At 72.1% G+C, this 56,270-nt stretch carries 50 protein-coding genes and 3 pseudogenes (2 of these 53 cut by a window edge); 21 read left to right on the top strand and 32 right to left on the bottom strand.

Annotation, left to right across the window (positions count from 1 at the left end; genetic code table 11):
• Both ACH5AF_RS13870 and ACH5AF_RS13875 read left to right on the top strand, forming a co-directional pair.
• Positions 1-1,112, top strand: the 3' portion of a protein-coding gene (locus tag ACH5AF_RS13870; protein WP_398901829.1) for an SPFH domain-containing protein. 934 nt of this gene lie to the left of the window's left edge; the window shows 1,112 of its 2,046 coding nt (coding positions 935-2,046); its start codon lies beyond the left edge, outside the window; its stop codon occupies positions 1,110-1,112.
• Between the two features lie 84 nt (positions 1,113-1,196).
• Positions 1,197-6,047 (top strand): DNA repair ATPase, encoded by a 4,851-nt coding sequence (locus ACH5AF_RS13875; RefSeq protein WP_398901830.1) that lies wholly within the window; start codon positions 1,197-1,199, stop codon positions 6,045-6,047.
• Between the two features lie 274 nt (positions 6,048-6,321).
• Here the strand turns inward: ACH5AF_RS13875 and ACH5AF_RS13880 are convergent, their stop codons facing one another.
• The gene (locus ACH5AF_RS13880; RefSeq protein ID WP_398901831.1) at positions 6,322-7,431 is read right to left on the bottom strand and encodes a bile acid:sodium symporter family protein; all 1,110 of its coding nucleotides are present in this window, start codon (positions 7,429-7,431) and stop codon (positions 6,322-6,324) included.
• A 121-nt stretch (positions 7,432-7,552) separates the two neighbouring features.
• Here ACH5AF_RS13880 and ACH5AF_RS13885 point away from each other — a divergent pair, with 121 nt between their 5' ends.
• On the top strand, positions 7,553-8,425 hold the full coding sequence (locus tag ACH5AF_RS13885; protein WP_398901832.1) for a LysR family transcriptional regulator: 873 nt from the start codon (positions 7,553-7,555) through the stop codon (positions 8,423-8,425).
• Positions 8,426-9,221: 796 nt separating this feature from the next.
• Positions 9,222-11,021, top strand: coding sequence for an AMP-dependent synthetase/ligase (locus ACH5AF_RS13890; RefSeq protein ID WP_398901918.1), 1,800 nt, complete (start codon positions 9,222-9,224; stop codon positions 11,019-11,021).
• Between the two features lie 13 nt (positions 11,022-11,034).
• On the opposite strand, the pseudogene ACH5AF_RS13895 reads toward ACH5AF_RS13890, so the two are convergent.
• Both ACH5AF_RS13895 and pqqA read right to left on the bottom strand, forming a co-directional pair.
• A pseudogene (locus tag ACH5AF_RS13895) lies at positions 11,035-12,361 on the bottom strand (MBL fold metallo-hydrolase).
• 11 nt (positions 12,362-12,372) lie between these two features.
• On the bottom strand, positions 12,373-12,534 hold the full coding sequence (pqqA, locus tag ACH5AF_RS13900) for a pyrroloquinoline quinone precursor peptide PqqA (protein ID WP_398901833.1): 162 nt from the start codon (positions 12,532-12,534) through the stop codon (positions 12,373-12,375).
• A 285-nt stretch (positions 12,535-12,819) separates the two neighbouring features.
• Here pqqA and ACH5AF_RS13905 point away from each other — a divergent pair, with 285 nt between their 5' ends.
• Positions 12,820-13,653: an aldo/keto reductase gene (locus ACH5AF_RS13905; RefSeq protein ID WP_398901834.1), complete on the top strand. Its 834-nt coding sequence runs from the start codon at positions 12,820-12,822 to the stop codon at positions 13,651-13,653.
• 188 nt (positions 13,654-13,841) lie between these two features.
• On the opposite strand, the gene ACH5AF_RS13910 is transcribed toward ACH5AF_RS13905, so the two are convergent.
• On the bottom strand, positions 13,842-14,789 hold the full coding sequence (locus ACH5AF_RS13910) for an AraC family transcriptional regulator (RefSeq protein WP_398901835.1): 948 nt from the start codon (positions 14,787-14,789) through the stop codon (positions 13,842-13,844).
• A gap of 114 nt (positions 14,790-14,903) precedes the next feature.
• Here ACH5AF_RS13910 and ACH5AF_RS13915 point away from each other — a divergent pair, with 114 nt between their 5' ends.
• Complete coding sequence (locus tag ACH5AF_RS13915; protein WP_398901836.1) at positions 14,904-15,731, top strand: NmrA family NAD(P)-binding protein; 828 nt, start codon at positions 14,904-14,906, stop codon at positions 15,729-15,731.
• Positions 15,732-16,134: 403 nt separating this feature from the next.
• On the opposite strand, the pseudogene ACH5AF_RS13920 reads toward ACH5AF_RS13915, so the two are convergent.
• Together ACH5AF_RS13920 and ACH5AF_RS13925 are read right to left on the bottom strand one after the other, a co-directional pair.
• A pseudogene (locus tag ACH5AF_RS13920) lies at positions 16,135-16,851 on the bottom strand (class I SAM-dependent methyltransferase); the annotation flags it as partial.
• Positions 16,852-16,872: 21 nt separating this feature from the next.
• Entirely contained in the window at positions 16,873-17,175 is a 303-nt protein-coding gene (locus tag ACH5AF_RS13925) for a 4a-hydroxytetrahydrobiopterin dehydratase (protein WP_215176997.1), read from the bottom strand.
• A 120-nt stretch (positions 17,176-17,295) separates the two neighbouring features.
• Between ACH5AF_RS13925 and ACH5AF_RS13930 the strand changes: the two genes are divergently transcribed.
• Positions 17,296-17,802, top strand: a complete 507-nt coding sequence (locus ACH5AF_RS13930; protein ID WP_398901837.1) for an FBP domain-containing protein — start codon at positions 17,296-17,298, stop codon at positions 17,800-17,802.
• A 54-nt stretch (positions 17,803-17,856) separates the two neighbouring features.
• Here the strand turns inward: ACH5AF_RS13930 and ACH5AF_RS13935 are convergent, their stop codons facing one another.
• A complete protein-coding gene (locus tag ACH5AF_RS13935) occupies positions 17,857-19,398 on the bottom strand; it encodes an ATP-dependent DNA ligase (RefSeq protein ID WP_398901838.1) in 1,542 nt (513 codons plus the stop codon).
• Positions 19,399-20,028: 630 nt separating this feature from the next.
• On the opposite strand from ACH5AF_RS13935, the gene ACH5AF_RS13940 reads away from it, so the two are divergent.
• The 3 genes from ACH5AF_RS13940 to ACH5AF_RS13950 all read left to right on the top strand — a co-directional run bounded on the left by ACH5AF_RS13940 (position 20,029) and on the right by ACH5AF_RS13950 (position 22,812).
• The gene (locus ACH5AF_RS13940; RefSeq protein ID WP_398901839.1) at positions 20,029-21,108 is read left to right on the top strand and encodes a phosphatidylinositol-specific phospholipase C domain-containing protein; all 1,080 of its coding nucleotides are present in this window, start codon (positions 20,029-20,031) and stop codon (positions 21,106-21,108) included.
• Positions 21,109-21,545: 437 nt separating this feature from the next.
• Positions 21,546-21,965, top strand: a complete 420-nt coding sequence (locus ACH5AF_RS13945; protein WP_398901840.1) for an SsgA family sporulation/cell division regulator — start codon at positions 21,546-21,548, stop codon at positions 21,963-21,965.
• A gap of 34 nt (positions 21,966-21,999) precedes the next feature.
• Positions 22,000-22,812, top strand: a complete 813-nt coding sequence (locus ACH5AF_RS13950) for a helix-turn-helix domain-containing protein (RefSeq protein WP_398901841.1) — start codon at positions 22,000-22,002, stop codon at positions 22,810-22,812.
• Here the strand turns inward: ACH5AF_RS13950 and ACH5AF_RS13955 are convergent.
• The 3 genes from ACH5AF_RS13955 to ACH5AF_RS13965 form a co-directional block, all read right to left on the bottom strand.
• Entirely contained in the window at positions 22,802-23,221 is a 420-nt protein-coding gene (locus ACH5AF_RS13955; RefSeq protein ID WP_398901842.1) for a hypothetical protein, read from the bottom strand. The genes ACH5AF_RS13950 and ACH5AF_RS13955 overlap by 11 nt on opposite strands.
• A gap of 127 nt (positions 23,222-23,348) precedes the next feature.
• Entirely contained in the window at positions 23,349-24,395 is a 1,047-nt protein-coding gene (locus ACH5AF_RS13960; protein WP_398901845.1) for a zinc-dependent alcohol dehydrogenase family protein, read from the bottom strand.
• Between the two features lie 69 nt (positions 24,396-24,464).
• Positions 24,465-26,627, bottom strand: coding sequence for an alkaline phosphatase family protein (locus tag ACH5AF_RS13965; RefSeq protein WP_398901846.1), 2,163 nt, complete (start codon positions 26,625-26,627; stop codon positions 24,465-24,467).
• 252 nt (positions 26,628-26,879) lie between these two features.
• Between ACH5AF_RS13965 and ACH5AF_RS13970 the strand changes: the two genes are divergently transcribed.
• Positions 26,880-27,662, top strand: a complete 783-nt coding sequence (locus ACH5AF_RS13970; RefSeq protein ID WP_398901847.1) for an MBL fold metallo-hydrolase — start codon at positions 26,880-26,882, stop codon at positions 27,660-27,662.
• Positions 27,663-27,700: 38 nt separating this feature from the next.
• The gene (locus tag ACH5AF_RS13975; RefSeq protein ID WP_398901849.1) at positions 27,701-28,318 is read left to right on the top strand and encodes a DedA family protein; all 618 of its coding nucleotides are present in this window, start codon (positions 27,701-27,703) and stop codon (positions 28,316-28,318) included.
• A gap of 103 nt (positions 28,319-28,421) precedes the next feature.
• Here the strand turns inward: ACH5AF_RS13975 and ACH5AF_RS13980 are convergent, their stop codons facing one another.
• Both ACH5AF_RS13980 and ACH5AF_RS13985 read right to left on the bottom strand, forming a co-directional pair.
• Positions 28,422-29,480, bottom strand: coding sequence for an MBL fold metallo-hydrolase (locus tag ACH5AF_RS13980; protein ID WP_398901850.1), 1,059 nt, complete (start codon positions 29,478-29,480; stop codon positions 28,422-28,424).
• A 21-nt stretch (positions 29,481-29,501) separates the two neighbouring features.
• Entirely contained in the window at positions 29,502-30,719 is a 1,218-nt protein-coding gene (locus ACH5AF_RS13985; protein ID WP_398901851.1) for an aminotransferase class I/II-fold pyridoxal phosphate-dependent enzyme, read from the bottom strand.
• Positions 30,720-31,000: 281 nt separating this feature from the next.
• Between ACH5AF_RS13985 and ACH5AF_RS13990 the strand changes: the two genes are divergently transcribed.
• A complete protein-coding gene (locus tag ACH5AF_RS13990; protein WP_398901853.1) occupies positions 31,001-32,524 on the top strand; it encodes a bifunctional phosphatase PAP2/diacylglycerol kinase family protein in 1,524 nt (507 codons plus the stop codon).
• Positions 32,525-32,661: 137 nt separating this feature from the next.
• On the opposite strand, the gene ACH5AF_RS13995 is transcribed toward ACH5AF_RS13990, so the two are convergent.
• On the bottom strand, positions 32,662-33,105 hold the full coding sequence (locus ACH5AF_RS13995; RefSeq protein WP_398901854.1) for a protein phosphatase: 444 nt from the start codon (positions 33,103-33,105) through the stop codon (positions 32,662-32,664).
• A gap of 257 nt (positions 33,106-33,362) precedes the next feature.
• Here ACH5AF_RS13995 and ACH5AF_RS14000 point away from each other — a divergent pair, with 257 nt between their 5' ends.
• Together ACH5AF_RS14000 and ACH5AF_RS14005 are read left to right on the top strand one after the other, a co-directional pair.
• Positions 33,363-34,172 (top strand): methyltransferase domain-containing protein, encoded by an 810-nt coding sequence (locus tag ACH5AF_RS14000; protein ID WP_398901856.1) that lies wholly within the window; start codon positions 33,363-33,365, stop codon positions 34,170-34,172.
• 58 nt (positions 34,173-34,230) lie between these two features.
• Entirely contained in the window at positions 34,231-34,581 is a 351-nt protein-coding gene (locus ACH5AF_RS14005; protein WP_398901858.1) for a VOC family protein, read from the top strand.
• Positions 34,582-34,733: 152 nt separating this feature from the next.
• Here ACH5AF_RS14005 and ACH5AF_RS14010 read toward each other — a convergent pair whose 3' ends face one another.
• Positions 34,734-35,114 (bottom strand): hypothetical protein, encoded by a 381-nt coding sequence (locus tag ACH5AF_RS14010; RefSeq protein ID WP_398901859.1) that lies wholly within the window; start codon positions 35,112-35,114, stop codon positions 34,734-34,736.
• A 956-nt stretch (positions 35,115-36,070) separates the two neighbouring features.
• Complete coding sequence (locus ACH5AF_RS14015; protein WP_398901861.1) at positions 36,071-36,646, bottom strand: TetR/AcrR family transcriptional regulator; 576 nt, start codon at positions 36,644-36,646, stop codon at positions 36,071-36,073.
• Between the two features lie 58 nt (positions 36,647-36,704).
• Between ACH5AF_RS14015 and ACH5AF_RS14020 the strand changes: the two genes are divergently transcribed.
• The 3 genes from ACH5AF_RS14020 (at position 36,705) to ACH5AF_RS14030 (ending at position 39,174) form a co-directional block, all read left to right on the top strand.
• Positions 36,705-37,091, top strand: a complete 387-nt coding sequence (locus tag ACH5AF_RS14020; protein ID WP_398901862.1) for a DUF6463 family protein — start codon at positions 36,705-36,707, stop codon at positions 37,089-37,091.
• 290 nt (positions 37,092-37,381) lie between these two features.
• A complete protein-coding gene (locus tag ACH5AF_RS14025; protein ID WP_398901863.1) occupies positions 37,382-38,188 on the top strand; it encodes a MerR family transcriptional regulator in 807 nt (268 codons plus the stop codon).
• Positions 38,185-39,174: a BtrH N-terminal domain-containing protein gene (locus ACH5AF_RS14030; RefSeq protein ID WP_398901865.1), complete on the top strand. Its 990-nt coding sequence runs from the start codon at positions 38,185-38,187 to the stop codon at positions 39,172-39,174. The genes ACH5AF_RS14025 and ACH5AF_RS14030 overlap by 4 nt, the downstream gene beginning before the upstream one ends.
• 151 nt (positions 39,175-39,325) lie before the next feature.
• On the opposite strand, the gene ACH5AF_RS14035 is transcribed toward ACH5AF_RS14030, so the two are convergent.
• Positions 39,326-39,925: a TetR family transcriptional regulator gene (locus ACH5AF_RS14035; protein WP_398901866.1), complete on the bottom strand. Its 600-nt coding sequence runs from the start codon at positions 39,923-39,925 to the stop codon at positions 39,326-39,328.
• A 169-nt stretch (positions 39,926-40,094) separates the two neighbouring features.
• Between ACH5AF_RS14035 and ACH5AF_RS14040 the strand changes: the two genes are divergently transcribed.
• The gene (locus tag ACH5AF_RS14040; RefSeq protein WP_398901868.1) at positions 40,095-41,540 is read left to right on the top strand and encodes an FAD-dependent monooxygenase; all 1,446 of its coding nucleotides are present in this window, start codon (positions 40,095-40,097) and stop codon (positions 41,538-41,540) included.
• An 89-nt stretch (positions 41,541-41,629) separates the two neighbouring features.
• Here ACH5AF_RS14040 and ACH5AF_RS14045 read toward each other — a convergent pair whose 3' ends face one another.
• From ACH5AF_RS14045 to ACH5AF_RS14055, 3 genes are all read right to left on the bottom strand, one after another.
• On the bottom strand, positions 41,630-42,274 hold the full coding sequence (locus ACH5AF_RS14045; RefSeq protein WP_398901869.1) for a CBS domain-containing protein: 645 nt from the start codon (positions 42,272-42,274) through the stop codon (positions 41,630-41,632).
• Positions 42,275-42,727: 453 nt separating this feature from the next.
• Positions 42,728-42,898 carry a hypothetical protein gene (locus ACH5AF_RS14050; protein ID WP_398901870.1) on the bottom strand — a complete coding sequence of 57 codons (171 nt, stop codon included), beginning with the start codon at positions 42,896-42,898 and terminating at the stop codon, positions 42,728-42,730.
• A gap of 59 nt (positions 42,899-42,957) precedes the next feature.
• Positions 42,958-43,101 (bottom strand): hypothetical protein, encoded by a 144-nt coding sequence (locus tag ACH5AF_RS14055; RefSeq protein WP_398901872.1) that lies wholly within the window; start codon positions 43,099-43,101, stop codon positions 42,958-42,960.
• 149 nt (positions 43,102-43,250) lie between these two features.
• Here ACH5AF_RS14055 and ACH5AF_RS14060 point away from each other — a divergent pair, with 149 nt between their 5' ends.
• Together ACH5AF_RS14060 and ACH5AF_RS14065 are read left to right on the top strand one after the other, a co-directional pair.
• On the top strand, positions 43,251-43,994 hold the full coding sequence (locus tag ACH5AF_RS14060; protein ID WP_398901873.1) for a GntR family transcriptional regulator: 744 nt from the start codon (positions 43,251-43,253) through the stop codon (positions 43,992-43,994).
• 43 nt (positions 43,995-44,037) lie between these two features.
• Positions 44,038-45,105, top strand: coding sequence for an adenosine deaminase (locus ACH5AF_RS14065; RefSeq protein ID WP_398901874.1), 1,068 nt, complete (start codon positions 44,038-44,040; stop codon positions 45,103-45,105).
• On the opposite strand, the gene ACH5AF_RS14070 is transcribed toward ACH5AF_RS14065, so the two are convergent.
• From ACH5AF_RS14070 to ACH5AF_RS14130, 13 genes and pseudogenes are all read right to left on the bottom strand, one after another.
• Positions 45,095-45,298: a DUF397 domain-containing protein gene (locus ACH5AF_RS14070; RefSeq protein ID WP_398901875.1), complete on the bottom strand. Its 204-nt coding sequence runs from the start codon at positions 45,296-45,298 to the stop codon at positions 45,095-45,097. The two genes, ACH5AF_RS14065 and ACH5AF_RS14070, sit on opposite strands and share 11 nt — an antisense overlap.
• Positions 45,299-45,416: 118 nt before the next feature.
• Positions 45,417-45,530: pseudogene (locus ACH5AF_RS14075) on the bottom strand (IS5/IS1182 family transposase); the annotation flags it as partial.
• Between the two features lie 22 nt (positions 45,531-45,552).
• Positions 45,553-46,266 (bottom strand): maleylpyruvate isomerase family mycothiol-dependent enzyme, encoded by a 714-nt coding sequence (locus ACH5AF_RS14080; protein ID WP_398901876.1) that lies wholly within the window; start codon positions 46,264-46,266, stop codon positions 45,553-45,555.
• A 304-nt stretch (positions 46,267-46,570) separates the two neighbouring features.
• On the bottom strand, positions 46,571-47,023 hold the full coding sequence (locus ACH5AF_RS14085) for a DUF6069 family protein (protein WP_398901877.1): 453 nt from the start codon (positions 47,021-47,023) through the stop codon (positions 46,571-46,573).
• 294 nt (positions 47,024-47,317) lie between these two features.
• Positions 47,318-48,253 (bottom strand): LD-carboxypeptidase, encoded by a 936-nt coding sequence (locus ACH5AF_RS14090; protein WP_398901878.1) that lies wholly within the window; start codon positions 48,251-48,253, stop codon positions 47,318-47,320.
• A complete protein-coding gene (locus ACH5AF_RS14095) occupies positions 48,250-50,247 on the bottom strand; it encodes a S9 family peptidase (RefSeq protein ID WP_398901879.1) in 1,998 nt (665 codons plus the stop codon). Before ACH5AF_RS14095 ends, ACH5AF_RS14090 begins: the two co-directional genes overlap by 4 nt.
• Positions 50,248-50,257: 10 nt before the next feature.
• A complete protein-coding gene (locus tag ACH5AF_RS14100; protein ID WP_398901880.1) occupies positions 50,258-51,595 on the bottom strand; it encodes a M20/M25/M40 family metallo-hydrolase in 1,338 nt (445 codons plus the stop codon).
• A complete protein-coding gene (locus ACH5AF_RS14105; RefSeq protein ID WP_398901920.1) occupies positions 51,588-52,424 on the bottom strand; it encodes a M55 family metallopeptidase in 837 nt (278 codons plus the stop codon). Before ACH5AF_RS14105 ends, ACH5AF_RS14100 begins: the two co-directional genes overlap by 8 nt.
• An 82-nt stretch (positions 52,425-52,506) precedes the next feature.
• Positions 52,507-53,733: an ornithine--oxo-acid transaminase gene (rocD, locus tag ACH5AF_RS14110; RefSeq protein WP_398901882.1), complete on the bottom strand. Its 1,227-nt coding sequence runs from the start codon at positions 53,731-53,733 to the stop codon at positions 52,507-52,509.
• Positions 53,730-54,560 carry a dimethylargininase gene (gene ddaH, locus ACH5AF_RS14115; RefSeq protein WP_398901883.1) on the bottom strand — a complete coding sequence of 277 codons (831 nt, stop codon included), beginning with the start codon at positions 54,558-54,560 and terminating at the stop codon, positions 53,730-53,732. Before ddaH ends, rocD begins: the two co-directional genes overlap by 4 nt.
• A gap of 155 nt (positions 54,561-54,715) precedes the next feature.
• A complete protein-coding gene (locus ACH5AF_RS14120; protein ID WP_215176945.1) occupies positions 54,716-55,225 on the bottom strand; it encodes an Lrp/AsnC family transcriptional regulator in 510 nt (169 codons plus the stop codon).
• A gap of 39 nt (positions 55,226-55,264) precedes the next feature.
• Positions 55,265-56,038: a hypothetical protein gene (locus tag ACH5AF_RS14125; protein ID WP_398901884.1), complete on the bottom strand. Its 774-nt coding sequence runs from the start codon at positions 56,036-56,038 to the stop codon at positions 55,265-55,267.
• Positions 56,022-56,270: the 3' end of a substrate-binding domain-containing protein gene (locus ACH5AF_RS14130; protein WP_398901885.1), read on the bottom strand. Its footprint extends 1,347 nt past the window's final position; 249 of the gene's 1,596 nt are visible here — the last part of the coding sequence; its start codon lies beyond the right edge, outside the window — the gene reads right to left on this strand; its stop codon occupies positions 56,022-56,024. Before ACH5AF_RS14130 ends, ACH5AF_RS14125 begins: the two co-directional genes overlap by 17 nt.

Raw genomic sequence — 56,270 nt, forward strand, 5'->3', positions numbered from 1 at the left:
TCGAGAACGAGCGCATCGAGAAGGACCGCCTGCTCGAGGTCATCGCCCGGGACCGGGAGACCGAGCTGACCCGCATCTCGGCGGAGAAGGAGGTCGAGGCCGAGCGCCGGGAGATCGCCGAGGTCATTCGCGAGCGGGTCGCGGTGGACCGTACGGTGGCCGAACAGGAGGAGTCGATCAAGAAGCTCCGGGCCGTCGAGGAGGCCGAGCGCAACCGCCAGACTGTGGTCATCGCCGCCGAGGCCGAGGCGCAGGAGCAGCTGGTCAAGGACATCAAGGCCGCCGAAGCCGCCGAGCAGGCCGCGATCCACCGGGCGGCGGAGGAACTCACTCTTGCCGAGGCGCGCCACAAGGCCGCTGACATGGACGCCCGCGCGAAGGTCCGGCTTGCCGAGGGCATCCAGGCCGAAACCGCGGCCGAGGGCCTGGCCGCCGTGCAGGTCCGGGAGAAGGAAGCGGACGCCATCGAGAAGGCCGGCCGCGCCGAGGCCGGGGCGACCGAGGCCCGGCTGCGTGCCGAGGCGGTCGGCACCCGCGAGAAGGCGCTCGCCGAGGCGGCGGCCATCGGCGAGAAGCTCAAGGCCGAGGCGGCGGGCCTCACTGAGAAGGCGGCCGCGATGGCCGCGCTCGACGAGGCATCCCGTGGACACGAGGAGTTCCGGCTGCGACTGGAGGCGGAGAAGGACATCCGGCTCGCCGGGATCGATGTGCAGCGCCACGTCGCCGAGGCACAGGCCACGGTGCTGGCCACCGGCCTGGAGAACGCCGACATCAACATCGTCGGAGGCGAGTCCGCCTTCTTCGACCGGATCGTCGGAGCGATCTCACTCGGCAAGAGCGTCGACGGCTTCGTCCACCACTCGCAGACCGCGCAAGCGCTGGCCGGCCCGTGGCTCGACGGCTCCGCGTCCTTCACCGAGGACCTGACGAAGGTGCTGGGGACGGTCTCCACCGCCGACGTGCAGAACCTGACCGTCTCCGCCCTGCTGATGAAGCTCATGCCGGCCGGGTCCGGCCAGCTGGAGGAGCTGATCGGCAAGGCGCGGCAGCTGGGCCTGGCCGACATGCCGGTCGCCGAGCTCGCGGGGCTGAACGGAACCGCCACGAGCTGACCGAGCCGGTCTCGAAATACTCGGAGCTGCCGCGCGGGGGGCGGCAGCTCCGGAGACTCATCACGCACATGAGGGAGCTGAACAGTGACAGGGACCGAGGCGGCAAGCGGCCTGGACGCCGGTACGTACGAGGTGCTGCGCGACCGTCTCGATGACCGGGCCGGCGAGCTGGCCCGCCGAGCGGACGCTCTCAACACCGAGCGCATCGCAGCCTTCGGCGCCATGGAACTCGCTCTCGCCGCCACCGACCACTTCCGTACGGAGCGCAACGTCGTATCCCGCGACATCGTCGCCATCGGCGACGTGCTCCTCGTCGGCTACGAGGCCGCCTCGGCGGACGACGTCTTCGCCCTCTACGACCGCGACCTGAACCGTCTCCCGGCCGACGCGGTGCCCGGTCTGCTCGACGACCCCGGCTTCGTCACCGAATTCGCCGCACTGCACCGCTACTTCAAGGACGCGCGGCTCCTGCGCCTGCGCCACGTGGACGGCAAGCTGCTGGCTGTTTTCCGGACCGGGGCCCAGGCCGAGGACATCCGTGTCCTGCGCTGGTCGCTCTCCCCGTCCGGCGCGGTGCGGTTCCTCGACGCACGCGGTGAGCGCGACCACGTCCTCCCCGCCGCGCACGACGTCTCCTGGAGCGCGACGACCCGGGACGATCACGTCCTCGGTCGGCACCCGCACATCACCGTCGCCGACGGCGCGGTCTTCGTCTCGACCGTCGGCGGCACGCTCACCGTGAAGACCGAGAACGACACGGAGACCGGCGAGGGCATCCACAGCGAGCCGGTCGACGAACCACTGCAGTCACTCGCCGACGCCGAGGTGGCGTACGCGGTCGTCGGCCCGCTGATCCTGCTGCGGGTGAGGCCCTACAAGGAGGACGCCTGGCGCCATCTGGTGTTCAACACGCTCACCAGGACCGTGGTCCGGCTGGACGGCATCGGCCGGTCCTGCCGCCGCCTGCCCGACGACCAGGGCATCGTCTTCCCCGGCGGCTACTGCCTGACCACCGGTACGGTCCGGACCTTCGACACGGACGTCTCCGGCATGGAGTTCGAGGCGGCCGTCCGCTCGCCCAACGGCGAGGACGTGCTGTACGTGTTCCACGCCTCCGCCGGCGGCCGTACCCTGCTGCTCCCGTACAACCTCATCCGCAAGGAGATCACCGCGCCGATCACGTGCCGCGGCTTCGGGCTCCTCGACGACGGCACGCTGACCGCGCTGCGCGTGGAGGCCGACGAAGCCACGCGCGTCCACACGGTCCAGGTGTGGTGCACGCCGTACGTCTCCGAGGCCCACGTGGCGGCCGCCCCGGCCGTCATCGGGCCACTGGGCCGGATCGGCAACGCCGACCTGGTCCGCGGCATCTCCGACTGCCTCGCCATCGCCCGGCAGGTCGCCGAGACCACCGCCACCAGCGAGATGTACGCATCGCTGGTCGCCGCCTGCACCCGGACGGCCGACCGCTTCCCCTGGCTGGGCGACGCGGACGCCTCAGACCTGCGCACCCCGCTGGAGGAACTGCGGGACACCGCCGAGCAGGTCCTGAGGGAGTTCGAGACCGTACAGACGCTCACCTCCCACGCCGCCCAGGCGCTCGACGAGTCCGCCGAGCGGATGCGGCGCCTGGCGCGGCGCGTCCACGGAGAGGCTCCGGCCACCGCCGGGGAGTGGATCGAGCGCATCACCCAACTGCGCAGCGCCCAGGGTCGCCTGGTGACCCTGAAGGAGATGCGGTACGCGGACACCGAGTCCGTCGACCTGCTCGCCCGGGAGGCCGAGGAGCACATCACCTCCACCGCGCAGCGGGCGGTGGCCTTCCTCCAGCGCGACGGCGCCTTCGCCGCCCAGCACGAGGAGGTGGAGCGGCTCACCGCCGAAGCCGAAGGGATCGCCACCGCCGCCGCGGCCGGTCACGTCACCGAGCGGCTCGACGCACAGGTCTTCGCCCTCCAGACCCTCACCGAGGTCGTCGCCGGCCTGGACATCGGCGACGCCACCGTGCGCACCACCATCCTGGAGCGGATCGCCGGCGTGCTCGGCGGCCTCAACCGCGCCCGCGCGACCCTGGCGGCCCGGCGCCGGGAACTCCTCGACCGCGAGGGCCGGGCCGAGTTCACGGCCGAGTTCGCGCTCCTCAACCAAGCAGTCACCGGAGCGCTGGCCGCGGCCGACACCCCCGAGGGCTGCGACGCGCAGCTCGCCCGGCTGCTGCTCCAGCTGGACAACCTGGAGTCGCGGTTCGCCGACCAGGAAGGCTTCCTCACCGAGATCGCCGACAAGCGTGCCGAGGTCCACGACGCCTTCGCAGGCCGCAAGCAGACGCTCCAGGACGCCCGCGCCCGGAGGGCGGAGCGCCTCGCCGAGTCGGCCGGCCGCGTCCTGGAGACGATCGCCCGCCGGGCAGCCGGCTTGGACAGCATCGACGCGGTCAACACCTACTTCGTCTCCGACCCCATGGCGGCCAAGGTCCGCCGCACCGCCGACGGCCTGCGCGAACTCGGCGACCAGGTGCGTGCCGAGGAGCTGGAGGGCAGGCTGAAGGCCGCCCGCCAGCAGGCACTGCGGGCACTGCGGGACCGTACTGAGCTGTACGCGGACGGCGGCGACACGATCCGGCTGGGCAGCCACCTCTTCGCCGTCAACTCCCAGGCTCCCGAAGTCACGCTGATACCACACTCGGACGGCAGTCTGGCGTTCGCGCTGACCGGCACCGACTACCGGCGCCCGGTAACCGACCCGGCTTTCGCGGATACCCGCCCCTACTGGGACCAGCCCCTGCCGTCCGAGAACGCCGGCGTCTACCGGGCGGAGTACCTGGCGGCGCGCCTGCTGAGCGAGCACGGCACCCAGGCACTGGCGTCCGCCGACCTGCCCGGGCTGGTCCGCGAGGCAGCCGCGGCCGCCTACGACGAGGGCTACGAGCGCGGCGTCCATGACCACGACGCGGCCGCCCTCCTCTCCGTACTGCTGAACCTGTACGAGCAGGCCGGGCTTCTGCGGTACCCGGCCGCCGACCGGGCCGCCGCCCAGCTGTTCTGGGCCCACGGGACGACACCCGGTCGGCGCGGGGCGTGGGCGCGGGCGGCCGTGTCGCTGGTGCGGGCGAGGGAGACGTTCGGGACGGCACCGGCATTGGAGGCGCTGCGCGACGAGTTGTCCGGCGCGGGCGAGTTGTCCGCGCTCGGGGCCGAGTACCTGGTCGAGGAGCTGGCGACAGGTGGGTCCTTCACGACCGGCCCGGCAGCGCGCATGCTGCTGGAGAAGTTCCACCGGACGGTCGGCTCATCGCCGTACGCCGAGGACGTCCCCCTCCTCCTCGCGGAGGGGGACACGGCCGCGGCGCAGCGGCTGGTGGAGGGCTGGCTCTCCTCGTACGCCGCGTCCTGCGGCGAGGACGTGGACGCCGGGGACCTCGCCGAGGCGGTGGCCATCGAGGTCTGCCAGGACCTGGCCCGCCATGAGGTGGACGCCTCCCTCACCGCCCGGGTGGAGGGCCTGCTCGGCGCCCACCCGAGGATCGAAGGGCGCGCCATGACCGTCCGCCTCGACGAGTTCCTGGCCAGGACCGGCGACTTCGCCCACCGGGTGGCGCCGGGCTTCCGCGCGTACCAGCAGCGCCGGACCGCCCTCGTCACCGCCGAGCGGGCCCGGCTCCGGCTGGACGAGTACCGGCCACGCGTCATGTCCTCGTTCGTACGGAGCCGGCTCGTCGACGAGGTGTACCTGCCGCTTGTCGGCGACAACCTCGCCAAGCAGATCGGCGCCGCCGGGGACGGCAAGCGGACCGACAACAGCGGACTGCTGCTGCTCCTCTCGCCACCCGGCTACGGCAAGACGACCCTCATGGAATACGTCGCCGACCGCCTCGGCCTGCTGCTGGTGAAGGTCGACGGACCGGCCCTCGGGCACGGCACCACCTCCCTCGACCCGGAGCAGGCGCCGAACGCCACAGCCCGCCAGGAAGTCGAGAAGATCAATTTCGCGCTGGCAGCCGGCAACAACGTGCTGCTGTACCTGGACGACATCCAGCACACCTCTCCCGAACTGCTGCAGAAGTTCATCCCCCTGTGCGACGCCACCCGCACCCTGAACGGCCACGACCTGCGCGGCAAGCGCTTCGCCGTCTGCATGGCCGGCAACCCCTACACCGAATCGGGGCAGCGCTTCCGCATCCCCGACATGCTCGCCAACCGCGCCGACGTGTGGAACCTCGGCGACGTACTGACCGGCAAGGAGGACGCCTTCGCCCTCAGCTTCATCGAGAACGCCCTCACCTCCCACCCGCTTCTCGCCCCACTCGCGGGACGGGAGCGCGCCGACCTGGAGCTGCTGCTCGGCCTGGCCACAGGAGATCCCGTGGCCCGCCGGGACAAGCTCACCCATCCCTACGCACCCGCCGAGCTCGACCGGATCCTCACCGTACTGCGCCACCTGCTGACCGCCCGTGAGACGGTCCTCACGGTCAACGAGGCGTACATCGCCTCCGCCGCCCGGGCCGACGCCAGCCGCACCGAACCGCCCTTCCAGCTCCAGGGCTCCTACCGCAACATGAACAAGATCGCCGCCCGGCTGTCACCGGCCATGAACGACGCCGAACTGGCCGCCGTGATCGACGACCACTACGCGGCCGAGGCCCAGACCCTCACCTCCGCCGCCGAGGCCAACCTGCTCAAGCTGGCCGCGCTGCGCGGCACACTCACCGGTGAACAGGCGGCACGCTGGGCCGACATCACGGCCGCCTACGTGCGCGCCCAGGCGCTGGGCGGCTCCGACGACAGCCTCGGCCGAGCGGTTGCGGCACTCGGCCTGCTCGCCGACCGGATAGCAGCCGTCGAGACGGCCATCACCCGGGCGACGGACCCGCGCCACCTGCTCAGCCGCCCACCCACCCCCCACGCCGCCCGCCCGGAAGGCGGCCCCATCCGGTGAAGCCGGGCTAGTGCTCGCGCGCCATCACGGCGTGCTTCACGCGGTCGCGCGTTGAGCCTTGCGGGTCCGGGGTGCGTCCATCTCGTGCCAGGACAAGGCGATGGACTTGGGTGCCGTCTGTGCTCATGTACAGCGACTCCATGCCGGCCAGGGTGCTGCTCAGAGCGAGGTACATCTGCCGTCGCCACCCGCACCATCGCCGACTGCGGCCGATCCGAGGCGGGCCGCCTCGGCGGCGCCTTCGCGGCCACCGGTGGCCAAGGGCGCGCGCCGCTCAGCCGCGCGCCGCCGCCGGGTCCCGCCGATGCACTGACGCCGAAGTCCCGGCGCCGCCCGCTCCCGTCATCGAAGTCCCGGCCCCGCCCGCTCCCGTCATCGAAGTCCTGGCCCCGCCCGCCTCCGGCGGGAAAGCCGCCCCCGCGCGGCGCTTCGCGATCACCGCGCACACCATCAGTTGCAGCTGGTGGAACAGCATCAGCGGCAGCACCGCCAGGCTCGCCTGCGCGCCGAACAGCACCGTCGCCATCGGCAGCCCGGCGGCCAGGCTCTTCTTCGAGCCCGCGAACTGGATCGCGATCCGGTCCGCCCTGCCGAAGCCCAGCCGCTTCGCGCCGAACCAGGTGAGCGTCAGCATCAGCGCGAGCAGCAGCGCCTCGACCGCGAGGAGGCCGCCGAGGCGCAGTGGGGTCACCTGGTGCCAGACCCCCGCGACCATGCCCTCGCTGAAGGCCGTGTAGACGACGAGCAGGATCGAACTGCGGTCCACGTAGCCGAGCAGCCGCTTGTGACGGGCGAGGAAGCCGCCCACCCAGCGGCGCAGCAACTGGCCCGCGACGAAGGGGACGAGCAGCTGCAGCACGATCCGCAGCAGCGAGTCGGCGGAGAGCCCGCCCGCGCCGCCGCCCAGCAGCAGGGCCGCCAGCAGCGGCGTGAGGACGATACCGGCGAGGCTGGAGAACGAGCCGGCGCAGATCGCCGCCGGGACGTTTCCGCGGGCGATCGAGGTGAAGGCGATCGACGACTGGATGGTGGAGGGCACCAGGCACAGGAACAGCAGTCCGTTCGCCAGCTCGGGCGTCAGCACCAGCGGCTGGAGCCCGCCCGCCGCGAGACCCAGCAGCGGAAAGACCACGAACGTCGCGGCGAGGACCGTCACATGGAGCCGCCAGTGCCGCAGCCCGTCGAGCGTCTCGCGGGTCGACAGCCGGGCCCCGTAGAGGAAGAAGAGCAGCGCCACCGCACCGGTGGACGCCCCGCCGGCCACGTCGGCCGCGGCGCCGGACGCAGGCAGCAAGGCCGCCAGCGCCACGGTGCCCAGCAGGGCGAGGATGTACGGGTCGATTCTCAGCCAGGACGGCAGGCGCAGGGTACGGCGGCGGTTCATGAGCTCCACTTGCTCTCGGATCAGGACGTGCCCTCATGGTCCTCCCGGGCGAGCCGATCGGGAATCCCGTACACCGCTCTGACTGTCATCGTGTTTCGTGATGAGTGGCTACGGTGGAGGCGTGTACGACCCGACCCAGCTGCGCACCTTCCTGGCCGTGGCGCAGACCCTGAGCTTCACGCACGCCGCACGCCGGCTGGGGCTGCGGCAGTCGACGGTGAGCCAGCACGTGCGGCGGCTGGAGGACGCGACCGGGCGGCCGCTGTTCAGCCGGGACACGCACAGTGTGGAGCTCACCGAGGACGGCGAGGCGATGCTCGGCTTCGCGCGGACGATCCTGCAGGCGCACGAGCGTGCCGCGGCGTACTTCACCGGCACGCGGCTGCGCGGCCGGCTGCGGTTCGGGGCCTCCGAGGACTTCGTGCTGACCCGGCTGCCGGAAATCCTGGAGTCGTTCCGCCGCGACCATCCCGAGGTCGACCTGGAGCTGACGGTGGAGCTCTCGGGGACGCTCCACAAGCGCCTGGAGGCCGGCCGACTCGACCTGGTGCTCGCCAAGCGGGGCCCGGGCGCCTCGCACGGGGAGCTGGTCTGGCGCGACCGCATGGTCTGGATCGCGGCCCGGGGTGTACGACCGGATCCGGAGCGGCCCCTCCCGCTGATTCTCTTCCCGCCGCCTGCGGTCACCCGCGCCCGCGCGCTCGACGTGCTGGAGCGCGAGGGCCGCGCCTGGCGGATCGTGTGCACGAGCGGCAGCCTCAGCGGCCTGGTGGCCGCGGCCCGCGCCGGGCTCGGCGTGATGGCGCACACCCGCGGGCTGATTCCGCCGGGCCTGGTGGCCGTGCCGGACCGGGCGGGGCTGCCGGACCTCGGCACGGTCGACTTCGTACTGCTCCAGGGCCGCCTGCGGCCCGCGGCACAGGAGGCGGCGTCGGCACTCGCCGACGCGTTGCTGGCGGCGGGCGACCGGCTGCACGGCCCGTCACCGCGGTGAGCCGGGCACGGCCGGGCCCACACGGCCCGTCACCGCGGTGAGCCGGGCACGGCCGGGCCCACGCGGGGACGCCTACAGGCCCTTGGACGGCCAGGCCCACGGGACCACGAGGCGGACACGACCAAGACCGGCGCGCGGACCAGCAGGCAGGCACGGGCCGAGCCGACCACATGACCCTCAGGCGGACACGACCAGGACCGGCGCACGGACCAGCAAGCAGGCACGGGCCGAGCCGACCACATGACCCTCAGGCGGACACGACCAGGACCGGCGCGCGGACCAGCAAGCAGGCACGGGCCGAGCCGACCACATGACCCTCAGGCGGACACGACCAGGACCGGCGCGCGGACCAGCAAGCGGGCACGGGTCGAGCCGGCCACATGGCCTTCAGGCGGGACGGCTAGGCCCACACGGGGACCTCCAGGCGGGCACGGCCGGGCCCACACGGGGGCCTACGGGCAGGCCGGACCTGCCGGCGGGGCGCGCCGGCCCACGCGCCGGATCCGGCATTCCCGAGACGCGCACGCGCAGGTACGGACCAACGCCCCGCCCGGTAGAGCGCCGGTGATCGCCGCGTACAGATTCGGTGGAGATTCCGCCCGCGGTACTTACTCCGAGGTCAGAATTCGCCTCGATCCACCTTTCCCCCCACTCGGCCGCCACCGCTGACCTGTACCGATGACCGCCCTGATCCGTTCCCGCGGCCCCTCCCGCCCGGCGTAACGGTGGGGTACGGTCACGGCGCTGTGCGGAGCGCCACAAGGAGCAGCCATTGCGCGAGTTCACTGTCCCACCCATGGCCGCGGCGCCTCAGGTCGGCGGACTGGCGGACGCCGTCTTCGACCACGCCCTCGACGATCCGGGTCGTGTCGCGCTCGCCCGCAAGGACGGACAGGACGACTGGCAGAACGTCACGTCGGCGCAGTTCCGCGACGAGGTGCTGGCGCTGGCCAAGGGACTGCTCGCGCACGGCGTCCGCTTCGGCGATCGGGTCGCGATCATGTGCCGCACCCGCTATGAGTGGACCCTGTTCGACTTCGCGCTGTGGACGGTCGGCGCGCACTCGGTGCCCGTGTATCCCACGTCCTCCGCCGAGCAGGTCTACTGGATGCTGCACGACTCCGGGGTCTCGGCCTGCATGGTGGAGCACGGGGACCACGCGATGACCGTCGGATCGGTGGTCGACCGGCTGCCGCAGCTGAAGCGGCTCTGGCAGCTGGATGCCGGCGCCATGTTCCAGTTGTTCGAGGCAGGGGCCCACATCGACGACGAGGTGGTGCACCGCCACCGGCGGGCCGTCACCCCCGACTCGATCGCGACGATCATCTACACCTCGGGCACGACCGGCCGCCCCAAGGGCTGTGTCATCACACACTCCAATCTCATGTTCGAGGCCGACACCATGATCGGCCGCTGGGAGCCGGTGTTCCACTCCCGGCCGGGCGACGAGCCGGCGACGCTGCTGTTCCTGCCGCTGTCCCACGTCTTCGGCCGCATGGTCGAGGTCGCCGCCATCCGCGGCCGCGTCAAACTCGGTCATCAGCCGGTGCTCCAGGCGACCGCCCTGCTGCCCGATCTGGCCACACTCCGGCCGACGTTCATCCTCGCCGTCCCCTACATCTTCGAGAAGGTCTTCAACGCGGCCCGCCGCAAGGCCGAGGCCGAGGGCCGCGTGGGGGCGTTCGACAAGGCCGTCGAGGTGGCCGTGAGGTACGCGGAGGCCCTGGAGCACCGGGCGTTCGGTCTGGGGCCAGGCCCTTCGGCCGGCCTGCGCGTCCAGCACCAACTGTTCGAGAAGCTCGTGTACGCCAAGGTGCGCGGCGCGATGGGCGGCCGGGTGCGCCATGCCATGTCCGGCGGTTCGGGCATGGACCGCCGCCTCGGGCTCTTCTTCGCCGGTGCGGGCGTCACGATCTACGAGGGATACGGGCTGACCGAGTCGACGGCCGCGGCCACCGCCAACCCTCCCGAGCGCACCCGTTACGGCACGGTCGGCCAGCCGATCCCCGGCACCACCGTGCACATCGCGGAGGACGGCGAGGTGTGGCTGCACGGCGGTCACGTCTTCTCCGGCTACCTGAACGACCCCGAGGCCACCGACGCCGTGCTCCAGGACGGGTGGCTGGCGACGGGTGACCTCGGTGCGCTCGACGAGGACGGCTATCTCACGATCACCGGCCGCAAGAAGGAGATCCTGGTGACGTCGAACGGCAAGAGCGTCTCGCCCGCCGCCCTGGAGGAACGGGTGCGGGCCCATCCCCTGGTGGCCCAGTGCATCGTCGTCGGAAACGACCGCCCGTACATCGCCGCCCTCGTCACCGTCGACCCGGAAGCCGTCGACCACTGGCTGACGATCCAGGGCAGGGCACCGCTGACGCCGGCGGAACTGGTGCGCGACCCGGATCTGGAGATGGAGATCCGGCGGGCGGTCGTGGCCGCCAACACCCTGGTGTCGAAGGCTGAATCGATCCGCACGTTCCGGATACTCGCCCATCCCTTCAGCGAGGAGCACGGTCTGCTGACCCCGTCCCTGAAGCTGAAGCGGAAGGCGATCGAGAAGGCCTACGCGGTCGAGGTCGACGCCCTGTACCGGTGAGGTCCGCGCCTGGTCAGGGTCGGGCGCGGGCGCGGTGGACGTACGGGGCCCGGACCGGTTCGCGTGAGCGGTCGACCAGGTCGCGGACGAGCGCTTGGTCCGGGGAGCGGGAGCACGCCGGGTCCGTACGGGTGGCGTCCCCGGTGAGGGCGTACGCCTGGCAGCGGCAGCCGCCGAAGTGCCGGGTACGCAGCTCGCAACTGCGGCACGGCTCCCGCATCCAGGCGTGGCCGCGGTAGCGCCCGAACGCCGGCGACTCGTACCAGATCCACTCCAGGGAGTGCTGCCGCACGGAGGGCGGGTCGAGACCGGGCAGGGTGGCCGCGGCCGGGCACGGCAGGACCGTGCCGTCGGGAGCGACGGTGAGGGAGACGGCACCCCAGCCGCCCATGCACGGCTTGGCGATCGAGTCGACATGGTTCGGGTACGACCCAGACCAGCTCCATACGGCCGACCAGGCGCTCGCGCCACCGCTCCACCCGCACGCGGGCGTCGGCGATCTGTTCCCGGCCCGGCAGGAGGGCGTCCCGATTGCGCAACGCCCAGCCGTAGAACTGGGTGTTGGCGAGCTCAATGCGCTCGGCACCCCACGCGAGGGCGAGTTCCACGAGATCGTCGAGGGCGTCCAGATTGCCCCGGTGCAGGACGACGTTGACGCCCAGCGGCAGCTCCGCCTCCCGTACGAGCCGGGCGGCGCGCTCCTTCGCGGTGAGCGCCCGGGCACCGGCGATGCGCATGGCGCACGCGCGACGTCGCCGCGGCGCGTACAGCAGGGTGCGGCCCGTGGCCCGCTCGTGCAGACGCAGGGCGACGGCCCAGGTGGGTGCGTCGGGTCCGGTCCCGGCCGCGTACCGCGGGCGCTTGGCCGCGACGGGCACGGCCGACACGTCGACGGTGGCTCCGGCGGCGAGCGGGACGGCTTCGGGGCCGAGTTCGCGCCAGGTGACACGGGTGTAGGGAGCGAGGGTCTCGCCGATGCGCAGGCGGCCGAGGAGCGCGCCGCGGACGGGCTCGGTGGCGAGGACGTCGAACCCGTCGGCCTCGCGGAGCCGGGCGAGGCCGAGGGTGTGGTCGAGTTCGGCGTCGGTGAGGACGACGCCGGCGACGGGCGAGTCGCGCGCGCCCGGACCAGGGTGCAGATGGGGGCATCGCTCGATCTGTTCGCCGATGTCGGGGGTGGCGCCCACGAGGTACCAGCGGCGCTCGTCGGCGCGCACGGCGAGCGAGGCGTGCAGCCGGCGGCGGCGCGGGTGTGCGCGGGCCCCGGCGCAGCCGGGACACGCGCAGTTCCACTGGGGCAGTCCGCCGCCGGCCGCGGTGCCGAGCACCTGCAGCAGCATGGCGGCGGCCGCTAGCGGTCGGCGAGGGCGTAGGCGGTGACCTCCAGCGCGGTCTCGACGACCGTGAAGTCCGGTGACTGCCAGACGGCCGTCGGCGGCGCGCTTTCGGGCACGGGCAAGTCGTGGGCGGACGGCGGGAGATGGTCCCGGGACGTGTGGGGTGTGCGGGGCATGACCGGAGTGAGGGGCATGACCGTACCTGACTTCCTGAGATGGGGGGTCAGGAGTGCCGTGCGACGCGCACGGGCGTGGGCCGCCCTAGCCGGACGCCGTTCATGTCGATGTCCGGCGTTCAGGCATCTGCCACAGGGTCCCGCCTTGACGAGCCGCGTTCAATGGCGCCGACCGACTGCGCCTGGAGCCGCGGGGCGGGACGCCGGGTGCCGCGACGGGAATCGTCCGCGCATGTGATCGTTGACCATGGGAGTACCAACCGACGACGTAAGGATCGACCGCTCGTGAGCAAGGTCCCCTCCATCACGCTCAACAACGGTGTCGCCATGCCGCAGCTCGGCTTCGGTGTCTGGCAGGTGCCCGACGACGAGGCGGCGCGGGCCGTCACCACGGCCCTGGAGGCCGGCTACCGCAGCATCGACACCGCCGCGGCCTACGAGAACGAGGCGGGCACGGGCAGGGCCGTCACCTCCTCCGGCATCGCCCGCGAGGAGCTGTTCGTCACCACCAAGCTGTGGAACAGCCGGCAGGGATACGACACGACGCTGCGCGCGTTCGACGCGTCCCTGGACAGGCTCGGCCTCGACTACGTCGACCTGTACCTGATCCACTGGCCGCTGCCCGCGAAGGACGCCTACGTGGACACCTACCGTGCCTTCGAGAAGATCTACGAGGAGGGCCGTGCCAAGGCCATCGGCGTCTCCAACTTCCTTCCCGAGCACCTGGAGCGGCTGATCGGCGAGACCTCGGTCGTCCCGGCCGTCAACCAGATCGAACTGCACCCACAGCTGCAGCAGTCGGCCACCCGCGAGACGCACGCCCGGCACGGCATCGCGACCGAGGCATGGTCCCCGCTCGGGCAGGGCAGGGGCCTGCTGGAGGTGCCGACGGTCGTCGCGATCGCCCGGAAGCACGGCCGCACCCCCGCCCAGGTCGTGCTGCGCTGGCACCTCCAGCTCGGCAACGTCGTGATCCCCAAGTCCGTGACGCCGTCCCGGATCCAGGAGAACATCGACGTGTTCGACTTCGAGCTGGACGCCGACGACCTGGCCGCCTTCGCCGCACTCGACGAGGGCAGGCGGCTCGGCCCGGACCCGGCGCAGTTCAACATGGCCTGAGACACTCACCGTTCGGCTCGGACGGTACGGCGCAGGCGCGCGTACGCGGCTGCGCCGTCGTCGTGTCGGGACGCGGGAACGGATCGTCGAGCAGCAGCACGGCGGAAGGGGCGGCATCCGGAAGTGGGACACCAACCCGGTCATGAGTGGGGGCGGTTGGAGCCCGCCGGGCGATGAACAGGTCCCGGTCAGGGGCCGGTGGTCCGGACCTCGGTGCGGTGCTCCTGCGGACTGATGCCGCGTACGCGTTTGAACGCCGCACTCAGGGCGAACGACCCGCTGTAGCCCACTTTCCGGGCGATGGACTCCACGGTCGCGTCGCCGTCGCGCAGCAGATCCGCCGCCAGTGCGAGCCGCCAGCCGGTGAGGTAGGCCATGGGAGGCTCGCCCACGAGGTCCGTGAACCGCCGGGCGAGGCCCGCCCGGGACAGCCCGCACCCGGCCGCGAGCGAGGCCACGGTCCACGGGCGGGCGGGGTCGTCCTGCATCAGCCGCAGCGCCCGGCCGACGACCGGGTCTGCCATCGCCCGGTACCAGGCCGGCGTCTCGGCGTCAGGCCGTGAGAACCACGCGCGCAGCACCGCGATCAGCAGCAGGTCCAGCACTCGGTCCAGGACGACACTGTGGCCGGGGTCGTCCCGTGCGATCTCGTCGGCGAGAACGTCTGTCAGCGGGCAGTTCCACGCCTCGGCCGGCAGCCTCAGCAACGGTGGCAGGGCGTCCAGCAGTCGGCCGCTGACCTCGCCCCGCATCTGGTACGTGCCGATGAGCACGGTCGTGTCGCCGTCCGGCGCGTTCCCCCAGGTGCGGACGCCCAGATCCATGGACCGGGCCAGCGGCTCCCCCCGCAGGGTGTGGCAGGTCCCGCCCGGCCCGATCCTGGCCTGCGGCTCGGCACCGGGCTCGTGCGAGACCGTGTAGGGCTCAGGGCCGCGTGCAACCGCCACGTCACCGGGCCGCAGCCGTACGGGAGCGCCGGAGGCGGGAGCGATCCACGCCTCGCCCTCGGTGACGCACATCAGGCACAGCGGTGCCCGGTCCTCGACATGTACGGACCAGGGCGGTGCCATCACCATGCGGAGCAAGAAGGCCCCCTTGGCCCGCGGCCCGTCCAGCAGTCCGGCGAGAGCGTCCATGTCGCACAGCGTAGACGGACGCGTATGCGGTTGAGCCTTTGACGCATGGAGAGTCCAGCCGCGGGCCGCGAGTGTGGAGGCATCGCAGCGAAACGACGACGAAGGGAAATGGACATGACGACCATCGGCACGGTGCTGGTGACGGCGGCGACGGGCAAGACGGGCCGGCGGGTGGCGCAACGCCTCGCAACCGGCAGTGCGGACGTACGCGCCGGGTCGCGCGGCGGCGCTGTCCGCTTCGACTGGGAGGACGAGTCGACGTGGGAGCCGGCGCTGCGGGGCGCGGACGCGGCGTACGTGAACTACTTCCCCGACCTCGCCGCGCCCGCGGCCCCGCAGGCCCTGCGGACCTTCGGCCGGCTCGCTGCCGGGGCCGGGGTACGGCGGCTGGTGCTGCTGTCCGGTCGCGGCGAGCCGGAGGCGGTGGTCGCGGAGGGCGCGTTGCGTGAGTCGGGGGTGGACCTGACGGTGGTGCGGGCCGCCTTCTTCGCGCAGAACTTCAGCGAGGGCAGCTTCCACGAGGACGTGCGGGCAGGGGAGTTCGCCTTCCCGGCGGGCACGACGGCGGAGCCGTTCGTCGACGCAGACGACCTGGCGGACGTGGTGGTGGCTGCGCTGACCGAACCGGGTCACAGCGGCATGGTCCACGAACTGACCGGTCCCCGGCCGGTCACCTTCGCCGAGGCCGCACGCGAGATCGGCCGGGCGACGGGACGTGAGGTGCGGTACGTGCCGGTGGAGGCGGGACAGTACGCGCGCATACTCGAGGGACACGGCCTTCCCGCGCCGGCGGCCGGGTGGCTCGCGGACCTGTTCGCGAGCCTACTGGACGGCCACAACGCGACGGTGACGGACGACGTGGAAAGGATCCTGGGCCGCGCCCCGAAGGACTTCACCGAGTGGGTGAAGGAGACGGCGGCATCGGGCACGTGGGACGCGTGACGCGCGCCGGGGGTGGCACTGGCACCCGCCGCCGTCGGCGGTGGGCCCGCCGCGCGACGACCGGCGCTGCGGTACCGCAGCGTCCGGGCTGCCAGGAGCGGGGCCCGTGAGCCGCAGTTCGCAGGCCGTGGTGCGCCCCGTACGGACGTGCCGGGGCCGCGCCGGTCCCGACGACGTGGCGGTACGTGCCTGCCCTAGCGCTGGCCCTGGCGCCGGTCGGGCGGAAGGCCCAGTGTGTGGGAACTGCCGCCCGTCGCGCACGAACGCGACGCGTGGGTGCGCCACATGCTCGCACCGGACCGTGCGGACGTGGACGCCTACCTGGCCGACTCGCTCCCCGACGATGACGGGAGACCTCATGTGAGGGCACGGCCGGAGTGTCAGATCTCCTTGCGGAAGGCGAAAGGGCGTAGCAGGGGTCCGGCCACCGCCGGTCCTGATCCGGCAACCGGCCGAGCGCGGCGGCCAGTTGCCGAGCGGTGGCACCGTCGTCCGAGTCGGTGAACCAGGAGGCGAACCGCCCCGCCGTCAAGGCGTCCGCCGCCGAACGCGGCGTGCGACCCTGGCCGTGGCCCGTGAAGCGGGCTCGGCCGGCGAGGCGCAGACCGCCGGCGGCGGCCTACCGCTCGATCAGGCCGGCACGGTCGGACGCGCGGGCGAAGGACCGGTGCGGGCGCAGGACGGCGTCGATGTCGCTGCCCACGTCGTGCCCGGCATCCTTGTCGACGGTGGCGCCGAACACCCCGCCGGGCCGCAGCGCCCGCGCCGCCTCGGCGACGACCTCGGCCGGGTCCGGCACCAGGTGCAGCAGCCACACGGCGCTCACCGCGTCGACCGCCGCGTCCCGCACCGGCAGCCGCCGTACGTCGCCGAGCGCGATGACGCCACCGATGCGCTCGACGGCCTTGCGCGCCATGCCGGGTGAGGCGTCGCAGCCGAGTACGCGCAGGCCAGGGCGGGGCAGGCGTTCGGTCACCAGGCCGGTGCCGCAGCCGATGTCCAGCAGGATGCGCGCGGTCGGCGGTATCAGCCTGCGGACGGCGGCAGCGGCGGCCTCCGCGCGCGGGACACCGCCGCGGGTGGCGTCGTAGTGGGCCGCTTCACGGTCGTAGTCGAGCATGGCCTGAGCATGCCAGGGGCGTCAGTTCGCGCCGTGCCCCGGGGCGATCTCCTCGACCCGCTCGGCGAGGGCGAAGTCCCGTTCGGTGAGGGCGTTCACGTCGTGGGAGTGCACGGTCAGCGCGAGGGTGTTGTAGCCGAGGGCGAGGACGGAGTGGTGGTTCAGCTCCTCCTGGATCTGCGCGATGTGCACGACCATGGCGGTCGCGGCGAAGTGCGAGGCGAGGCGGTAGGAGCGGGCGATGCGCCCGTCGTCGAGCGACCATCCGGGAAGTTCCCGCAGCCGGTCCTCGATCTCCTTCTGCGACAGTGGCTCGGTGGGCATGACCGGGGATCCTTCCGGGAGGGGACGGCGGACGGGGCACCGTGAAGACGGGGACACCATAGATCCGATGCCCGATAATTCGGATGCCTGCACCGGGACGCGCTGTGTACGTTCCACCGAGTGGAACCTTTGACCGACAAACAGATCCGCGCCTCCTTCGTCAACTGCACGAAGGGCGAGGCATCGCGTATGCGCCTGTCCGCGGACTTCCATGAACTTCCCTGGGACGACCTGGATTTCCTCGGCTGGGTCGACCCGGGCGCGCCGCTGAAGGCGCACCTGGTCCTGCCGCGCGAGGACCGGCCGGTCGGCATCACGCTGCGGATCCCCGCCACCGAGCGGACGAGCGCGCTGAAGTCGAGCATGTGCCAGGCGTGTCTCACCGGGCACGCGTCCTCGGGGGTGACCCTGTTCGCCGCGCCGCTGGCCGGTACCGCGGGCCGCGAGGGCAACACCGTGGGCACGTATCTCTGCGCGGACCTCGCCTGTTCGCTGTACGTGCGCGGCAAGAAGCAGCCGAAGCTGCGGCACGGCCGGTACGAGGAGAGCCTCACGCTCGACGAGCGGATCGCGCGCACGACGGCGAATCTGTCGGCGTTCGCGGACAAGGTACTGGGCCTGCGCTGACACCCCGCCGCGCCGCAGTCCGGGTTCGGGGCCTGCGCTGACACCCCGCCGCAGTCACGGCCGGGCGGTGGCGAGGACCTGTTCGATCGTGTCGGCCTGCTCCGCGGGCTTGTCGGGCCGGTGGCGCAGCACACGCGCGAACCGCAGTGCGACCCCGGCCGGGTAGCGGGGGGAGCGCTGCACCCCGTCGTAGGCCACCTCGACGACGAGTTCGGGACGGACGCGGACGGTGAACCCGTCGTCGTCGACGGCGAGTTCGCGCAGCCGTGCGGTCTGCCAGCGGAGCATCTCGTCGGTGAGGCCCTTGAACGTCTTGCCGAGCATGACGAGGCCGCCGTCCTCGGCGCGGGCACCGAGGTGGAGGTTGGACAGCAGCCCGGTGCGCCGCCCGTGTCCCCATTCGGCCGCCAGGACGACGAGGTCGAGCGTGTGCACCGGCTTGACCTTCAGCCATGACCGGCCCCGGCGGCCCGCGACGTACGGCGCATCGAGTGCCTTGACGAGGACGCCCTCGTGGCCGATGCGCAGCGTCTCGGTGAAGAACGCCTCCGCCGCCGCGACCTGCTCCCCGGAGGCGGGGTCGTCGACGACATGGCGGCGGACCCGCATCGGCCCGGGCACGAGCCTGGTCAGAAGTTCGTGGCGCTCGTGGCCGGGCAGGTCGAGGACGGGTTCGCCGTCGGCGGCCAGGACGTCGAAGTAGACGGGCGACAGCGGCAGGGCGGCGCGTGCCGCGTCGATGTCGAGGCGGGAGCCGACGCGCGAGGCGGTGTCCTGGAACGGCAGGGGGCGGCCGTCCGGGCGGAGGGCGATGACCTCGCCGTCGAGGATGAACCGGTCCCCGGCCATCTCCCGGGCGCTGTGGACCACTTCGGGCAGCCGGGTAGTGATGTCGTCGAGGGAACGGGTGTAGACCCGGACGTCGTCCCCCGTGCGGTGCACCTGGACCCGGATGCCGTCGAGTTTCTCCTCGACGGCGCAGCCGGTGCCGAGCGCCGCGACGGCCTCGGTCACGGACTTCGCGGTGTGGGCGAGCATCGGCTGCACGGGGCTGCCCACGCTCAGCCGGAAGCGGGCGAGGGCCTCGGGGCCGTCGGCGAGGAGGGCGCGGGCGACCCGCGGCAGTGAGCCGTCGAGCATCACGGCCCGGCGCACGTCGGCGGCGGGGGCTCCGGCAGCCTTGGCGACCGCCTCCAGCGCCACGGCGTCGAGCGCTCCCTGACGTACCTCTCCGGTGAGCAGCCGGATCAGGAAGTGCTGCTCCTCGGCGGTGGCGGCGGCCATGAGCATGCGCACCCGTTCGCGACGCTCTGCCTGGGCGCCGGGCCCCGAGACCTCGGCGAGTCCGGTGAGGGCGGCGTCCGTCTCGGTGACGGTCAGGCCGGGCGCGGCGGCCGGCGGTACGGGTTCCTTGAGCACGCTCCAGCCGATGCCGATACGGCCCTGGGGGACGCGTCCGGCGAGGTACGAGATGACGAGCGCGACGTCCTCGGGGCGGGCCTCGGTGAAGAGCTCCCCGAGCGCGGCGATCTTCCCCGAGCGGGCGGACGTGGCGGCGACCTCTCGGGACACCTCGGCGAGTCGGGCGAGGAGCATGCGGCCATGGTGCCTCGCTGCCCGGCCCCCCGCACCCGTTCCCGCCTCCCGGGACCCGGCACGCGCCGCGCCCATGCCGCCCCCTGGACCGGGCGGCGACGGGGCCGGAGCCCCACGCCCCCGTCGGGGCGCCGCCCCGAACCCGCGCCCCACGCCCCCGTCGGGGCGCCGCCCCGAACCCGCGCCCCACGCCCCCGTCGGGGCGCCGCCCCGAACCCGCGCCACGAACTCCCGCTGCGGCCGGCGCCTGGGTGGTGACCAGCGGAGCTCAGGTTGCTCCGGGAGCCCGGACCCCCGTCGGGGCGCCGCCCCCGAGCGCCGCGGCTCGAACATTCCCGACGGCCCCGGCGCCCGTGGGTGGGTGTCCCCCCGTGAAAGCCAGGGGGTGGCCCCAGGGGGTGAGGGTGCCCGGCGGGGCCGGATCCCTCCCGCACCTGGAGCGCCGCCCGTCAGGTCGGCTCGGCCGCAGGCGCGTAGCCCACGCCCCCGCCACGGCGAACGTGTCCGGGGCTGTGCAGGACATGTGCTCGCGGCGTGGCCCCGCAACGGCCGGGTACCGTCTCCCGACCGTTCCCCCAACTCCCCTATTGTTCCGTCGACTTGACCACTCGACACAAGGACAGATGCCCCATGGGGACGTTCCTGCGCATGGCCGTGACGACGTTCGTCGCGACCGGCCTGCTCGCCGCCGCGCTCGCTCCGGCCGAGGCGGCCACACCGGCGGCGGACCCGGGGCAGCTGCCCTACTCCGCGACCACATGGGTCGGCGTGCACAACGCCTACGAGCAGGCGAAGTACCCGTACTTCGCGGACGCGCTCGACTCCGGCGCCGGAATGCTGGAGATCGACGTCTGGACGAACGCCTTCGGCAGGTCCTGGCGGGTCTCGCACAGCAATCCGCTGGGGAACGACAACAACTGCGTGGGCGCCGCGCACGCCGGCGAGCTGCGCTCGAAGCCGAGGAACCGGGACCTCGGCGGCTGCCTGGCCGACATGCGCGCCTGGCACGACGCCCACCCCGGGCACCGTCCGGTGCTCGTCAAGATGGAGCTCAAGGACGGCTTCCGGAACACCAGTGGCCGGGGCCCCGACGAGCTGGACGCGCTGCTGACCGCGAAGCTCGGCGATGCGCTCTTCCGTCCGGCGGACCTGGCCGGCGGTCAGCAGGACCTCGACGCGGCCGTGCGGGCGAACGGCTGGCCGGCCCGTTCGGAGATGGCCGGCCGGTTCGTCGTCGAGCTCATCCCGGGCACGGTCGAGGAGGGCAATCCGGCCGATACGCTCCTGACCGACCGCGAGTACGCCCAGCACCTGCGCGATCTGAAGGCCACGGGCCGTCTCGGCGAGGCCGGTGCGTTTCCGGCGGTGCACAAGGCGGCCGCCGGCGACCCGCGCAGCCGGTATGCGGACGCCTCGATCCGGCCGTGGTTCGTCGTGTTCGACGGTGACGCGAGCACGTACGCGGGCGGATCGATCGACACATCCTGGTACGACCGCAACCGCTACCTCGTCGTCATGACCGCCGCGCACCAGGTCGCGCCCGTGATCGACGGCACGAACCCGGCCGAGGCGCAGGCTCGGGACCGGGTCGCCCTGCTGGCAGGGCGGCACGCGAACGTGGTGTCCGCCGACTGGTATCCGCTGCCGTCGGTGCTGGCGACGGTGACACCCCGGGGAGCCGCCCAGGAGGGAGAGCCTTACGGCGAGTAACACGCATCACGGAAGATCGCTGTCGATGACGAGAACACCGAACGGTGGTTTATCGTTCATCTATACGCGGGGGCCGGCCTGACAGCCCCGGACCCCGCCCTCTGACCGCCCCGGCCGGAAACCCCCGTCCGGCCGGGGCTCCCCCCTCCCCCGCCCCGGGCCATTTCGCGGCTCGGGGCGTTTTTCGGTCACCGGCTCGCCGCCCGAAAAGCGGACGACCGGACCCGAAGCGCGGAATTCACGGACCCCACCGGGCATGCGTCCCTTTTATACCGAAATGCAATGCCGCAAAGGTCTGGCCATCCAGCCTCCTGAGTTCGAAGGTGGGTGATGCAGGTCACACGCGCCACTGGTGTTGCTCGCGTACGGGTGAGCCCTGCCGTGACGTCGTCCCATGCAGAAGGAGCAGAACCGCACAGCAGCAAGAGGAGCGAGCGATGTCACCCTCCATCGAGCAATCCGTCGTGGCCCGTCTCATCAGCGACGCGCCCCACTCCCTGGCCGTGCCGGTGATTCTGCGGTACCGCGACACCGACCCGCTCGCCGTCCGTATGGTCTTCCCCCCGGAGGCCTGCCTCAACGACACGGGCGTCACCTGGACCTTCGCCCGCAGCCTGCTCGATGCCGGGCTGCGCGCCCCGTCCGGTGACGGCGACGTCCACATCTGGCCCTGCGGACGCGTCCAGACCATGGTCGAGCTGCGCTCGCCGGAGGGCGTGGCCCTGCTCCAGTTCGACACCGCGACACTGCGCCGCTTCCTCGTCCACGCCTACGCGGCCGTACCCGCCGCCGCCGAGAGCTCCGCCATGGACATCGAACGGGCGCTCGCCGCGCTGCTCGGGGAGGCGAGGGGCTGACACGACCGCCGGGACACCGTAATACGGTCGGGGTATGACAACTGTCGTCCCCGGTGCGGGTGCAGGGCCGCTGCTGCGGGGCTGGCGCGAGCAGCGCCGGATCAGCCAGCTGGAACTGGCCCTGCGTGCCGGGTCCTCGGCCCGCCACATCAGCTTCGTCGAGACGGGACGCGCGCGGCCCAGCGAGGAGATGATCCTCAGGCTCGCCGACCATCTCGACGTCCCCGTACGCGAGCGCAACAAGCTACTACTCGCCGCAGGTTACGCCCCGCGGTACACGGAGACACCCGTCGACGACCCCTCCATGGGCGCCCTCCGCAACGGCATCGAACGGCTGCTGCGGGGATACGAGCCGTATCCGGCGCTCGTCGTCGACGGCTCGTACACCGTCGTGGCGGCGAACCGCGGCATCGCGATGCTGCTCGACGGCCTGCCGGAGCACCTGCTCACGCCCCCACTGAACGGCATGCGGATCACGCTGCACCCCGAAGGGCTCGCCCCACGCATCCGCAATCTGCGCCGGTGGCGCGGTCATCTGCTGACGCAGATGGAGCGCCAGATGGCGCTCGCCCGCTCGCGGGCGCTGCGCGATCTGTACGACGAGGTCGCGGCCTACCCCCTGCCGGAGGCGGGCGACGGCCCGGACGACCGGGGGGACCGAGAGGACTCGGAGCCGTATGTCGCGCTCCCGCTGCGGATCGAGCACAAGGGGCGGGTGCTGTCGTTCGTCTCCTCCATCTCGACGTTCAACACCCCGATGGACGTGACCGTCGCGGAGTTGGCCATCGAGACGTTCCTCCCGGCCGACCCGGCGACGGTCACGTACCTGCGGTCGCTCACGCCCTAGCCGTCGCCTTCAGCGCCGACCACTGCAGGGCGGCGAAGCCCGCCACGGTCACGGCCTGGAGGACGGTCCACACCGCGCCGGCCGGTGTCGGCTCCAGCCAGAGCGCGAGTGCGGCGAGGCTGAGCGGGGGCCAGACGATGTTGGCGTCGATGACGGCCTTGACCAGTGGCACGGGCGGGTGGGCCCGGGCGGCGAGCAGACCGATGGCTCCGCCCAGCACGGCGAGGAACACCCCCACGCCGAGCAGGAGCAGGTCGTCCACCCCGAGGAAGCGGCCGACCGGCCCGGACGCGGCGGCGTACGCGAGCCCGTTGGCCCCGGTGACGGCGGCGTCCAGAGCGAGGAAGCGGCGTAGCATCGTCCGGGGCTCGGTGGTACGGGAGATGCCGGCGAGCAGGGCCTGGGACATGAGGGATCAGCCTCCATCGAGGTCGTACGGACGGGCCGGAGTCCGGACGGAGTGCGCCGCCCGGCTCCGGTGACCTCAGACTGCCGTCCGGCCGCGGGACCGTCGATTACGCCGGAGGTAATGCGCGTCAGGCCGCGGCGTGCGGGGTGATCACCGTGACGCCCGTGCCGGGCGCGGTGTCCAGTGCCATGAGCGCGTCGGGTACGGCGTCGAGAGTGATCTCCGCCGTCACGAGCAGCTCCGGGCGCAGCGCACCGGAGGCGACCATCGCCATCATCGCCGGGTAGTCGTGGGCGGCCATGCCGTGGCTGCCGAGGATCTCCAGCTCCAGGGCGACGACGCGGTCCATGGGGACATGCGCTCCCGAGGGCAGCAGGCCGACTTGGACGTGGCGGCCCTGGCTGCGCAGGCTGCGGACGGAGTTCTCGCAGGTGACGGCCGCGCCGAGTGCGTCGATCGAGAGGTGGGCGCCGCCGCCCGTGGCCGCGTGGACGGCCGCGGGGACGCCGCCGGCCGGCAGCGCGGAGGCATCCACGCCCGCCTCGGCCCCGACCCTGCGGGCCATCTCCAGCGCGCCGGGCGACACATCGACGGCGACGACGCGGGCCCCGCACGCGGCGGCGATCATCACCGCGGAGAGGCCGACTCCACCGCAGCCGTGCACGGCCACCCACTCCCCCGGCCGCACCCTGCCCTGGCCGACGACCGCCCGGAACGCCGTCGCGAACCGGCAGCCGAGGCTCGCGGCCGTGGCGTACGGCATGCCGTCGGGCAGAGCCACCAGGTTGGTGTCGGCGTGGTGCACGATGACGTACTCGGCGAAGGAGCCCCAGTGGGTGAAGCCGGGCTGCTCCTGGTGTTCGCAGACCTGCTGGGCGCCCCGGGCGCAGGCGCCGCAGCGGCCGCATGCGCAGATGAACGGGACGGTGACCCGGTCGCCGGCCGACCAGCCCGTCACATCGGGGCCGGCGGCGGCGATCAGTCCGGACAGTTCGTGGCCGGGGACGTGCGGCAGGGCGATGCCGGCGTCGTGGCCCATCCAGCCGTGCCAGTCGCTGCGGCACAGTCCGGTCGCCTCGACCCTGATGACGACGCCGTCACGCGCGGGGACGGGGTCGGGAACCTCCCGTATCCCGGGCCGCCGGCCGAATTCGTCGAACACCACCGCACGCATGTGTCACCGCTCTCCTCGGCAGGCCCTGATCTTCCGAGATCTTCCGAGCCGGCATCAGGCTGTAGAAAATCACATGGTCTCGTCCGGCGGGGAACCCTCAGGAACTGGGACTTCTTCTTCCGCATGGCGGTCCCGCCGGGAGAACTCCCGCACATTCTCCGGCCGGGCGAAGACGCGCGGCCCGATCGGGACCTGCGGCCCCTCGCACTCCCGCAGCCAGCGCCTGAGCACCCGGTGAACCTGCTCCGCCCCCACCAGTTCGCCCCCGGGCGGCACCGGCGGCGACAGCTCCAGCGGCGACAGCAGAAACGCCTCCGACTGCTCCCCGCCGAGCCCTCCGTGTGAACCGATCTGCTCCTCGAAGGCGTGCACCACGCCGGTCCTCGGGTCGTACATCGAGTTCACCATGATGTCCGCGACATGCGGGAACGCGTCGGTGCGCCGTACGGCGTCCACCGCGCCGGGGCCGAACGGGGCGAGCGGCCCGCCGTCGCCCTCCTTCAGGTCGGCGAGCGGCACGGCGACGCCGCCCGGCGTGAGCACCACCGATCCCTGCTCCTCGCTGTGCACCAGCAGGAACCCGATGCCCGGATGGTTCGCGAGGGTCGACAGCAGCGCGGGATGGCGGCGTTCGATCTCCTCCCGGCTCACCCGGTGGGGCACGTGTGGGAACGAGATCAGGGCCAGATTGCCCGAAGCCAGCACGATCGGATCGGAGCCCGCCGCGGACTGCTCCAGCTCCCCGTCCTCCTCGACGTCCCGGTGCAGTGCGGTGCGCAGCGCGTCACGGGCCGCGTCGCGGGCCTCCGCCCCGCTCTTGGAACGCTCGGCACGGCGCGGCACCGGCAGCCCGCAGCCGGCACGCACCAGATCGCGCAGGGTCAGCCCGTACGCGTCCTCGAAGCTGCTCCCCGGACTCTGGCCGTGGTCGGACAGCAGCACGATCCGGTAGTCGCGGGGCGCGTGCTCGGCGACCTTGGCGATCAGCGCGAGCGAGCGGTCCAGCCGCTCCAGCACTGCCTGGGCGTCCGCGCTGTGCGGTCCGGAGTGGTGGGCGACCTCGTCGTAGGCGACCAGGTCGGCGTAGACGGCGGTCCGGCCCGCGAGCATGTCCCCCATCACCGCGGCCACCACCACGTCGCGTTCGACGACGGTGGCGAACGCGCGGATGAACGGGTAGAGCCCGCCGCGGCCGACCCTCGGCTCGTCGCCTCGCAGTCGTGCACGCGTCGACTGACCGATCTCGCGGGCGACCTCGGCGACGAACGACACGGCGGTGCGAACGGCGTTCGCCGGATCGGAGAAGTACGCGAAGTAGCCGGCCCGCGAGCGGTTGGCGTGCCCCCGGCGGGCCGCGACGGACAGGACCAGGGCGACCTGGTCGGCGCCACCGGTGAACAGGTTGCCGCGGCTCGCCCCGTCCACGGTCAGCAGCCCGCCGTCGGCCGTCCGCTCGACGGCACGGCGCTGGAGCTCGGCCGCGCTCGCCGGGCGGTTGCTCACCACGATCCGGCGCCGGTCCTTCTCGTACCAACGGAAGGCGGGCACGTCGTGGTTGGAGCCGTGCAGGATGCCGAGTTGGCTGGCGCCGGTCTGGCTCGACCAGTCGGTCCGCCAGGGGGTGAGCCGGTGAGTGTCGCCGAGCCAGCTCGCGACGGTGGGCATCACCCCGCTGTCGGCCGCCCGTCGCAGCACGTCGTGGCCGACACCGTCGAGCTGTACGAACACCGTGCCCGGCGAACCGGAACGCCCGGGGTCCTCGCCGCGGCGGCTGCTGTGGCGGTGGGCCAGGCGCGAGAGCCTGCGCCGGTAGGCGTCGTCGTCGCGGACGGCGAGCGCGGTGGACGTCGCGGACGCGACGGCAGACATCACGGCGGCCACCACGACGGCGGTCTCCGGGTTCGCGGTGCCGCGGCCGTCCGGAATCAGCCACAGGGCGATGAGCAGCAGCGAGCCGTTGAGGAAGAAGACGAGCAGGCCGAGCACGAGCGCGGGAACGAGCAGCAGGGCCCGTACGATCACGGGCCACACGAGCGCCCCGAGCAGGCCGAAGGCGCCCGCGCCCCAGCCGGCGGTGATCGCCGTCCGGGTCACGCTGTCGCCGTCGGCGGACTGGAGGCGGAAGTCGGGCAGCAGCCCGGCGAGCGCCAGCATGGTCACGGTCGACACGCCCCAGACCACGACGACCCGGAAGACGGCCCTTCCGGCAGTGCGCCACCGCCCTGCGACCACGCGTGTCACCTCACCCCTCCAATTAGGCCTCCAGCGTGGCACAGCGCGGCGCCCCTGGGCGGGGGTCTGCCGGGAGCGGCTGGTCGTGTGCCCGGGGCACGACGCTCGCGGCGCCGGGGCCACGACGGATCGCCGCGAGAGCGCACTCGGTGCAGGGGTCCGCCGCGGCCAACAGCCCGGACCGAGGACCGGTCCCGGCCGGGGGCATCTACCCTCGTACGGTACGGGGGACCTGCTACGAGGAGGCGTCGCGTGCCGGTGGAGATCACCTGGTGGGGTCATGCCACCTGCACGATCGAGGACTCCGGGGTCCGGGTGCTGACCGACCCCCTGCTCGTACGGCGGCTTGCCCATCTCCGCAGGCGTCGCGGCGCCCTGCCGCCGGTCGAGGCCACTGTCGCCGATGCCGTGCTCGTCTCCCACCTGCACTCCGACCACCTCCATCTGCCCTCGCTCGCACGGCTCGCACCCGGCACCCGGCTGGTCGTGCCCGCCGGCGCGGCACGGTCGGTGCCGGGGCTGCGGCGGGTCGCCGCGGCGGCCGACCTGCGCGTCACCGAGGTCGCGCCGGGCGACGAGGTGCGCGTCGACGACCTGCGCGTACGGGCGGTCCCCGCGCGGCACGACGGGCGCAGACTGCCCTGGGGGCCGCACCGCTCCCCCGCGCTCGGCTATGTGGTCAGCGGCGAGGCCGACACGTACTTCGCAGGCGACACCGGTCTGTTCGACTCCATGGCCGACGAGGTCGGTCCGGTCGATGTGGCGCTGCTTCCCGTCGGCGGCTGGGGCCCGTACCTGGGTCACAGCCATCTGGACGCCGGGCGGGCGGCGGAGGCGCTCGCCTCCCTCTCGCCCCGCGCGGCCGTGCCCGTGCACTACGGCACGTACTGGCCGATCGGCATGGACGGCGTCCGGCCGCACGAGTTCTACGCGCCCGGCGACGAGTTCGTCCGCAAGGCCGCACGGCTCGCGCCGAAGGTCAGCGTGCACCGGCTGGGCCACGGCGAGCGCATCAGGCCGGAGGCCGGGCGGTGACCCCGGGCATTCCGGCGATTGCCGCACAATTCGCGGAGGTGACAAGGGAGTTGCCGCCGGAGTCGACACAGCAGGCGGTCGGCTATCCCTCGTTGTTCCTGCTGGTGGCGCTCGGGGCGCTGGTACCGGTGGTGCCGACCGGCGCGGTGGTCAGCTCCGCGGCGGTGGTGGCGGTCCATCAGACGGCACCGTTCGCCCTGCTGTTCGTCTTCCTGATCGCGTCGCTGGCCGCGTTCGTCGGGGACGTGGCCCTGTACTGGCTCGGCCGGCGCGGGGTCGGTTCCCGGAACGGTTCGCGCTGGCTGGCCGCGCTACGGGGGCGGGCCGCGCCCGACCGGCTGGAGCAGGCGCAGGAGAAGCTCGCGGAGCACGGGGTGACGGTGCTGGTGCTCTCGCGTCTGATGCCGGCCGGGCGGATCCCGGTGATGCTGGCGTGCCTGCTGGCCCGGATGGAGCTGCGCCGCTTCATGCGCGGTGACGCTCCGGCGTGCCTGGCGTGGGCGGCGACGTACGGGCTGATCGGCATTCTGGGCGGATCGCTGTTCGCCCAGCCGTGGCAGGGCGTGGTCGCGGCGGTCGCCCTGACCGTGCTGGTCGGCGGGGCGCCGGCGGTGTGGCGCAGGATGCGGCAACCTGGCACCCGCCGACGGGCGTGATACCGGCCGGCGGGCGCGGGGAGACGGCGCACGGGCGCGAGTCGGCGGGCGTGCGGACCGGCCGCCCGTACGGCCAGGGTTCAGGCCGCCGTACGACCAGGGTTCAGGCCGTCAGCACCCGTGAGCCGCCCACGGGAAGGTCCCACAGCTCGTCGCGCGGCCGGCCCGTGCGGTACCAGGCCGCCAGCAGTCGCTGGAGCGGTTCCAGCACGGGCTCCGCGGACAGCACGAACGTCGCCCAGTGCATGGGCGCCATGTTCCGTGCGCCGAGGTCCTCGAAGGCGCGCACCGCCTCCTCCGGGTCGGTGTGCACATCGCTGAGCCACCAGCGCGGAGCGTATGCGCCGATGGGCAGCATGGCCAGGTCGATACCGGGGTGACGGCGGCCGATCTCCTTGAACCAGTGCCCGTAGCCGGTGTCGCCCGCGAAGTACACAGACCGCTCCAGTGCGTCGGTGAGCACCCAGCCGCCCCACAGCGAGCGGCAGGTGTCGAGAAGGGTGCGCTTGGACCAGTGGTGGGCAGGTACGAAGTCGAAGCGCACACCGCCCAGTTCGGCTCCCTCCCACCAGTCGAGCTCGGTGACGCGCGTGAAGCGGCGGCGCCGGAACCAGCCGCCGAGCCCCGCGGGCACGAACAGCGGTGTGCGGCGGGGCAGCCGCCGCAGCGTGGGGGCGTCGAGGTGGTCGAAGTGGTTGTGGCTGATGACGACCGCGTCCACGGGCGGCAGATCCTCCCAGCGCACCCCCACCGGGGTGATGCGCGCCGGGGTGCCGAGGATGCGGCGGGACCAGACCGGGTCGGTGAGGACGGTGAGCCCGCCGATGCGCAGGACCCAGCTGGCGTGCCCGGCCCAGGTGACGGCGACGGTGGTGGTGTCCGCCTCGGGCAGCGTGCCGGGTGCGAAGGGAAGCAGCGGGATGTCGCGCAGCCCCGCGGGACCGGGCCGTACGGCGCCCTCCCTGGCGAACCGGGCCAGGGCGCGGACGCCCGGGAGAGGAGCGGTGAGCCGGTCGGCGAAGGATCGCGGCCAGATGCGGATCTCGCCGAGGGGGCGGGTCGTGGCGGGCGGGGGCGCCGTACGGCCCGGGCGTGTGCCCGCCGGATGCTGTGCGGGTCCGCTCTGTTCTGCCTGCTCCGTCATCTCTGACTGGTCCGTCATCCAGGGTCTCCCGTCAACGCGTCAACGCAGCTCGTCGAAGGCCGATCCGAGATTGCTCAATGCCCGCTCCACATGGGGCAGTTCCAGGGGGGTCCGGGAGGCCAGAGCGGCCAGCTGCTCGTCGGCGGTCGTGCCGAGCAGCGGCCCGGTGGACAGCCGCACCCGCAGGGCGCCCAGCTCGTCGCCGAAGCGGTGCCCGCCGGGGACGGACGTGCCGAGCCGGTCGCTCAGGTACTCCTCCAGTTCCATGGAGTCGCCGACGCCCCGCTCGGCGAGACGGCCGCGCAACGGGCCGAGGTCCGCGTAGAGATGACGGCCCGCCTGCGGAGGGCGGGACAGGGCGCCGGCCGCGAGCACGGTGCGGTGCACGGCCGCGGCTACCTCCGCGTGCAGGGCGGCGGCACGCACCGTCCGCTCCGCCACCTCGGCCGGCTCGCCGAGAACGTGGGCCGCGGCGGCGGAAAGCGGAGCGGGGACGACGGCGCCGAGCGCGGTGAGGAAGTCCAGGGTGCGGGCGCGCCGGGCGGCGCCGTCCGCCCCGACCGGGAACCGGGCGACCGCGACGGGCCAGGACTGGGGAGTGAGCGCGCCTGAGAGATCGCTGATCACGGTGACATCACCGGGGCACATCTCCGCCGGGCTCAGCAGCACGGTGTCGCGCGGCTGGTGGAGCGTGTCGCGCCAGGTCTCGTCGCTGATGATGTGCAGCCCCTCGTCGACGGCGGCCTCGCAGGCCTCCCGCATGGTCTCCGGCGGAGCGACGGTGGCGGTGGGGTCGTCGGGGACGGACAGCAGCAGGAGCCGGGGCCGGCCGCCCTCGCTGCGGACCCTCCGTACGGTCTCCAGCAGCGCGAACGGGTCCGGCACGCCGCCGCACTCGGCCGGGGTCGGCACGTGGTACGCCGGACGGCCCAGCAGCCGCGCCTGCGGGGTCCACCAGGCGGGGCACGGGCGGGGCATCAGCACATCGCCGTCGTACGCGCCCAGCAGCGCGAAAAGCAGCGGCTGCGCTCCGGAGGCGGCGACGACCTCGGCGGGGCTGCTGGGGAGGCCACGCCGCTGCCAGTATCCGCAGGCGGCCTCGCGCAGCGCTGCGCCGCCGCCGGGCGGCTCGCTCCGGGCGACGACGGCGGCACCAGAGAGCACCGCGACGGGTCCTTGAAGAACCGGCAGCCCGGTCTCCGGCGCGTGCGGCCCGTACCGGACGGGGCCACGTCCCTCAGACGCCGTGCCGTGCATCCCGCCACCTACCTCCACCGCTCGCGAGCGCTCCCGACGCCGGATGCCTGCCCGGCCCCTGGCCCTTTAGGCCCCTAGCCCTTTATACGAAGGTTTGGCCGATACCGCCCCGTGGACCGTGGTGCCGGGGCCGATCGGGCCACAGCAACTCGGGAATCTCCGGGTGGCCCCGAACGGCCCTCCCCTTGTCCCCCGTCCCCCCGCTCGCTGCGTCCGCTCGCTGCCGCCACCGAATGGGGGTGTGCCCGCGTGGGTCACGCCATGGGGGGTATCCGCCCGACATGCCAGAACCCGAGATGCCACTGGTCGACGCACAGGTGAGCACCCGCCGCCGCGGACGGATCGCCGGGCTCCTGAGCACCTGGGACCGGCAGGTGCTGCGATCCGTCGCCGAACGCGAATGGCCGGGCGCGGAGCCGGTCCTGCCGCGGCTCAGCAGGGCCGCGGACCACGGGCTGTTGTGGTTCGGGACGGCGGCCGGGATCGCCGTGCTCGGACGCGACGTACGCTCGCGCCGGGCGGCCGTGCGGGGCGTGGCCTCGCTCGCGGTCGCCTCTGCCCTGATCAACACCGTCGGCAAGCGTTCCGTTCGCAGGAACCGGCCGCTGCTGGACGCGGTGCCGGTCATACGGCAGCTGAAGCGGCGTCCTTTCACCACGTCCTTTCCCTCGGGTCATGCCGCGTCGGCCACGGCGTTCGCCACCGGCGTCGCGCTGGAGTCGAGGAGCTGGGGCGCAGCGCTCGCGCCGGTGGCCGCATCCGTCGCGTTCTCCCGTGTCTACACCGGGGTGCACTACCCGAGTGATGTGCTCGTGGGTGCGGTGCTCGGCGCCGGCGCGGCGTTCGCGGTGCGCGGCCTGGTGCCGACGCGGTCGCAGCTGCCCGCGCCTGGCCGCCCGAAGGCGGAGGCACCCGCGCTGCGGGGCGGTGAGGGCCTGGTGGTCGTCGTCAACCGCGAATCCGGGTCCGGGTCCGCGGACCACGCCCGTGAGGTGCGCACCGAGCTGCCGCTCGCGGAGGTCGTGGAATGCGCGCCCGAGGAGCTGGCGGCCCACCTCGCCAAGGCCGCGGGCAGGGCACGGGCGCTGGGCATCGTCGGCGGTGACGGCACAGTCGGCCAGGCGGCCGCCGTGGCCGCCGCGCACGGCGTACCGCTGGCGGTCTTTCCCGGCGGCACGTTCAACCACTTCGCCTACGACCTGGGCATAGAGTCCGTGCGCGACACGTGCCGGGCGGTGGAGGCCGGGGACGCCGTCGGCGTGGACCTGGGACGCTTCACCCCCGGGCCGGACGGCAGCGCGGCGCCGGGCTACTTCCTCAACACGTTCAGCCTGGGCGTCTACCCGGAGCTGGTCCGCATCCGGGAGCGCTGGTCGCCCCGGATCGGCAGCTGGCCGGCAGGGGTTCTCGCGGCAGCCCGCGTACTGCGCGTCGAGCATCCGGTGGAGGTCGAGGTGCAGGGGCGGCGCCGCCCGGTGTGGCTGCTGTTCGCGGGCAACGGCGTGTACAGGGGCGTCGGGCCCACGCCCGGTCACCGCGACAACCTGGCGGACGGTCTGCTCGACGTCCGTGTGGTGCACGGGGGACGCGCGCCGGGCTGGCGCCTCCTCGGCGCGGCACTGGCGGGCAGGCTCAAGCGCTCGCCCGTGCATGCGTCCCGGCAGCTCCGCCAGGTGCGCATCGGCGGCCTGGCACCGGGCACCCTGCTGGCTTACGACGGCGAAGTTGCCCCCGCACCAAGGGAGTTGGTGATCGGAAAGCTGGTGGACGCCCTCACGGTCTACCGGCCGCAGGAGCTGCTGTAGGGCCGTCGAAGGGACCGGTCCGATGCCGCCTCGGGCGCGTAAATCGGTTCGACGTGCCGCCCCCGCGTCCAGCACCATGGCACAGCGCGCTTCGGCGGCCGGCCACGGGGGAGCTGGTCGCCGAGGCCCCCTTGCGCTCAGGCCCTCGCGCTGTCCGCGAAGCGCTCTGCGTAACGCCGCTGCCACGGTGTCTCCACGGCATGCCGGTCGTAGTGTGCGCGGACGAACGCCACCGCCTCACCGGCCGGTACGCCGTCGAGAACGGCCAGGCAGGCCAGGGCCGTTCCGGTCCGGCCCCGCCCGCCGCCGCAAGCGATCTCGACCCGTTCGGCGGCGGCCCGTTCCCATGCCTCGCGCAGGAGCTCGCACGCGAGCGCGCGGTCGGCGGGGAGGCGGAAGTCCGGCCAGCGCAGCCAGCGTGCCTCCCAGTCGGTGGGCGGCGGCTGCCTGCCGAGCAGATACACGCCGAACTGTGGCAGCGGCCCGGCGGCCAACGGCCGCCGCAGCCCCCGACCCCGGACGAGCCTCCCGGAGGGAAGCCGCAGCACACCGGGGGCGGTCGGAGTCCAGGTCTCGGTCATCAGCCGATTGTCGCGCGTGCCGGGGGTGGGTGCAGGCGTTTCGCCGGGCCGCTGCCCGGCCGACTGCTCGATGCGCCCCCAGGGACGTCGGCTGCCGTCCTCAGGGTCCGGCCGCCACAACCACCGTGCGGCCGACCGCCGTTCCCGCAAGAGTTGTCCACTATTCGAGAATTCTATCTCGCCATACAGACAGAGCGCGTACGGTGGCGGCACCATCCAGGTGACGGGGCTGTGCAGCCCAGCGAAGGAGACCCGCCATGTCGAAGGAGACCGCCGTCTACACCCACGGGCACCACGAGTCCGTCCTGCGCTCACACTCCTGGCGGACCGCCGAGAACTCCGCGGCGTACCTGCTCGGCGAACTGCGGCCCGGGAAGGACGTGTTGGACGTCGGCTGCGGGCCCGGCACCATCAGCGCCGACTTCGCCGCGCTCGTCGCGCCCGGACGGGTCACCGCGGTCGACGCCGCGCAGGACGTGCTGGGGCAGGCCCGGGCGCTTATCGAGGAACGCGGGCTGGACAACGTCCGCTTCGCGGTCGCCGACGTCCACGCCCTGGACTTCCCCGACGACTCCTTCGACGTCGTCCACGCCCACCAGGTCCTGCAACACGTGGGCGACCCGGTGGCGGCCCTGCGCGAGATGCGCCGGGTGTGCCGTCCGGGTGGGGTCGTCGCGGTACGCGACAGCGACTACGGCGCGTTCACCTGGTACCCCGACCTGCCGGTGCTCTCCGAGTGGCAGGCGCTTTATCGGCAGGTGGCCCGTGCCAACGGCGGTGAGCCCGACGCCGGACGCAGGCTCGTGTCGTGGGCCCGCGCCGCCGGATTCACCGACATCACGGCGACCGCCGCCGCATGGTGCTTCACGGCGCCCGAGGAGCGGGCGTGGTGGAGCGGGCTCTGGGCGGACCGCACGACCGCTTCGGTGTACGCGCGGATCGCGGTGGACGGCGGTCACGCGACCGCCGCGCAGCTCGCCGCGATCGCCGATGGCTGGCGCACCTGGGGCGCGGACGAGGACGGCTGGTTCATGGTCCCGCACGGCGAGATCCTGTGCCGGGTGTGAGTCCTCGTCCCGCGCACGCCCCTGACAGGGCCCGCTGACGCCAACTACCCTCGCCGTCATGGAGATCCTCGGAACCACCCTCCGCATCTGCGTCGACGACCTGGAGACGTCGGCCGCCTTCTACGAACGGCTCACCGGCGCCCCGCCGCTGCGCTTCGAGCGCGGCGGCGTCTCGGTAGCGGCGGTCGGCTGCTTCCTGCTGATGAGCGGTCCGGAGTCGGAGCTCGAGGTCCTCCGCAAGGTGTCCGCGACGATCGCGGTGAAGGACGTGGACGAGGCGTACGAGACGCTCACCGCGGTCGGCGCCCAGGTCGTCGCCGGTCCGGTGCCGACCCCGGTGGGGCGCAATCTGATCGCCGTCCACCCGGACGGTTCGGTCTTCGAGTACGTGGACCGCAAGGCAGTCTGACGTACCGTCATATTCGCGGGGGGCCACTCCTCCCGGTCACCGTAGCCTTGATCACCGATGCGTTCGGGAGGCCGAGGTGGACGGCCCCCGGGAGGCCGAGGTGGACGGCACCTGAGCACGCCCACCCCGGCCGAAGCGCTACCTCAGGGCACTCAGGGCACAGGCCGCTGGGTCATGCCCCCGAGCGGCGGGTACCACGGCTCGAATTCCGGCAGATCCGTGTGGGGCATGTGCTGGTGGAACAGCCCTTCGAGGATCTCTCGCTGCTCCTTGAGGTGGTCGTCCAGTGGAATGCTCCCCCCAGGGACAGGGCCGATCGATGGATACGCCGGCTGCGGATTTCCTGTCTCTTCGGACCGCTGCTCCTCGAAGTCGAGACGGGCCATGCCTCCGTCCTGGACTCCTTTGAAGTAGGAGCCGAGGGCTTCTTCGTTGAGGGGCGCTGGCGCCTGAGCAGTGCACTGAGGCGCCTCCCATCCGAAAATGACACCGGCCAGGTACCAGTCGTGGATCGTCGTGGGGGCGGCGCTCATCTTCTTCCTCCCGTAAACGGTGGACGAGATGTCTCGATCTCAGGATGTGCAAGAAGACCGGGTTGGGCGGCATTCAGATGCCGCGCCTCCGCAGAAAGCACACTCCCCACCGTACGCCCGACGTGTCGTACTTTCCTGTTCACCTGATGCGCAGCCGTAACCGCGATACCGGCACCCGTTACCGCCGGCCCCGCGCCCCCTCAAGTGGCTCTGGAGCAGGTTTGGGACCGTTACCCGTGGGGGTTGTCGTGCGCCGCTCGAACTCGTCCCAGGCATGGCGTCCGCGCAACTGAGGGTTTCACCTCGGGGTGATGTGATCAGCCGGGCTCGGATCGGCGCCATCGCCCCGCGCCGCCCTCGTCCTCGACGGAATCCGGCTGTGATCAACGTTGAGAAATCGCTGGCGAGCCTGGGCCATCGAACCAGCCCGAACGACTTCCCCAACTCCTGGCCCTACGCCCTCCCCTGGGCCGCAACGACATCGTCCAGGGCTCCAACGGCTCCGGTGGCGGCCCTACCTGTGCACCGCAGTCCCCCGCTACGACGGCCCCACCGGCATCGGCACCCCCAACGGCGTCCGAGGCTTCAGATTCTGATGAGGGCTCTCGAAGGTCACCGGTGTCAGCGGGTCGTACGAATGTCGCACAACCGGCCGTGTGGTAGGCCCGGCAGGAACACCACGGTCGGTCCGCCGCTGCCCGACCCATGCACGAAAAATGCGGCGGCCATCGATCTCCTGGAACCCTCCGATCGGCGGAGCAAGCCGAGCCCAGGAAGTGCTGTTGTTCGTCATGTGACCAGGCTCCAGCCCTGACGCGAGGGCGGGGTCAATCCCTTCCGCCGCAGTACCCGAAACGTGCGCAGCGGTTCAACGCGCGGCCCCGTGCGGCTGATCGGAAGGTCATCGCGACGCACGTTCATGCCGCCGAACCCGCGCGCTTCCCACTGGGCGTTCCTCATGCGGCCGGCGAGGGGGCGGTCAGCGCCGCGTGGAGCACCGCCCCCAGCTGCTCGGGCAGCCGCTCCGGCGTGCGGTTCTGCACGTAGATCACGGCGAAGACCGGCCCGGACGCCAGGGCGTGCACCAGGGCCACATCCGGTGCGGCGGTCAACTCCCCACGCGCGACCGCCCGTTCGAGGAGCTGCCCGATCCCCAGCTGCTGGCGCGTGACCATGGTGTCCTCGAAGCGCGCCGCCAGCTCCGGGGAGCCGGCGATGTCGCCCATCAGTCCGGGGATCGCGGCGGCTGCGGCGGGGTTGGTCAGATGGTCCACGATCTCCTGTACCAGCGCGGTCAGATCCCCGAGCAGTGTGCCGGTGTCGGGAGGGGCCGGCAGGTCGGCACCGTGCACGGCCGCCGCGAAGACCATCTCCTGCTTGGTGGCGTGGCGCCGGTAGATCGCGGCCTTGCCGATCCGGGCGCGCTCGGCCACCGCGTCCATGGTGAGTCCGGCGTATCCGCTCTCCGCCAGCAGTTCGCGGGTGGCGGTCAGGATCGCCTCGTCCACGCGGGAGTCTCGGGGTCGTGCCATGCGGTCATGTTACGGTACTGCAAGTTTCGGAACTACCGGTTTCGTAAGGGGGCTGGGCATGACACGCTGGGCTGGATGGATTCTGCAGTCGTTGGGAATGCTGCATCTTGTGGTGCTGGGAGCGCAGAACACGCAGTACTTCGGGGACTGGCTGACCGGGGCGCTGTGGAACCTGCCGCGCGAGGAGTTCATACACCCCGCCGGTGCCGCCGGTGCCTTCTGGGCCTCGATCGGGAGTTTCGCGTTCCCGATGATCCTGCTGGGCGCACTCGTCCTGAACCTGGCGCGCCGCGAGGTCCAGGTACCGCCGTCCATCGGCTGGGCCATCGGCGCCTGGGGGCTCGTGGGAGCGGCCATCATGGAGCCGACGCCGGTGATCCTGGTGCTGGCGCCGGCCGTCCTGCTGATCAGGGCCGGTAAGGACCGGCCCGCGTCCTCCGGATAGGTCGTCCCCGTCAGGCGCTCCGCCTCGTCGTACGGGTGCACGACATCCCATGAGTTCCCCTGAGCTCCACTGAGTCCCTCGCCCAGTGATCAGGGGGACCGCGCGATCTGCTCGACTTCCTGGGACGCTGCGCGAGTTCGACATCACCGCCAGCGGGCCCGGCCGGGTACCGCGCCCGCTGCGTGACCCGGACGCCCCAACGATGACGACGGCGAGGAGGAGTAGGGCGACCTTGGGGCCATGGGTACAGCGGTGGACTCTCCCACCGTGGGAGAGTCCACCATGAGGGCGTGCAAGACGAACTTCTCACCATTGGGCGCTTCGCCCGCCTGTGCCGGCTCAGCGTCAAGCAGCTACGGCACTACGACGAGACGGGGCTATTGGCTCCTGCCCGCGTGGACGACGGCTCCGGCTATCGCTATTACGCGCCTGAACAGGCACGCGATGCCCTGACCATCGCCCTGCTCCGCGAGATGGATCTTCCTCTGGCCGTGATCGCCCAGGCGCTGGCTGCCGAGCCTGCGTCCAGGGCCCAGATCCTGCGCGCGGAGCGGGACCGGCTGGCCGAGCGGATCAGCAGGGACCAGGCACGGCTGGAGATGCTGGATCGCCTGGCGGAGGGCGGCCTGCCCGGCTATGAGGTGACGATGTGCACAGAGCCGGAGCGACGGCTGGTAGTGGTGCGAGCGGTCTGCACCCCTGCGGCGATCGGGGAGATGATCGAGGAGTGCGTAGGCCGGCTGCTGCCCGTGCTGGGCAAGGCGGGAATGGCATGGGAGCCGCCGCTGTGGGCGCTGTACCCGCTGGACCTGGAAGATCGGATGCAGATCGCCGTCGGAGTGCAGACGCCGCAGGGGGAAGGGACGCCCGGTCTGGAGTTCGAGGTGTTGCCCGGCGGACCCGCGGCCGAGACTACGCACATCGGGCCCTACGCCCAACTGCCCTTGGCCTACAACGCGCTGTTCTCCGCCATCCATGAGCGGGGGCTGCGTCCGCAGGCTCCCGTGCGTGAGGCCTACCTCGTCGGGCCGGCAGAGGCACCGCAAGAGGAACTGGTGACCCGGCTGATCATCCCCGTTCAGGAGAACACGGCATGACCACGGTGAAAGACATCGATGTCCGCAGTACGCAGCACTGCGAGACGACGGCTCTGGGGGTGCTGCTGCGGCACCAAGGACTCGATCTGTCCGAGCCCATGCTCTTCGGCCTCAGCTCCGGTCTGTCCTTCATCTACTGGGACAGCAAGAGCATGGGCTTCCCCTTCCTCGGGGGACGGGTCAAGCCTTTCGATCTCACCAGGAACCTGGCCACCAGACTCGGGCTGGAGCTCCTGGTCCAGGAGACCACTTCCCCCGGCAGGGCATGGGAGAACGTGGCAGCCCTCATCGACGCCGGCCGCCCCGTCGGACTGCAGCTCGACAGCTACTACCTGGACTACTTCGGGTCGAAGGTGCACTTCGGCGGTCATGTCGTCGCCATGTACGGCTATGACGACCACGACGCCTACCTGGTGGACACCGACCAGCAAGGCGGAGCGGTATCCAGCAGCCTGACCAGCCTCGCCCGGGCCAGGGCCGCGCGCGGCCCGATGACCGCCAAGCACCGGTCCTTCACCCTCACCGCTCCGAGGAACCTGCCCTCCCCACAGGGTCAGATCATCCCCGCCATCACCGCCTGCGCCGACGCCTTCCTCAATCCGCCCATCGCCAACCTGGGCCATCGTGGAATCGAGAAGGCCGGCAAGCTCGTACGCACATGGCTCCAGCGGACCGACAACCCGCAACGGGACCTACCCCAAGCCGCCCTCTTGATGGAGAAGGCCGGCACCGGCGGCGCCCTGTTCCGTAATCTCTATCGCGACTTCCTCGCCGAATGCACCCAACTGCTCGACAGCAGCCACCTGCGCACCGGCCACGGGCTGTACACCGAGGCAGCCACGCTGTGGACGGAAGCCGCGGCACTGATCACAAAAGCCGGCGAATCAGGTGATGCGCAGTACCTCGTACAGGCAGGCACCACCCTGTGCGATCTTTCACGCACAGAGCGCGAGGCCATGCAGGCGCTGAACTGCCTGCGGGAGTGAGACACCAAGCGGATCGCCAGCGGAACCGCACGGCGCTCGGCCGGCCTCCTGGGCCCGGATTTCTCGGCGCCCGGCGAGTCTCATGTACGGGGCGGCCTTCCAGCGCCCTACCGGTCCCGTGGCCCCTGCGGATACGAGTGCTCGGCAAGCCTCAGGGACTCGGCGCGGTCAGGTACCGCTGGATCGTCGGTGCCAGCCATACCACGATCTCCGCCCGCGCCAGCCCCACCGCCGGCGGCATCCGCAGCACGTACCGCGTGAGCGCCAGCCCCAGCAGCTGCGACGCCATGAGTGCCGCCCGTGCCGGGACCTGCTCGGGGTCGGGGCACACCTGCCGGGCGACCGGCAGCAGCTGGTCCCGCAGGATGCCCTGCATGCGCTCCGCCCCGGCCTGGTTGGTCACGCCGACCCGCAGCAGGGCGGTGAGGACCTCGTTGTTCTCCCACATGTCGAGGAAGTGCTCGACGAGGATCCGCCCCGCGTCCTGCCGGCGGTCCGCCCCGCTCACGTCCGGCAGCCGCAGGTCGATGGCGACGGCCGCCGCGAAGAGGCCCTCCTTGTTGCGGTAGTACCGCATCACCATCGACGGATCGATGTTCGCGTCCTTGGCGATGGCGCGGATGGTGGCTCGCTCGTAGCCGTCGGTCGCGAAGCGCTCGCGGGCCGCCGCGAGGATCGCGCCGCGAGTGGCGTCGGAGCGGCGGGGGACGCCGGAGCCGGGAACCGTGGAGGTGCTGTCGCTGCCGTTCATGCCAACAAGCGTAGGCCAACGGGCGTAGGTCAACAAGCGTTCGCCAACAGTCGTTTGCCAACGGCCGTTGACATACCCTCGGCGCCTCACTATCGTTCGTCAACGAGCGTTGGCCAACATTTGTTGGCAATAGGCGATGGCAAGCAAGCGTTGGCAACAGGAGGCCACCATGAACGGCACCGCCACCCACCGCACCGTGATCGTCGTCGGCTCCGGCCCCACCGGCCTCCTCCTCGCCGGTGACCTCGCCACAGCCGGCGTCACCGTGACCCTCGTCGAGAAGCGGCCGCGCAAGATCAGCAACCTCTCCCGCGCCTTCGGGGTGCACGCCCGCACGCTGGAGCAGCTCGACGCCCGCGGCCTCGCCGACGAACTCCTCACCACCGGCGACACCATCACCGGCCTGCGGCTCTTCCGCCGCCTCTCCCTCGATCTGAGCACGCTGCCCTCGCGTTTCCCGTTCCTGCTCATCACCCCGCAGTACGAGGTCGAGCGGCTCCTGGAGCGGCGGGCCCGGGAGGCTGGGGTCGAGTTCGCGTACGAGAGCGAGGTCGTGGGGCTGCGGCAGGACGACGAGGGGGTCGACCTCGACGTACGCGGCGCGGACGGGGCGGTCGTCACCCGCCGGGCGGCCTATGTCGTCGGCGCCGACGGTCACCGGAGCGCCGTGCGGAAGGCGATCGGCCTGGACTTCCCCGGTGTCTCCGTCATCAAGTCGCTGATCCTGGCCGATGTCCGGCTGGCCGAGAAGCCCGAGGGCGTTCTCACCGTCAACGGCCGCGGCGACGCCTTCGCGATGATCGCCTCCTTCGGCGACGGCTGGTACCGGGTCATGGGCTGGAACCGCCGCAACGAGGTCTCCGACGACGCCCCGCTCGACCTCGACGAGGTCAAGGAGATCACCCGCCGTGCCCTGGGCACCGACTACGGCATGCACGACGCCCGCTGGCTCTCCCGTTTCCACAGTGACGAGCGCCAGGCACCGCACTACCGGGTCGGGCGGGTCTTCCTCGCCGGGGACGCCGCGCACATCCACTCCCCGGCCGGCGGGCAGGGCATGAACACCGGCCTCCAGGACGCCGCCAACCTGAGCTGGAAGCTCGCCGCGGCCGTCCAGGGCCGAGCGCCCGAAGGGCTCCTCGACAGCTACGAGGCCGAGCGCCATCCGGTCGGCAGGGCGGTGCTGCGCAGCAGTGGCGGACTGGTCCGGCTGGCCCGCGCGCGGAATCCGCTGCTGCGTGCCGCCCGCGCCCTTGTCTCCGCGTTCGTCGGCATGGCCCCGCCCGTCCAGCGCAAGGCCCTGGGTCAGATCACCGGGATCGGCTACGCCTACCCCGCCCCCCGCGGCGCCCACCGCCTCACCGGCACCCGCGTCCCCGACGTCGCCCTGAAGGACGGCCGGCTCTACGAGGCGCTGCGCGGCGGCCGGTTCGTGCTGATCATGCCCGGGACGTACGAAGGCCCCGGTGTCCGTGAGGGGTGGCTGACCGTGGAGCGCTGGGCGGGCGACCGCCGGACGACCGTCCTGGTACGGCCCGACGGATTCGTGGCCTGGGCGGCGGAGGGTGCGGACGCGGCGGGGATCGAGGAGGCGGTGGCCCGGTATCTGAGCTAGGCCCTCTCGGCTGGATCATCCCGGCGTCGCGGGGTCAGGGCGGTCGAGAGGCGCCGCACTCACGGCCGGGCTGATCCGAACGACAGGGCCTAGCCCGCCCGGGCGGTGACGAGGTGGGCGTCCACAGCGGCGACACCGTCGACGCCCTGGCAGAGGCCCACGACCACCGGGACGAGACGCGCTTCCGGGACGTGACCCCGAAGGGTGACGACTCCGTCCCGGACCACGACCGCGACGGTGCCCTCGTCCAGGCCGAGGATGCGCCCCAGGACGTCCTGCTCGACCTCGCCGCGGATCTCGACGTCGGAGCGGATGAAGGCGTCGAGCAGGTCGCTGCGGCTGACGATGCCGGTGAGGAGCCCGTCGTCGCCGACCACCGGCAGCTGCTTGACGTGCCGGCTGCGGAGTTCCCGCGCGGCGCGGGGGATCGTCCAGTCGGCGCGGGCGGTGAAGACGGGACTGCTCATGAGCGTGCCCGCGGTCCGGGCCCGGGCCTTGCCCCAGGCGCGCTCGTCGTTCCCGTTTCGACCCTGCGGATCGGGCATGCCGGTCTCGTGCCGCAGCACGTCGGACGCGGACACGACGCCGACGGGAGCGCCGTCGTCGTCGACGACCGGGGCCGCGACGATGTCGTTCGCATCCAGCAGGGCGGCGACCTCCTGGAACGGTGTGTCCGGACGGAGGGTGACGACCTCCTCGGTCATCACGTCACCGACCGTGCGGCGGTAGAGCATGGCATCGGCCTCCTCCGCTGTGCGACGGGGCGGTCGCGGTCGGACCGCCTGAGCGGACCACGCGCGGAGCGCCGGCCTCCCGCCCCTCCCGGCTCGTCCACGCCGTCTTCCCTACCCATGACAACACCGCGCCGCTTCGGCGACCAGTGGCGCTCGGCCTGGTCGCGGAGGAGCGGTGACTCTACGGCCGAGTGTGCGGTAGATGCCGGCGACGCTGGGCGCCTGGCCCCTGCGCTTGTCGATTGGATCATCAGGTCGCCCTCCTGACCGCTCGCCCAGCGTCGTTGCGCGGCGGGCTTCAGCCATGAATAGGCGACACCTCACCATGCGACCTCACCGGTCCCATCCCCGAACGTCAGCAACCGGGGCCTCGCGGGCAAGCCCTCCGGCAGTGGGGACGGCGGGGCCGCAGGCATCAGCCCGCGGCCCCGCACGTCACCCACAGCCGTCGATTCAGTGGTGCGTGATTACCAGCGCCGGTTCCTCCTCCACCGGGGCGTCCTCCGCCTCCGGCCGCTGGATCAGCAGCGACGCCACGACTCCGATGCCGAGCAGCGCGAGCGCCGCGTACATGGCGTGCTGGTAGCCCGCCGCGGTCGGCCCGTTGACGTCGCTGCCCGCCATGATCACGGCGGAGGCGAGGGCGATGCCGAGCGAGGCCCCGATGCCGGAGCAGGCGCCGTTCAGTCCGGAGAGCGAGCCGGGCTTGTCCTGGGGGCGGTCGTGACGGCGAGGCCGTTGAGCCCGGTCAGCATGAAGTCGCCGTACGTCACACCGAGCGCGGCCACGAGCTGCCTCGATGAGTGCCCAGCGATCTTGTCAGACAAGTCTGTGCCCCCAAGAGGGAATCTACGTGTATAGAAGGCCAAGCCCCGGGTGATGCGACGCACACACGCCGGACAGCGCAAGGGCCGGCGACATTGCTCCGGCCGCACCCGCTCGCATAACTTGCTGACAAGTGAGCCGAGGAGGGCCAGTGGCAGTCAGCGGGCAGCAGCGGAGACCGGTTGTGGTGCTCTACGAGCGGATCGCGGACGCCATCCACGACGGCACCTATCCGCCGGGGTCCACGCTCCCCTCCGAGCCCCGGCTCGCCGTCGAACTCGGCGTGAGCCGCCCGGCCCTGCGCGAGGCCCTGCTCCTCCTCCAGGAGGACGGCCTGCTCTCGGTGCGCCGCGGCGTGGGCCGCACGGTCAACGCCAGCCCGCCCAGGCGTGGTTACGAGCAGATCCAGCCGCTGGAGGAGCTGCTCGGCGCGGGCCGGGCGCTGCACGTGCGGCCACTGCTGCGCACGGTCGAGGAGCCCACCGACTTCACCACCCAGCATCTGCTCGCGCCCGCGGGGGCGGAGCTGCTGTTCTGGGAGTCCGTGCTCACCGGTGACGATGCGGCGGCGCTCAGCCAGGAGTGGGCGGCCGCGGAGGAGACACTTCGGCGATACCACCCGGACTTCGCCGAAGCGCTGCGGTCGGCACCGCAGGCGGCCTGCTCCATGGTCGCGGTCCTGGCCGCCGCCTCACGGGGCACGGCCCTGACGGCGCACAGCCAGATCAGCGCGACCCTGCTCGGCCGGCGCCGCGGGGAGCAGCTGGGGCGCCCCGCGGACACGCCCGCCGTGTTGATCACGCAGGTGGTCCGGGTGGACGGCGCCCCGGTCCTGGCGGCCAAGCACATGCTGCCCACGGGTGCCCCCGCCCTCCCGGTCCTCCAGTCGAACTGAGGCGCTCCCCGCTCCCCGGCCGGGTGCCGTACACTTCCGATGCATGCACTTGTCTGACATCCTGCGCGCTCCGAAGGTGGTCCTCCACGACCACCTCGACGGCGGTCTGCGCCCCGCCACGATCATCGAGCTGGCCCGTTCCCACGGCTACGAGGGCCTGCCCACCGAGGACCCGGAAGCCCTGGCCGTCTGGTTCCGGGACGCGGCGGACTCCGGGTCGCTGGAGCGCTACCTGGAGACCTTCGCCCACACCTGCGCGGTGATGCAGACCCGCGAGGCCCTGGAGCGCGTCGCGGCCGAGTGCGCGGAGGACCTGGCCGCGGACGGTGTCGTGTACGCCGAGGTGCGCTACGCGCCCGAGCAGCATCAGGAGCGGGGGCTCACGCTCGACGAGGTCGTGGACGCGGTGAACGCGGGCCTGCGCGAGGGCGAGCGCCGCACGGACGGGCGCATCACGGTGCGGGCGCTGCTCACCGGCATGCGGCACACCGACCGCTCGCTGGAGATAGCCGAGCTGACCGTCGCGCACCGCGAGCGCGGGGTCGCGGGCTTCGACATCGCGGGCGGCGAGATCGGCAACCCGCCGGCCCGCCACCTGCCCGCCTTCCAGCACCTCAGGCGCCACAACTGCCACTTCACGATCCACGCCGGCGAGGCCGTGGGCGCCGAGTCGATCCACGAGGCGGTGCAGGTCTGCGGCGCCGAGCGCATCGGCCACGGTGTGCGCATCACGGACGACATCACGGTCCACGACGACGGCACGGCCACCCTGGGCCACCTCGCCTCGTACGTGCGCGACAACCGCATCGCACTGGAGGTCTGCCCGACCTCCAACCTCCAGACGGGCGCGGCCAAGTCGTACGACACGCACCCCATCGACCTGCTGCGCCGCCTGGGCTTCCGCGTCACCCTGAACACCGACAACCGTCTGGTGTCCGGGACGGACATGAGCCTGGAGTTCGTGCACATGGCGGAGGCGTTCGGCTACGGCCCCGAGGTCTTCGAGGAGTTCACCGTCGCCGCGGCCGAGGCGGCGTTCCTGCCGCTGCCGGAGCGCCGGCGGCTGATCGACGAGGTGATCCGCCCGGGCTACGCGGCGCTCAGCGCGTAGCCTCCGCCACGAACCGCGCCCAACTCGCCCGGGACACACGAAGTCCCGGGCGGGTGTTGTTCTCGGAGTCCCTGACGTGGACGTCGTCGGCGGAGGCCGCGACCTCGACGCAGTCGCCGCCGTCCGAGCCGCTGTAGCTGCTCTTGAACCAGTCGAGCTGGTCGCTGCCGTTGGTGCTCCGCTCGATGCTCATTCGCCCGTTTCTCCTGCCAACCGCGTGATCCGATGCGCAGACTCCTCAGCGCTCAGGGCCTGCGAGCGCAGCTTGCCATATCGCAGGCCGAGACCGCTGACCTTGTCCGGGTCACTGCGCGGTCGACCGGTGGACGTCCTGCGACCTCGCCGCCTCCGGGAGCCTTGACAATCGAGCCGTCGACGGCGATCTGGTCAAGGACGAGGCCGACGCTCCGGTCGTAGGACTCCAATTTGCCGAGGCCCCCACCGCGCCTATCGGTAAGGCGATGTGCCCTCCATCCGTCCATCCGGGATTGTCCGACCGCAGAGCCTGAGTGCCAGGTCTTCGGCGTTGCCGTGCAGTGCCGGGCCCGATCCGTACGACCAGTCGAGGTCGGTGGCCTGGAAGCTGCGTCCCTCGATGTTGATGCCGAAGTGTGTGTGCCCGCCGCCCTCGGTAAGGTCGTTGAGGACGACCCGGATGGTCTCGTCGGGTGAGCGGCGCGGCACCCCGAGCGGCACGGTCACGTCGAGGCCGTGGATCACCACATGATTGAGCGCGCCGTGGTACCCACCGCCCGGCGGCGTCCAGTGGTGCATCACGTCGGCGCGCAGGTTGGCGACGAGCCGGCCGGTCGGCAGTTCGGCGTCCCGGCCGGCGATCTGGTTCGACAAGCGGCTGAAGTCGAAGTCGCAGTGGCGCAACTCGGCCATGAACTCCTCTTCGGAGTACCGGGCCGCCATGGTCAGGTGCGCGATCACTTCGCGAACCCGCCAGCCCTCACACAGGGATGGCGTGTCCCACTGCGCATCAGAGGCGGAGTCGAGCAGGTCGGCGAGGGCCACGAACTCGGCGGCTACAGCAGGTTGCAGGTCGGCGTCGTTCGTCAAGGTCAACTCCATATCGCTCGTACGGTCGACAATCGTCACCAGGTAAGACCAACCACCTGCGCCAAACTCATCGGTCCACGGCGATACAGGGTTCATGGACATCTTGACTGTGGATCGGGCAACCCTCCCACGTGACGCCCCCGAGACGTTGATCAAGAAGTGTGGTCAGCGGACCACAGACACCCCACGAGCTGCGCGAGACGTAAGTGCTCGCGCGGATAGTGGTCGGGCATCGTCGCAACTTCGTGATCCCTCAGACCCGTACCTGCGCCACCATCTCGGTGCCTGTGCGCACCTGTCCGCGCGGCCTCTGAGCTTGTCTCTGGGTCACGTCCCCGCAATCCCCGTACGGGTGATGACGTTCTGGGCATCGTTCGAGGTCAGACCAATAGAGACAAGCTCAATGGTGGCGGCGGTGGAGCTTCAGGGTAGTGACGACCGCCACGCCCAGGGTGATGTGCATGAGGGACAGGGCTGCGACGGTGCCGCCGTCGGCGCCGGACGACAGCGGGCCGGCGACCGACAACAGTGCCAGCCCACCGCCCACGTACTGCGCGATCCGCAGGAAGACCGGCTTCCACAGGGCCATCAAGAGGGCAGCGCCCGTCCCGACGACCAGCGGGACGACGGAGGCGCCGATGACGCCCCCGACCGTGATCGGGTGCTGTTCGCCGCTGTCGACGACGATGAGCGAGGCACCGGCCAGCTTGGCGACGGCAAGAACGATCAGATTGACCACGGCCGCGCCGACCGCGCCTGTGACCAGCGCCTTCCACCAGCTGAGGCCGGAACGGCGGGCCGAGGGTGCGGTGGGCACAGCGGGGCCGGAGTTTGGAACGGCACTGCTCGACATGGGACTTCCTCCAACGTGTGAAGTGCTGCGCTGCCCTACGGCCAGCGGCATACGAAGAAGCCTCCAACCCGAACCGCACTTGAGGTCAAGCCCTGTCCCGGCCCTGCGAGGTCAGACCATAAAGAACAAGCCAAGAGGTCGCGCAGACAGGCGTGGGCCCATGGGCGGCGGTTCGGCCGTCCATACCAGCGGCGGGGCGCCCATGCCTGACCAGCTGCGTACGGTGATGAAGGCGTCGGCGAGACGGAAGACAGAGAACGAGCTGAAGTGGAGGCGCACGACCGGAACCGCGAGTCAGAGCAGCGCCGGCACCTGAAGCGTCAGCGTGCGGGCGTCCGCGTCCAGCACGGCCGGTACGCCGAGCGGCATCGTCAGGGCCGTGTCGCCGTGCCCGAACCCGAACTCCTCCACCACCGGTACCCCGAGGTCCCCCAGCCGGTCGAGCAGCACCGCCCGCACCCGCTCGTACGGCCCGCACTCCGCCCACGAACCCAGCACCACCCCGGCGACGCCCGTCAGCCACCCCGCACGCAGCAGTTGGGTGAGCATGCGGTCGATGCGATAGTCCTCCTCCCCCACGTCCTCCAGCAGCAGGAGCCCGCCGCGAGCGCTGCGCCGTGCGTGCGGGGTGCCGATGCCGGCGGCGAGCAGGGCGAGGCAGCCTCCGAAGGTGACGCCACTAGCCCGGCCCGGCACCATCGTGCGTGCCCCCGGCAGGCCCTGAAACGTCCGCACCGACTCGGGCTCGAACAGGGTGGCGCGCAGCGAAGCCTGGGTGCGGGCGTCCTTGAGGAAGGTGACCGCACCCACCATCGGCCCGTGCAGCGTCGCGAGGCCCATCCGTACGGCGAACGCCTCATGGAGGGCGGTGACATCGCTGTAGCCGACGAAGACCTTGGGACCGGCCGCCCGCATCGCCGCCCAGTCGACCAGGTCCACCATGCGCTGAACGCCGTAGCCGCCGCGGGCGCAGATCACGGCGGACACGGATGGATCGCACCACGCCTCGGTCAGGTCGCGGGCACGCGCCTCGTCGGTGCCCGCGAGGTAGTCCAACCGGGGGTGCGTCTCGCGGACGTGGGGCATCACCACGGGTTCCAGGTCCCACCCGCGCAGGATGTCCAGGCCGGCGTCGAGCCGTTCGCCGGGTACGGGACCGCTGGGCGCGACGACCGCGACCCTGGCGCCCGGGGTGAGCCGGGCGGGCCGGCTGAGCGACGGGTTTGTCATTTCCTGAGCTCCAGCAGGGGGATGTCGGAGCGGGTGATGCCGAAGGTCTGGGCGTACAGGGACAGTTCGGCCTCCAGCGCGCGGATCACCGTCTCCACCCTGCGGAAGCCGTGGCCCTCGCCCTCGAAGGCGATGTACGCGTGCGGGACGCCGCGCCCGGCCATCCGTGCGAGGAACCGTTCACTCTGCGCCGGCGGGCAGATGACGTCGTCCAGGCCCTGGAGCAGGAGGAACGGAGCGGTGATGCCGTCCGCGCGGGTCAGCGGCGACCGCTCCCGGTAGCGGCCGGACGCCTCGGACAGCGGGCCGACGAGCGATTCGAGGTAGCGGGACTCGAAGTCGTGCGTTTCGCCGTCGGCCCAGGACAGCAGATCGAGGACCGGGTAGATGATCGTGCCGCACGCGTACACGTCCGTGGTGGCGAGCGAGGCGGCCGCCGTCCAGCCGCCGGCGCTGCCGCCGCGGATCGCCAGGCGCCGCGGATCGGCCGTGCCCTCGTCGGCCAGCGCCTCGGCGACGGCGGCGCAGTCCTCGACGTCCACCACGCCCCACTGCTCGCGCAGGCGGTTGCGGTAGGCGCGGCCGTAACCGGTGGAGCCGCCGTAGTTGACCTCGGCGACGCCGATGCCGCGCGAGGTGAAGTAGGCGATCTCCAGGTCCAGTACGAGCGGGGCGCGGCCGGTGGGTCCGCCGTGCGCCCAGATCACGTACGGCGGCAGCTCGTCGTCGGGTGCGACCCGGTCCGGACTGTGCGGCGGATAGATGTGGGCGTGGATCTCCCGGCTGCCGGGGCCGGTGAAGGTGCGGATCTGCGGCTCGGGGTAGTACGCGGGGTCCACCGGGTCGTCGTGGGCGCTGCCGATGACCCGGGTCCGGCCGGTGCGGGTGTCGAGCTCGACGATCTCGTACGCGCTGCGCGGGCTGGCGGCGACGCCGATCACCCGGTCGCCGCAGGCGGCGAGCGTGGGGGTCCACTCGCTCCAGGGACCGGCGGCGTCGACGAGTTCGCCGGTCTCCGGATCCAGGATGCCCAGTGCGGTGGTGCCCCTGCCGTGGACGACGGCGACCAGTCCGCTGTCGAGCGGCTGGAACCACTGCGAGCCGGTCTTCCACAGCGGGCCGCCGAACTCCTCCTGCCGGCCCGGGCACAGGGCGGTGGCGTGGCCGAAGTTGTTGCCTGCCGGGCGGATGCGGCGCGGCTCCCACCAGTTGCCGCGGTCGGAGACGAACAGCAGCGAGCCGTCCGGCGCCCAGTCGACCTGGCAGACCGACTCGTCCGCCTCGCCGACGACCGTGCGCACGCCCGCGAAGGGTCCGCCGTCGGTCACGTCCCCGAGCAGCACGACCGTGGCGTCCCACGGCATCTGCGGATGGTCCCAGGCGATCCAGGCGGCGTGCCGCCCGTCGGGCGACACCTTCGGGCCGGTGACGAAGCGGTGCCGGTCGTCGCCGAGTTCGCGGACGGCGCCGCGGTGCTCAGCGGCCGAACCGTCGAGGGGCACCGCGGCGATCACCCGGCGCACATCGGTGGGCGCCTCTCCCGTGAACTCCTCCAGGACGCACCACACCTCGCCGTGCTCGACGCGCAGCAGGGGCTCGGCCCACCGCAGGCCGCCGCCGACGGACGAAAAGGGCGTGAGCGGACGCGGCCGCGCGCCGGGGACGTCCGGCTCGTACGCGTACAGCCGCTGGTCCGGGAAGTGGACGAAGACGATCAGTGGGCCGCCTTCCGCCCTTCCTGCCCCGGCCCACGGCAGACCGCCGTACTCCATGACGCGGCCGCGCACGTTCCACGGCGGGGGCAGCACCGACTCCTCGCGGCCGTCGGGGCGCCGGCGCACCAGGGCACGTCGGCCGCCCTCGGCCGGGCGCGGCGCGGTCCACCACACCTCGTCGCCGACGATGCCGAGGTGGTCGGGCTGTCCGTCGCGCGAGGCGGCGAGGGCGGCGCCGATCGGTGAGGGCCAGGTTCCGTAGGGACCGGTGGGTACCATGCCACTCCCCCTAGGCGCTTTGCAGATAGTGGTCGAGCACGCGGACGCCGAAGTGGAGGGCCTCCACGGGGACGCGTTCGTCGACGCCGTGGAACATGGCCGCATAGTCGAAGCCGGGTGGCAGCTTCAGCGGGGAGAAGCCGTAGCCGGTGATGCCGAGCCGGGAGAACTGCTTGGCGTCGGTGCCGCCCGGCATGCAGTACGGCACGGTGCGGCCGACGGGGTCGAACCGCTCGACGGCGGCGCGCAGTCTGGCGAAGGTCGGCGAGTCGACGGGTGCCTGGAGGGGCACTTCGCGGTGATGGAATTCCCACTCGACGTCGGGGCCGGTCAGCCGGTCCATGGTGGCGCGGAACTCGTCCTCGCAGCCGGGCAGCGTCCGGCCGTCCACATACGCGGTGGCCTGGCCGGGAATCACGTTGATCTTGTAACCGGCCGCCAGCATGGTCGGGTTGGCGCTGTTGCGCACGGTCGGCTCGACGAGGGCGGCGGCGGGCCCGAGCTTCGTCATGAGCGCGTCGGCGTCGAAACCGGGCGCGTGCACATCGGTGTCGATGCCGTGCAGAGCGGCGAGTTCGGCGAGGGCCGCCCGTACGGTGGGGGTGAGCCGCACCGGCCACTCGTGCTCGCCGATCCGGGCGATGGCGGCGGCAAGCCGGGTCACCGCGTTGCTCCCGTTCACCTTGGAGCCGTGACCGGCCGTGCCGTGGGCGGTCAGCCGGAGCCATGCCGTGCCGCGTTCGCCGGCCGCGATGGGGTAGAGCGTCATGCCGGGGCCCGCGTGGAAGGAGAACGCGCCGGATTCGCTGATGCCTTCCGTGCAGCCCTCGAAAAGGCCGGGGTGGGTGTCGGCGAGGTAGCCGGATCCGTCGACCGCGCTGGCCTCCTCGTCGGCGGTGCAGGCGATGACGATGTCGCGGCGGGGCCTGATGCCGTGCCGTGCCCAGGCCCGTACGACGGCGAGGACCATCGCGTCCATGTTCTTCATGTCGACGGCGCCGCGGCCCCACACCACGTCGTCCCGCACCTCGCCGGAGAAGGGATGGACGGTCCACTCGGCGGGTTCGGCGGGGACGACGTCGAGGTGCCCGTGGACCAGGAGCGCGTCGGCGCCGGGGTCGGTTCCTTCGATGCGGGCCACGACATTGGTGCGGCCCGGTGTGCGCTCCAGCAGGGCCGGTTCGAGTCCGGCGGCGGCGAGCCGCTCGGCGACGTATTCGGCGGCGGGCCGCTCGCGGCAGTCGCCCGCGCCGCGGTTGGTGGTGTCGATGCGGATGAGTTCGGAGGTGAACGTCACTACTTCTTCGAGGGCCTGGGCATCCACGGGCGTCGTCGTCACGTCAGCCATACTGCTCCTCCAGGGCCGCTGAGACGATCGTCGTGACCGCCTTGAACGTCCGAATGCCTTCGTACATCGTCTCGCTGGTGTACGCGACGCGCCTCTCGCCGTGCGTCCTGCCGACGCCGGGCACGACGGTCGCGGCGGCGGCGAGGTGCTCGGCGTCGAACTCCAGCTCCACCGTGAACGGTCCGCCGCGCACCGGATCGTGCCGCACGGCGAGCGCGGCGGCCTCCTTGGCGGCGGCCCGGATCTCGGACGCGGTGCGCGCCGGGGTACGGCAGACGGCCGCGTAGCGCGAGACATGATCCTTGACGGCGACCTTGAGGGCGCCGGGCGCGTAGCCGAGAGCGTCCTCGCAGGTGAGGTCGTCGCCGGTGACGAGGACGACGGGGACGCCGTACTCGGCCACGACATGGGCGTTGAGCAGTCCCTCACTCGCGCGGACTCCGCCCAGCCACACGCCGGTGATGGAGTTGGCGAGGTAGGTGTGCGCGAGGACGCCCTCCGATCCCGCGCCGGTGTGGTAGCCGACGAAGGCGACGCCGTCGACGTCACCGTGCTGGACGCCCTCCACCATGGACAGCGACTTGTGGCGTCCGGTGAGCATCTGGGCGCGCTCGTCGAGCTGTTCGAGCAGCAGATTGCGCATGGACCAGTGCGCCTCGTTGATGAGCACCTCGTCGGCGCCGCCGTCGAGGAAGCCGAGGACGGCGGCGTTGACGTCGGAGGTGAACATCGCACGGCAGCGCTCCCACTGCGGGGTGCCGGGCAGCACGTCGGCCGGCCAGGTCACCCCCGTGGCGCCCTCCATGTCGGCGCTGATCAGGATCTTCACAGCCACTCTCCGTTCCACGGATGCACGGTGCCCAGGGCCGCGAGTTTAGACCGGAGAGTGGCTGTTCAGGGGGTGCGTACCGCTATCGGCCGAGGACCTTTTCCAGGGAGGCGAGGCCACCTTGGAGTTCCTCGGCGGTGATGGTGAGCGGCGGCGCGATCCGGATGGTGGAGCCGTGGGTGTCCTTGACCAGGATGCCCTCCGCCAGCAGCCGTTCGCTGATATCCCGGCCCGTACCGACCGCCGGGTCGACGTCGACGCCCGCCCACAGGCCGCGGGCGCGGAAGCCGACGACACCCCGCCCGGTCAGGGCGGCGAGGCCGTCGCGCAGGACGGTGCCGAGGTCCCGGGCCCTGCGCTGGTACTCGCCCGTCGCCAGGAGGTCGACGACGGCGGAACCGACGGCCGCGGACAGCGGGTTCCCGCCGAACGTCGAGCCGTGTTCGCCGGGGCGCAGCACGGACAGGACGTCGCGCCGGGCGACGACCGCGGAGACGGGGACGACACCGCCGCCGAGCGCCTTGCCGAGCAGCAGCATGTCGGGTAGGACGGACTCGTGGTCGACGGCGAGGGTGGTGCCGGTGCGGCCGAGGCCGGACTGGATCTCGTCCGCGATGAACAGGCAGCCCGCACGCCGGGTGAGATCGCGTACGCCGGTCAGGTAGCCGTCGTCGGGGATGACGACGCCCGCCTCGCCCTGGATCGGCTCGACGAGCACGGCCGCTGTGGTGTCGTCGATCGCCGCTTCGAGCGCCGCGAGGTCGTTGTAGGGGACGACCCGGAAGCCGGGCGTGAACGGGCCGAAGCCGCCGCGGGCGCTCTCGTCGGTGGAGAAGCTGACGATCGTGGTGGTGCGGCCGTGGAAGTTGCCGTCGGCGACGACGATCGTGGCCCGGTCCGGTGCGACGCCCTTGACCTCGTAGGCCCACTTGCGGGCGACCTTGACGGCGCTCTCGACGGCCTCGGCGCCGGTGTTCATCGGCAGGACCATGTCGAGGCCGGTCAGGGCGGCGAGCCCCTCCGCGAAACCGGCGAGCCGGTCGTTGTGGAAGGCGCGCGAGGTGAGGGTGAGCTCGTCGAGCTGGCGGTGGGCCGCGGCGATGAGGTCCGGGTGGCGGTGGCCGAAGTTCAGGGCCGAGTAACCGGCCAGCATGTCGAGGTAGCGGCGTCCCTCGACGTCCTCCACCCAGACGCCCTCGGCCCGGGCGACGACGACGGGCAGCGGGTGGTAGTTGTGCGCGAGGGCGGTCTCCTCGGCGCGGATCAGCTCGGCGGAGGAGCGCTCGGTGCGTTCGGGCGTGAGGGTCATGCGCGGATCTCCTGGGTGCAGCACTTGATTCCGCCGCCGGACTTGTGGAACTCCGACAGGTCGACGGGGACGGGAACGTAGCCGTGGGCTTCGAGGCGGCCGATGAGTGCTTCGGCCTGCGGGGCGACGAGGACATGGCGGCCGTCGGAGACGGAGTTGAGTCCGAAGGCCATCGCGTCCTCGCGGGTCGCGATCAGCGCGTCGGGGAACATGCGGGCGAGCACTTCGCGGCTGCCGGGCGAGAACGCCTCGGGGTGGTAGGCGATGTGGGCCGAGCCGTCCGCGCCGCCGTCGTCGAGAACGAAAAGCGCCGTGTCCAGGTGGTAGAAATACGGGTCGACCAGCTGGAGCCCGACGACCGGGACACCGAAGAACTCCTGGACCTCGCGGTGCGCGGCCGGGGTGGTGCGAAAGCCGGTGCCGGCGAGGACGAAGCCGCCGGCGGGCACGAGGTCCCCCTCTCCCTCGCACACCGACTCGGGCCGGTGCACCTCGAACCCGGCCCCCTTGAACCAGGTCTCGTACGCCGCCTCCTCCGGGCGGCGCTGCGGTGCGTGGAACCGCGAGCCGAGGACCCGGCCGCCGAGGACGAGCGCGGAGTTCGCGGCGAACACCATGTCCACGAGGCCGGGCTCCGGCCGCACGTGCTCCACGGTGTGGCCGAGGTCGAGATAGGTGCTGACGAGGGTCTGCCACTGGGCGCGGGCGAGGTCGTGGTCGACTTCGCCGTCCTCGCGCATCCAGGGGTTGATGGCGTACCGCACGTCGTAGTGCCGGGGTTCACAGACCAGGTAGCGCCTGGGCCGGGACACACGCCTGGGTGGCACCGAGGGACTCCTCCCGCTTCGTCTCGATGTCTGATTCGTCTCGATGTCCGATGACGTCTCAACGGTAGGAATCGGGACGGACCGGCGACAAGAAACAACCCGTGCGTGTACGCGCAGGAATGCTGCGTAAATCGGCGTCTCGGCGGCAGTTCGCTTCACGCGTCCGCGGAAGGGGGTTCCTCCATGGTCGCGGCACGGCCGGCACCGGCCTCCGGGCTGGTCGTGAGCAGGTGGGAGAGCACCATGTAGCTGATGGTCTTGCGGATGAACGGCTCCGCCCTGATGCGCTCCAGCACCTCCTCGAAGTGCTCCACGTCGGTGGCCCGCACGTGCAGAAGGGCGTCCGCACCGCCGGTCACCGTCATCGCGGCCATGATCTCGGGGTGGTTGCGGACGACTTCGGCGAGACGGCGGGGCGGGGCGGCACTGTCGCAGTACACCTCCACGTACGCCTCGGTGCGCCAGCCGAGCGCGGCGGGGCGCACGGTCGTGGTGAAGCCGGTGATGATGTCGGCCTCGCGCATACGGTCCACGCGCCGTTTCACCGCCGTCGCCGAAAGGCCGATCGCGGCGCCGATCTCCGTGAAACTCCTCCGCGCATTTGCGACGAGGGCGGCGACGATCTTACGGTCCAGGTCGTCGAACGGCGCGGATCTGTTGGTCATGTCGGTGTTCCTCCGGACGGGCCCTGCTGCGCGCGGACCCTATCGGAAGATGGCCATGGCCTGCACTTCGAGCACCGAGTCGCCCGCGTTCCAGTCCTGCACCTTGCCCAGGCAGCGCGCCGAGAAGGTGCCTCGCGGGACCTCGTTGCGCAGCCCCTCGGTCGCGCAGGTGACCCGGACCCGGGGGCCGGCCGAAGGGTCGTCGGGGTCGCCGTAGGGGGCGAGGAAGACGGTGGACTCGGGCGATTCGCCGATCTTGCGGAAGCGGCCGCGGATGAGCACGAAATCCTCGATGTCGCGCAGCCGCACCGTCTGCGCCGCGGACGCGGCGGACCGGGGATGGCCGGCCAGCGCGCGGGCGAGCGCCGCGTTGCGACGCACCGTTTCGCCCACGAGGTCGACATGGACGATGACGTCCTTCTTCTCCAGGACGTTCATGACGACGCCGATCACCGAGATGGGTTCGGCGACCTCCAGGTACTTGCTGACGATCTCGCTGTTGTCCTTGCGCCCGCCGCCCGCGCTCAGCCCGAAGACCTTCGCCCGTACGCTGCCGTCCTTGCTGTCACTCGTGCGCTGCTCGACCTCCTTGCGCAGCGCCGCCGCGTAGCCGCGCATCTGGTAGTGGTCCATGACGGACCGGTCGTGCAGGTAGAAGCAGATGCTGTACGTCAGGTCCCGGCCGCCGCGTCTGCCGCGGACGAGCCGGTGGGCGGCGAGGACGAGCAGCGCCCCGGCGCCCGCCGCCGTCAGCAGCCACAACAGCATCCAGGGCCACCACACGCCCCACCACGCCTCAGTGAACACACCCACGGATCTCCTTGAAAGCGCTTCTGAGGGAACCGTCGGTGGCGTCGACCATGCGCCCGCCCGTCGCCCGTGCCCCTCGTTCCAGTTCCTCGTCGTCCGCCTCGCCGTAGCGGATGGTGTAGGTGCGCACCGCGCGGGTCTGCGCCGGCAGCCGCGCGTGGCGGCGGACGAAGGCGTCGAGACCGATGCCCGTGTTGTTCTCGCCGTCGGTCATCAGCACGATGGACACCTCGCC

It is taken from the genome of Streptomyces sp. NPDC018833, from assembly GCF_044390825.1.
In the GTDB taxonomy this organism is placed as follows: domain Bacteria; phylum Actinomycetota; class Actinomycetes; order Streptomycetales; family Streptomycetaceae; genus Streptomyces.

Bases quoted from the DNA above. Each gene is read 5' to 3' on its own strand.
- ACH5AF_RS13880 (WP_398901831.1), bottom strand. From the start codon at position 7,431: ATGAACCGCCGCCGTACCCTGCGCCTGCCGTCCTGGCTGAGAATCGAC.
- ACH5AF_RS13890 (WP_398901918.1), top strand. From the start codon at position 9,222: ATGGCCGCGGCGCCTCAGGTCGGCGGACTGGCGGACGCCGTCTTCGAC.
- pqqA (WP_398901833.1), bottom strand. From the start codon at position 12,534: ATGCCCCGCACACCCCACACGTCCCGGGACCATCTCCCGCCGTCCGCC.
- ACH5AF_RS13910 (WP_398901835.1), bottom strand. From the start codon at position 14,789: ATGGACGCTCTCGCCGGACTGCTGGACGGGCCGCGGGCCAAGGGGGCC.
- ACH5AF_RS13915 (WP_398901836.1), top strand. From the start codon at position 14,904: ATGACGACCATCGGCACGGTGCTGGTGACGGCGGCGACGGGCAAGACG.
- ACH5AF_RS13925 (WP_215176997.1), bottom strand. From the start codon at position 17,175: ATGCCCACCGAGCCACTGTCGCAGAAGGAGATCGAGGACCGGCTGCGG.
- ACH5AF_RS13935 (WP_398901838.1), bottom strand. From the start codon at position 19,398: ATGCTCCTCGCCCGACTCGCCGAGGTGTCCCGAGAGGTCGCCGCCACG.
- ACH5AF_RS13940 (WP_398901839.1), top strand. From the start codon at position 20,029: ATGGGGACGTTCCTGCGCATGGCCGTGACGACGTTCGTCGCGACCGGC.
- ACH5AF_RS13945 (WP_398901840.1), top strand. From the start codon at position 21,546: ATGTCACCCTCCATCGAGCAATCCGTCGTGGCCCGTCTCATCAGCGAC.
- ACH5AF_RS13950 (WP_398901841.1), top strand. From the start codon at position 22,000: ATGACAACTGTCGTCCCCGGTGCGGGTGCAGGGCCGCTGCTGCGGGGC.
- ACH5AF_RS13955 (WP_398901842.1), bottom strand. From the start codon at position 23,221: ATGTCCCAGGCCCTGCTCGCCGGCATCTCCCGTACCACCGAGCCCCGG.
- ACH5AF_RS13960 (WP_398901845.1), bottom strand. From the start codon at position 24,395: ATGCGTGCGGTGGTGTTCGACGAATTCGGCCGGCGGCCCGGGATACGG.
- ACH5AF_RS13980 (WP_398901850.1), bottom strand. From the start codon at position 29,480: ATGACGGACCAGTCAGAGATGACGGAGCAGGCAGAACAGAGCGGACCC.
- ACH5AF_RS13985 (WP_398901851.1), bottom strand. From the start codon at position 30,719: ATGCACGGCACGGCGTCTGAGGGACGTGGCCCCGTCCGGTACGGGCCG.
- ACH5AF_RS13990 (WP_398901853.1), top strand. From the start codon at position 31,001: ATGCCAGAACCCGAGATGCCACTGGTCGACGCACAGGTGAGCACCCGC.
- ACH5AF_RS13995 (WP_398901854.1), bottom strand. From the start codon at position 33,105: ATGACCGAGACCTGGACTCCGACCGCCCCCGGTGTGCTGCGGCTTCCC.
- ACH5AF_RS14000 (WP_398901856.1), top strand. From the start codon at position 33,363: ATGTCGAAGGAGACCGCCGTCTACACCCACGGGCACCACGAGTCCGTC.
- ACH5AF_RS14005 (WP_398901858.1), top strand. From the start codon at position 34,231: ATGGAGATCCTCGGAACCACCCTCCGCATCTGCGTCGACGACCTGGAG.
- ACH5AF_RS14010 (WP_398901859.1), bottom strand. From the start codon at position 35,114: ATGAGCGCCGCCCCCACGACGATCCACGACTGGTACCTGGCCGGTGTC.
- ACH5AF_RS14015 (WP_398901861.1), bottom strand. From the start codon at position 36,646: ATGGCACGACCCCGAGACTCCCGCGTGGACGAGGCGATCCTGACCGCC.
- ACH5AF_RS14020 (WP_398901862.1), top strand. From the start codon at position 36,705: ATGACACGCTGGGCTGGATGGATTCTGCAGTCGTTGGGAATGCTGCAT.
- ACH5AF_RS14030 (WP_398901865.1), top strand. From the start codon at position 38,185: ATGACCACGGTGAAAGACATCGATGTCCGCAGTACGCAGCACTGCGAG.
- ACH5AF_RS14035 (WP_398901866.1), bottom strand. From the start codon at position 39,925: ATGAACGGCAGCGACAGCACCTCCACGGTTCCCGGCTCCGGCGTCCCC.
- ACH5AF_RS14040 (WP_398901868.1), top strand. From the start codon at position 40,095: ATGAACGGCACCGCCACCCACCGCACCGTGATCGTCGTCGGCTCCGGC.
- ACH5AF_RS14045 (WP_398901869.1), bottom strand. From the start codon at position 42,274: ATGCTCTACCGCCGCACGGTCGGTGACGTGATGACCGAGGAGGTCGTC.
- ACH5AF_RS14050 (WP_398901870.1), bottom strand. From the start codon at position 42,898: ATGGCGGGCAGCGACGTCAACGGGCCGACCGCGGCGGGCTACCAGCAC.
- ACH5AF_RS14065 (WP_398901874.1), top strand. From the start codon at position 44,038: ATGCACTTGTCTGACATCCTGCGCGCTCCGAAGGTGGTCCTCCACGAC.
- ACH5AF_RS14070 (WP_398901875.1), bottom strand. From the start codon at position 45,298: ATGAGCATCGAGCGGAGCACCAACGGCAGCGACCAGCTCGACTGGTTC.
- ACH5AF_RS14080 (WP_398901876.1), bottom strand. From the start codon at position 46,266: ATGAACCCTGTATCGCCGTGGACCGATGAGTTTGGCGCAGGTGGTTGG.
- ACH5AF_RS14085 (WP_398901877.1), bottom strand. From the start codon at position 47,023: ATGTCGAGCAGTGCCGTTCCAAACTCCGGCCCCGCTGTGCCCACCGCA.
- ACH5AF_RS14090 (WP_398901878.1), bottom strand. From the start codon at position 48,253: ATGACAAACCCGTCGCTCAGCCGGCCCGCCCGGCTCACCCCGGGCGCC.
- ACH5AF_RS14095 (WP_398901879.1), bottom strand. From the start codon at position 50,247: ATGGTACCCACCGGTCCCTACGGAACCTGGCCCTCACCGATCGGCGCC.
- ACH5AF_RS14100 (WP_398901880.1), bottom strand. From the start codon at position 51,595: ATGGCTGACGTGACGACGACGCCCGTGGATGCCCAGGCCCTCGAAGAA.
- rocD (WP_398901882.1), bottom strand. From the start codon at position 53,733: ATGACCCTCACGCCCGAACGCACCGAGCGCTCCTCCGCCGAGCTGATC.
- ACH5AF_RS14120 (WP_215176945.1), bottom strand. From the start codon at position 55,225: ATGACCAACAGATCCGCGCCGTTCGACGACCTGGACCGTAAGATCGTC.